Source organism: Bacillus sp. AFS041924 (assembly GCF_002577195.1).
Classification (GTDB): Bacteria; Bacillota; Bacilli; order Bacillales; family Bacillaceae_G; genus Gottfriedia.
In genome coordinates, this window is record NZ_NULG01000045.1 from 1 (window position 1) to 57,671 (window position 57,671).

Consider the following 57,671-nt stretch of genomic DNA (forward strand, 5'->3'; position numbering starts at 1 on the left):
AAAGGTAAAACTTACTATTATAAAATCCGTTCTTATAAAATGGTTGGGTCACAAAAAATTTATGGTGAGTGGACAAGCGTAATGTCTATCAAACTATAAAATTTAAGCAATAAAGTCAAAAAGGGTGGTTACGAAAATGGATTAATCACCCTTTTTGAAAATATAACGATTAGATCAACTTTTTCTAATAAAAACTTTCCCTTAAAATATTAAAAGACAGGAATACAAATTTGTCGTATTCTTGTCTTATTTTTTTGTTGCGCATGTAAATACTAAATATGTTAATAATATGAAATAATTGGTTTTTTTTTATTGTTACTATAAAATTGAAATCAGTACAAAAGTAATAGTTTTAGTTACTTAAGGAGAAATAATAAAAATGAATTTCGAACAAATGGAACATATCGTTGTAGCAGCAAAGGAAATGTCAATTACGAAAGCTGCTGAAAAATTATTTATATCTCCTTCAGGGATGAGTCAATCAATAACTCAGCTAGAAAATGAACTTGGAATTAAAATTTTTAATCGTTCTAAGCAAGGGGTTACACCAACTTTTGAAGGGAAAATAGTCATTTCAAAGGCAATTACTTTGTTAAGCACGATTAATGAGCTTAATAAAGAAATTTATGATATAAAAAATAAAAGTGAATCGCATTTGAAAATCTTAACAGCACCTACTTTTACATATCTACTTCAAGAAACTATGGTACAGTTTAATGAGGAACAAGATGAAGTTTCATTTGAAGTAGTTGAAGAAAATCCAGCTAATATGATTCAAAATTTCATTAAACAAGATTATGATTTTGGACTAATTCCTGCTACACATGAAGAATTAAAAAAAGAAAAATTCATTGAATTTGAACATTTACATAATGGCCATTTTTGTATTGCAGTAGGTAGGAAATCACCTTTTTATTCTTATGATTCTGTATCGCCAAGTGATTTAGTTAATGCAAAAATTGTAATGTACAAAAACTCGGATTATAAAAGATTACTAAAATTTACAAAAATGAATCCTAAAAATGTGGTTTTACAAACAAATAGAAGTAGCTTACTGTTTGAGTTAGTAAAAGAAAGTCAAGCCATACTTTATTTACATGAATTTTCAATCAAAAATCGTCCAATGGTAATAAACGGTGATATAAAAATAATTCCGATGAAGGAAGAAGAAATTTTCAATCTTGATTTTTACCTGATCCATTTACAATCAAAACCATTGTCACCTTTGGCAAAAGAATTTATTGAGAAATTAAAAAAACAGTTAAAAAATAGTATTTAAAAAAGATAGTAATGGCAGAGTAAATCTGACAACCACTATCTTTTTTTCTTATTCATCAAACTGCGACTCTTTTCCTATTGCACCTGTACTTAATATTGTTACGATCACTTTAGGTTTAATTTTTATTTTAGGAAATTCTTTTTCCAAATTTATCTTTCTCCATTTTTCTGGATAATGTTCTTTTAAATTTCGACCGATCCCTAGTACATCACTATTAGCTAGTTGAATTTCTTTTATAACTTCCCCGGCTCTTTTATTTATATCTTTACTAATATTTGACCGCATCTCTTCTTCTTTTAACATCTTAATTGTTGTAAGACCGTTTATTCTAGCATTTACTTTGATTTTTAAATTAACTTCAATCTTATTTTTAGAAGTTGAAATTGATAATTCTTTCTTAGGTCGAATTAACTCATAAGAGATTGTATTGTATGGTGCTTCATATTTTTTAGGAAGCTTCGAAATAAAATGGCCAGTATTTCCATATTTCCCCATCATCATAAGAAGTACTGGAGAATAGTCAGAAGATATGAAATGACCGGTATAGCTAGCTTTATGCATTAGGCCCGCACCAACAACCTCTACTCGATCATCTGGTGTAACATCTACAACTGGTAATGTAAAATCAATCCCGTCTTCTGAAGCACAAGTAAAAATATGAAAGAGCTCCATCTTTTGTGCTATTGAAGTTGAATCAGCATTATCAATTGTATCCTTTAATATAAATGATAACGGTTTAGTTCCAAGTGTTTTTAATTCCAAAACTTTTTTTGCGGGCTGTTTATTTGTTATCGCGACTGCCACATTTAGATTTGAAAATGTTCTACGTCTAAAAGTATTTAATAGATGAATAAATTTTGATTTTGAGAAATCTTCACCTAATAATAAAATTCTAGTTTTGGACGTAGTTATATCACCAGGTAAAAATGATTGTATATCCATCCCAGCTTCGGAAACTGAGTCCTTAATAGATTTTACAGATTCATTTTGGAAATCGAAGACGCCTGCTCCTTTTCCTATAAGATCCAAAATTAGAGCATTAACCTCAATTTTCTTATCTTGATCTAAATCTATACTTATCCCATTTACTAATGTTTTATCTGTAATTGTTCTCGAATCCCAACAACCTGTAACTAATAAAAGAAAAGTAATTAAACAAAAAACGATTAACGATTTACGAATCAATTTAGTAGCCCCCTAACTTTATTAATTAGGAACAATAGAAACGGGATAATGATTATAAAGATAGGGTCTAAATAAGATCCAAAATTGAAGATTGTTTCTCTTGTTATCACACGGAAAGAGACTATCGGATAGAAAGCAAATATTAATATAATGATGAAAAATAGTATACTCTTCCTATTTTTCACAAGTAAAGATAAACGTTTATGTACATCTTCACTAACGATATAAATATAGTTAACTACTGTTGCGCAAATAACAATTGTCCAAAAGCTTAAAAACACCGTATCTAGACTTTCGATCATCTTGGATTGATAGGTTTTAAAAATATAAAGAATTGGATCTATAATATAACTATTTTCTTTATTACTTAATCTAATATAGGACGTGAAAATTATAAAGGTATATAGAATTGTCGTAAAGAAATTTGCGAAAGTTAGAGTGAGTAATTTCTTTTTTGTATTTTGAAAGCTTGGTGATAAAAATAAAAAGATTTCGAAACCTAACATTTCAAGAACTGATGAATACGCACCAGAGCCGATCTTTTTAATTGGAGATTGACCAATTGGTAGTATTCTACCGATATGAACATTATCATAAGCGGATAGTAGGAATAGGATAAAGATAAGAAAAATAAATGTACAAAGTACATATGTTCTAGCTATTGTCAGGATGTCATTTTTCGCAATGACATATGCTGTAATTAAAAATAATATGAGAATAAGCCAGGACGGACTTTTTGGAAAAATCCAGATTGTGATGATATCAGAAAATCTCATCGAGACTACGAGTACAACATATAAAAAATAGATGAAATAGCATATATTTATACATGTTCCAATGAATGGATTGGTTATTATTTTTGTATAGTCTGTAAAACTTTTGTTTGGAAATTTTTTATATAAACTAAAATATAGAAATATTAATATTTGTACGATTATTCCACCTATAAGAGTCGAAATCCATCCATCATGACCTGCAATTTTGTAAATGTTATTAGGAAAGCTAGTTATGGCGACACCGAATTGGGTAAATATAATTAAATAAAATAGATGCTTATTATTAATCATGTAGATTTCTCCTTTTTATTTTTTAGAAGAAGAAATTCGGAGAAACCTGGATTTTCGACATATCGATAACTAAAAGCTCTAATTTTTGATAAGTGTGCTAATATCATAAAAACACCTAAACTAATTCCAATAAATCCAAATATTGAGGAAAGGACTAAAAGTGGTATTCCCATGATTCGTGCTGCAATCGACATTTCCTTTGATGGAAGTGAAAATGATGCAACAGCAGTGACAGCAATTACAACAACCATAGAATTTGAGATTAAATTTGTTTGTACAATAGCTGTACCTATGACAATCGCTCCAACAGTACCGATTGTTGAGCCAATCGGATTCGGTAGTCTTAAAGCTGCTTCCTTCAGCAGTTCTAATATAATAATCATCGAAATGGCTTCGATAAATGGTGGAAGTGGGATATTTTCGATTGATAGTTTTAAAGTATAAAAAATAGTGACAGGTAATATATTCGAATGATACGTTGTAATCGCAATATAAGTTGAAGGTAATAATACGGAAATCCAAAAAGCGAATATCCTTAAACAATAAAAAAACAACCCAAAAAACGATCGGAAATTAAAATCATCAGCACTTCGAAAATAGCCATAAATATCATAAGGAAATAATAATGCACTAGGATCATTATCAAGCATAATCGCAGGTTTTCCTGATAATAAATGACGAATTGTACGATCTGGTCTTTCAGTGAACAATACTTGGGGAAAAGGTGAAGAAGGATACTCTTCAATAATATTTTGGATATGTACTGTCTCAATCATTTGCTGAGGTTCAACTTTTCCATTTGTATTAAGCTCTATTATTTTCTTTTCAATTGTTTCAATCATTGACTTAGGAGTCATATCGTTTAAATAAAAAATGGAAAGAGAAACAGGATATTTTTTACCAACTGTCATGTTTTTGATGACTAATTCTTTTGTACGTAATCGTTTTCGAATTAAAGTTGTATTAATTTTAAGACTCTCAACAAAACTGTCATGCGGACCTAATGTTATCGTTTCAGAAACCGTTTCTGATATGGAACGATCGCTATTATTACTAGGCGCAGAATAAGATTTTGCCTTACTTAAATTGTTGTCATTAAAAACAATGACGTTACCAGAAAGAATAGCCTGCAGACATTCATCAAGTGTATATGCATCATCGGAATCTAATATTGTTGTGATAATTCGATCTGAATTATCTGTTGAAATTATTCGTTCTAAAATATGGGTTTGAATAACTTCTGAATCGACCATAGTATCTAAATAACATAAATGAAGAGTTACTTCCCCAACTGAATATTTTTTATATTTAAAATCTGAACTTGATTGAAATTCCCTTTTTACTTCTTCTAACATGGAGGTTTTTTCTTTTACTTCCATATAACCAACTCCTTAAAAACTCCTCAAAGAATATAAGTATTATTCCCTGATGTGAATTGGATATGTATGGAAATTGGACCTAAAATTAACAAACTAATTAAATGTAGACTTTCAGGTGAATGGAAATATGTTAAAAAATTAATCGCAACTTTTCTTATTGGATTATATAGATTAAATGCCCGATTCTTCCTCTGGCATTTTTTTCATTATATAAACATAAATTTGTAAAGTATCTCATATAAAAGAAATCTTGAATTTCTAAAGTCTATAATTCATTATGAAATTTTTTTACGAAAGGGGTTGAGAACTCACCATGCAGATAATTGGAAAAGGAATACCCCGCAAAGAATCTTTCGAAAAAGTTACAGGCTATGCTAAATATACAGACGACTTTGAGACGAACGATATGCTACATGCTCAATTAGTAACTAGCCCTTACGCGAGTGCAATGATTAAAAGTATAGATGCTACTGAGGCATTAAACGTACAAGGTGTAAGAAAAATAATATTCGGTGAAAATCTTCCTTTAGTTGGAGAAGGAATACTTGACCGTTATCCAATCGCTTTTGATCGTGTTCGATTTTTTGGTGAAGTAGTGGCAATCGTTGTAGCAGATACTGAGTATGAAGCAGCTCAAGCTGCTAATATAGTAAAAGTACAATATGAACTACTTCCAGTTGTAAACTCTCCGACAGAAGCGCTTAAACAGGATGCACCACTTATACATCCAAAACTAGGGGAATATGAAGTTACAGAAGGGGTTTATCCTGAGCCAGGAACAAATATTGCCACTAGGATTAAAATTCGAAAAGGGGATTTTAATAAAGGCTGGAGAGAAAGTGAAGTAATGGTTGATGAGAATTTTGCATTTAGACCATCTAATCATTCTGCAATGGAGACAAGATGTTCCTTTGCTCAAATTCATCATGATGGCACAATTGAGATTACAACTTCTTCACAATGTCCATTTATGGTTAAGGATTTAATTGGAGAGTATTTTGGAATAAAACCTGGAAAGGTCATTGTGAACACTCCATTTGTTGGTGGAGGATATGGTGGGAAAGGGGCTGTCCAGTTAGAACTCTTAGCCTTTATTGCTTCACGGGCTGTAAATGGTAGATTAGTAAAAATATATAACACTCGAGAAAATGATATGCTTTCATCACCAGGTCATATCGGACTTGAAGCGAATGTAAAACTAGGTTGTACCAAAGACGGAATGCTCAAGGTGGCAGAACTTCAATATTTATGGGATGGCGGGGCTTATGCAGATAAATCAATCGATTTAACTAGGGCTGGTGCAGTTGATTGTACTGGACCTTATAATATTGAAAATATTTGGTGTGATTCTTTATGTATGTATACGAACCACCCTTATCCGGCACCTTTTAGAGGGTTTAGCCATTCGGAAGTACATTTTGCATTTGAAAGAGCGATGGATATCCTTGCTAGAAAATTGAATATGGACCCGATCGAATTAAGAGAAAGAAACGCTATTAAACCAGGTGATACTACTCCTACTCAAGTTGTATTAAATTCTAGTACTGTTGCTAATCTACCAAAATGTATTGAAAAAATGAAAGAATTAATCAATTGGCAGGAAGGTCAAGTTGTTAACTTAGGCAATCATAAATTACGGGTTAAGGGAATTAGTTGTTCTTGGAAAACTTCTACTATTACACCAAATGCTAGCTCAGGTGTAATCTTGATCTACAACGCAGATGGTAGTATTAATTTAATTTCTGGTGTTGTAGAAATTGGTCAAGGTACAAAAACGATTCTTGCTCAAATGTTAGCAGAAATCCTCAGAATGGATGTAGATGACATTCATGTTCAAATGAATATCAATACATTAAATACGCCAGAGCATTGGAAAACCGTTGCAAGTAGAGGAACGTTTATGGCTGGTAGGGCATTATTAGCAGCAGCCGAAGATTTAATGAAACAATTGAAAGATTTAGCTTCATTTATATTGCGTGCTCCGGTTGAGGATTTAGAAGTTGGTTATGGAAAAGTGTTTTTAAGAAGTGAGCCGACTAAAAATATACCGATTAAAGAAATTGCTTACGGATATACATTTCCAAATGGAAATTCGATCGGTGGACAAATAATGGGTAGGGGACACTATATTTTAACAGGCTTAACTCATATAAATCGAGAAACTGGTGCAGGAAAACCAGGACCAGAGTGGTCGGTATGTGCACATGGTGTAGAAGTTGAAGTCAATACGAAAACATATGAATATAGGATTCTTAAAGCAGTTACTGCTGTAGATATTGGCAAAGTACTTAACGTTAAAACTGCAACGGGGCAAGTTAAAGGTGCAATGAGTATGGGATTATCATTTGCAGGAAGGGAAACTTTTACTTTTGATAAGCAGGGAAAAATTCTAAATCCTCAATTAAGAACTTACCGACCAATTCGATTTGGAGAGAATCCTAAATATGAAGTAGCGTTTGTTGAAACTCCACAAATTGATGCCGTATTTGGTGCAAGAGGAGTAGGAGAGCACGGGTTACTAGGAATGCCAGCTGCTCTTGGAAATTGCCTTTCTACCGCGTTATCTACAAATATCAATAATTTACCAATTATCCCAGAACTATTATGGAAAGTAAAAGAAGGTGGGTTATAGATTGTTATCTTCTAATATAGAATACTACAAACCAATGACGATTAAAGAAGCATTGGAGACTTTTTATTTTTTAAAAGCCAAAAACAAAAGACCAATTTATTATGCAGGTGGTACTGAAATCATAACACTTGGCCGTTTAAATTTAGTCGAAACAGATGCCCTCATTGATATTAAAGAACTAAAGGAGTGCCAATTATTTGAGTTTAATGAGGATTATTTAATATCAGGTGCGGTACTTTCACTTACAGAAATAGAAGAAAAAAACCTCTTTCCTTTACTCTCAAAAGCGTCTATGGAAATAGCTGACCGAACTGCTAGAAATAAAATAACTTTAGGTGGAAATATATGTGGCCAAATCTTTTACCGAGAAGCGGTTTTACCATTTCTACTTTGCGATAGCCAAGTAATTGTTGCAGGATACAATGGTGTAGAGGCTTTTCCAATCGAACAAATCTTCAATCAAAGCTTACAACTCCAAGATGGACAACTTCTTATTCAACTTTTAACAGAAAAGAAATATATAAACTTACCATTTATGTGCATAAAAAAACGTCAGCAATGGGATACGGGCTATCCATTACTAACCATTGCTTCAATTAAATCAGATAATCAATTACGCTTTGCTTTTAGTGGACTATGTCCTTTTCCGTTCCGTTCAAAGCAAATGGAAACTGAACTAAATAATATGGACTTGAATGTAAAAGAGAGAATACAAAAAGCACTTCAATTCATCCCCGGAGAAATACTTGATGATGTTGAAGGCTCAAAAGAGTACAGATTATTTGTATTAAGAAATACACTTGGAGAGATTATTTCTGAAATGGAGGTAAGGTAATGGACCAGTCTCCCATCAAAAAATTAAGTGTTTCTTTAGAGGTTAATGATGAAATACGACAAGTGGAGATTCGTCCAGTAGACACTCTCCTTTATGTGCTACGAACAAAGCTCGGTTTTTCTGGTGCAAAGCCGGGTTGCCTAAATGGAGATTGCGGAGCTTGTTCGGTTGTTGTTAATGATAATGTATATAAATCATGTATTATGCTTGCCATTGAGGCAATTGGACAAAAAATAACGACAATTGAAGGCTTAAAAGATTCACCTATTCAAAAAGCTTTCGTTGAAAATTTTGCGTTTCAATGTGGTTACTGTACTCCAGGATTCATCATGAATTGTCATTCTCTTTTAATGAAACAACCAAATCCAACGTTTGAAACAATAAAAGAATGGTTATCTTCTAATATTTGTAGATGCACATGCTATGAAGAAATCGAAGAAGCTGTTTTATCAGTGATCGAAAATAGAGAAAAACCAATGAATAATGAATCAGAAAAAGATGAATAAGGATCTACTTAACTTTTGAGCTGAGTCACTAGATTTCCATTGTGTAAAGTAGAAAATAAACGAAATGACTGAAATTGCCATAAGAAAAACTTGGGTATCAGTCGGTCTTATCGTTGGGATATCTGTTAAAGCCATAATCACCATTCCTTTATTTACTAAAGATTCGCGGATCGATATCAAAGTGTTTCGATACAATTTTTTTACAAAAGAAATACGTTTTTTTTAGAAAAGGAAGAGTCGGTTCGCTAACTGGTGCACCAAAAATAGGACCACTGACATTGAGTGAGAATCTACCAGGACCTATAACAGAGCTTACAACTCGAACTTCATCAATTAATAATAAAATAGCAATTATGATATCGATTACATCAATGAGAGTATTTGTTAATTGATCTCCATAATCACTTTCTATCCGTTCTCTACCTAATAAGGGTCCACTTAGAGAAAGACTAAATTCACCAGACGTTACAAAAACACCTATTAACGTAATTTGACCAGTTAATAATAGTGCAGCAGTAGCGACATTTAAATCTCTTTGAAGAGTAGCGATAATACGAAGATCTTCTTTAATTTTATAGTCATTCATTGAATCACACCCTCATGCCTATAGTATTGATTCAGTGCCCAAGTGTGAATTGAAAAAAGCAGGAAAGAGCAGGAGAGAAATGTCATAAAAAATTCGATAAAAAGATGCAGCTTTGTCTAGCTGCATCTTTATTTTTAGTTATAAAATTGGTAAAATGTAAAGTGGTGCTTGTCAAGATTAAGAATTTGTTAAATGAAAACTCATAAATAAAGATCTTATTAAATAAAAATGAAAAGAGAAGCAACAGTTATGAACCACTTCCTTTTGGGATGTGGTTATGTTTTTATCATAAAAAATTAAGATTTCCATACTACTCAAGCATAATAATAACTAAGTAAGGGGGTTATGGAATGGAGGTCAAAAAATTTTTTCAAAGCAGCACGTTTAGACGTCTCGCGATGATGCTTTGTATTGTTCTTGTTTTAATCTTAATTCGAAAAATAATAAATTTAGTCTTATTAATTTTCATTTTTACTTATTTAATGGACCGAATACATAAATTTATTATTAATCGATTGAATAAGATTTTGCCAGTTAATCGTTTAGTTGTTGTTTACTCTTTGTATGTTGTCATTGTGGCGGCGTTAGTTTTTGGAATCTATAATTATTTACCTGTAATTACATCTCAAGTTGTCCAATTATTAGTACAAATTAAAACATTCTATATGAATCCACCAGATGAGAAATTCATAAATTATATCGTTACTGCAATTAAAAAGGTTGAAATATCTGGGTATACTGAGCAAGGATTAGATTTTTTATATAAGTATGCATCTAATATAAGTCAATGGGGTATTGAAGTACTAATCGCCCTAGTTCTGAGTTTCTTTTTTCTACTTGAAAAACCTCGGATTATTGCATTTACAAGAAAATTTGAGAATAGTAAAATATCACTTTTTTATTATGAAATGGCCTATTTTGGTGAAAGATTTTCGCGTTCTTTTGGGAAAGTAATTGAGGCTCAGTTCTTAATTGCGCTTGTGAATTGTTTCCTATCTGTCATCGCATTAAAATTTATGGGATTTCCACAGTTAATCGGATTAGGATTTTTGATATTTTTACTAGGACTAATTCCGGTAGCTGGAATGTTTATCTCGTTAATTCCACTTTGTACAATTGCTTATACAATAGGTGGGATGACACATATTATGTATGTGATCTTGATGATTTTAGTTTTACATGCTCTCGAAAGCTATTTTTTAAATCCGAAGCTGATTTCTGCTAAGACGAATTTACCAGTTTTTTATACATTTTTAATTCTAGTGTTTTCTGAACGTTTTTTTGGCGTATGGGGTCTAATTATTGGAATACCAGTTTTCATCTTTTTATTGGATGTATTAGACGTAACAGATCATGAAACGAAAAAAGTAGAGCCAATTGAATAAATAAAAAGATGATATCGTAACGGCGGTATCATCTTTTTTATTTATCCTACATATTCATTCATTTCTGTTTTAATAAATTTAATGAACTTCTTTTCAATTGGGGATAATGATTTCTTTTTTAAACGTAATAGACCGAGAGTTACATCCAATGGTTCATAATTTAGTATATCAACTTCAACAATCTTACCTTCTAATAAAGCTGGATTATTTTTTAAAACGAAATTTGGTGCAAGACTAACTGCCAAATCACTAGATACCGTTCGAATAATTTCTTCAGAGTGGTTAGATGAAAATAATATATTCATATTTCCGTATTTAAGTTGAAGGTTTTTAATAAACCATTTAATATAATCGCCGTTGTAGAGGATAAAATTTTGTTGTAGTAATTCCTCAGGTGTTATCCTTTTAGTCACTGCAAACGGTGAGTCTTTGCTTACATATACCTTCATTTTACCTACTTGAATGATATCGCAAATTAATTCATCTTTTTCCTTTAAAAATTCTCCATACAGACAAATAATACCAATATCAATTTTGTTTTTAAGGACGTTTTCCATCGTTCGAACTGTTATATTTTCAACGATTTCAATATTTATATTTGAATGTTTGTTTTTAAACTCCATTAAAGGTGTTAACAAATAATGAACAAAAGCTGGTATGGTTGAAACACTTACTTCACTTTTTTGATCAACAATACTTTTTCTTGCTTCTTCTCTTAATTCATCAAATTTTAAAAGTATTTCTTCCGCTTTTTTTATAATATTTGAACCTTCTTTTGTTAATGTAGTGCCTATACGTGTCCGGTTGAAAATCTTTAAACCAAGATCTTCTTCGATTTTTGAAATCGCCTGACTTATGCCAGATTGAGTCGCGTGTAGATTTTCTGCAGCTGATGAAATGGATCCCGTTTTAGCAACCTCAACGAGAAATTCTAATTTTTGTAAATGCATATTCGTCACCACCTAATATTAACCTTCCAACTATTTTAATTATGTGAATTAACTATATTTCCTCTAAATATTTCTATTCGAATTTTTGATACTAGTATTAGAAAATGTGAAACACTGTCTGAAATTTATTATGTTTTCTTGAATTATGGCTCATATTGTGGGTTGTCATGATCACAATTGGCCCTAATTAGACTAAATCAACGAAATTAATCACTATATCAACAGGTTTTATTGATTTATCAACGGAATTAATTAATATATCAACGGAGTTCACATCTTTATCAATATTGTTCAATTAGTGTTCGTGGTTTTCGATATGAGACTGTTACATTTTAACCAATATTAGCCATTCAAAATGCGGTACGAATGTTTTATGAACGAAAATCGCGACCTATACACCAAAGTCAAAAAGCGTTCGTATTACTCGATTTGAATCTTCTTTTTCTCAACCTCTCCATAGAGCTATAATTTACTTCGACATAAATTGGAAACCACCGGACAAACTAAACAAAAAAACGTTTAAGGTGATCTCTATTGACTAACACAGAACAAACTACTTTATTAGTAAGTTTAGAAAAGAATATTCATTATTTAAAAGAGAAATTTAATAATTCTACTGATTTGAAAATTAGACCAATAACGGTAAATGATGAAGTTATTCGTGATGCTGCAGTATTATATATTGATGGAATAACGAATACACAAATTATTCAAGATAATATTCTTGTACCATTGCTCAGAATTATTAAATTTGAAAGTATTGATGCTGTTATCACCCGTCACCTTTCAATAGCTGATGTTATGAAGGTGACTGATTATGAAAATATTTTGTCTGGACTATCGAAAGGAAAGACACTGATTTTAGTCGATGGTTATGATGAAGGAATTTTAGCAGATACTGCTGATTGGCAAATGCGGTCAATCAATGAACCTGATACTCAAAGATCACTGAAGGGCTCGTTAATAGGATTTAATGAACAATTAAAAGTTAATATCAATCTTCTCCGTAATATCATACCGTCAAATAAGTTAAGTATTGAAAATCTACAGGTAGGAAACGAAGTAAAAACAGATGTATCGATTATTTATATGGACGGATTTGTTGATCAAAACATATTAGAAGAAACAAGGACAAGAATTAAAAATATCGATGTTACTTATTTATTAGAAGCTAGAGTAATCGAAGACGCTTTAGAAGGGAAAAAAACTTTTTTTCCAACAGTTTTTACGTGTGAACGACCAGATGTCACTGTTTCAGCATTATATGAGGGCCGCGTTGCGATCTTAGTGAATGGTATTCCTTATTCTATTCTTGTACCTTCGCTTTTTCTTCATTATTTTCATCAACCAGATGAATACAATACTAAATCAGGTCGATTTGGATTCAGGTTTTTACGGTTTTTTAGCTGGTTATTTTCAATTGTTTTATTGGGGTTTTATGAAACAGTGGTCCGTTTTCATCATGAGTGGGTACCACATAAATTTGCCAAGTTGTTTTTCACAAAGTCAGATACTTTGCTACCCACTATAGTTGAGATTTTATTTGTAATGATTATTTTTCAGTTACTTACAGAAGCTTCTTTAAGGATTCCTAAATCGACTGTAATTATCGTTTCACTTATAGGGGCTATTGTAGTTGGACAAACTTCAGTCACTGCAAAACTGATTCACTCAGTGACACTAATAATAGTAGGAATTAATTTCCTTTCTAGTATTGCGATAGCTGCAGGTGGGTTATATGGATCGGTTATGACGTTACGATTAGTTTTTTTATCTTTAGGGTTCTTCTTTGGATTAAAAGGTATCGTAATTGGCTTAGTTATTTTGATAGCTTATATGTCGAGAGTTCGATCATTAGGTGTTCCGTATTTAGCTCCGTTTATTCCCTTTAATCCAAAAGAAATGAAAGATGCTTTTTTCAGAGGAGATTTAAGGAAAATAATTAATAGTAGACATTCCTATCCTCACCGGGAAAATAATAAATAGAAGATAAAAAGAGCGACGTGTTTTTTATTTACGTTGCTCTTCGCCCAGTATCAAAAAAAAAATTATCGAATTAAATTTCACTGACAAACAAGATTTCAAAGATGCCAATAAAGGCTTCGTAGAATCACTAAAACAAAATCAAATAAAAAATTTAATAGGTACTGTCATTTGGGAAAGTCCTTCTCCTTTAACTGTAAACCCCAAGCCTATGGAGATTTGATCACTTCGATCTTTGGGAAATATCGGTACTCCATAAGAATTCAAATAAAAAAGCTTCTTAATTGTTAAAAGAAGCTTTTTTATTTTTTTAATTCTAAAAATTTAGAAAATTACAGAATCCGTTTTATTCATTTTATTGTATAAAACCTGTTTAATCTAAAAGATGGATAATGCAGTTTTTCATTAAGAAAAAAGTCGTCGCTTTTAGTTTAAATCTTACTCACTTTTTTATTAGTTTCGTTCATTTTAATCAATTAAAACCTAATTTGAATGTGACTTTCAATATCATACTATAACAAAACTTTATCATTAAAATAGTATTAATTCACTTTATAGTATGTGAAAAGGTAGACAAAAAATCAGATTTAATATATATTTATCATTTCAAATAAATATACGAATTTTATAATTTTAACTATTCTTGAATAACTCTAAATTATCTAAACAATAAAAAAATTATCTTCAGTTTTTCATCAAATTATGGTAATTTAAATTATGCGCCTCTCAATGAGGAAAGAAAAAATATGAAAACGTTATCAATGTTGAGGATATGAGTTTTATTACCCTTATAAGATTAGAAGGTAGGATTTTCAACTTTACACCGCGCACCTTCCATGATTAGTATTAAAATAGGTAATTTAGACTGTGTTTTGCATAATGTTGTCATAGCAAGATTTACAACAAAAGAATAGATTAATACTCGGGTTTTTTAAAATTTATGTAGTCTTTTTCGTATTAGGAGAAATTTCAATTTATATAAAAAGAGGTGTATTCATGCAAAATACAAGCCGTAAAAATGATTTTACTGTTCAAAGTAACGCGCCTAAAAAAGAGCAATTGGAGAGAAAACTAAAGACTAGACATTTAACAATGATCGCAATGGGTGGTACGATTGGTACTGGATTATTTTTAGCGAGTGGAGCAACAATTCATGATGCAGGTCCAGGTGGAGCGCTTGCTGCTTATTTAATTGCTGGTATTATGGTTTATTTCCTAATGACAAGTTTAGCTGAAATGGCAACGTTAATTCCGATTTCTGGTTCATTTAGCACATATACTTCAAGATTTGTCGATCCAGCACTTGGTTTCGCTGTTGGTTGGAACTATTGGTATAACAATGCGATCATTTTAGCATTAGAGTTATCAGCTTCCGCATTAATTATGAAATATTGGTTCCCACACACACCAGGTATTATTTGGAGTGCTATATTCCTTATATTAATTTTTGGATTAAATGTATTATCTGTAAAAGGATATGGAGAATCTGAGTTTTGGTTTTCAATTATTAAAGTAGCTACAATTATTATTTTTATTGTAGTTGGATTATTAATGATTTTCGGTATTATGAGTGGTCATACTGGCGGATTTGAAAATTTCACTAAGGGAGAAGCACCGTTTAAAGGTGGTTTCATGTCAATATTTAGTGTATTTATGATTGTAGGTTTTGCTTTCCAAGGAACTGAAATGGTTGGGGTAACCGCAGGGGAAAGTGAAAACCCGGAAAAAAATATCCCGAAAGCAATCAAACAAATCTTCTGGCGTATTTTATTATTCTATGTACTTGCGATTTTCGTAATCGGCTGTTTAATAAGCTATACAGATCCTAACTTAATAGGTGCAGATCTTGATAAAATTGCGATTAGTCCATTCACATTAGTATTCAAACATGCAGGACTTGCGTTTGCTGCAGCGGCAATGAATACAGTTATTTTAACTTCAGTTTTATCAGCGGGTAATTCAAGTTTATACGTTGGTTCTCGTGTTTTATATGTATTAGCTGAAGAAGGTAAAGCTCCGAACTTCTTAAGAAAAGTAAACAAAGGTGGAGTTCCTGTAAGTGCATTAGTCGCTACGACTTTGATCGGTATGCTATGTTTCCTAACTTCATTATTTGGTGATGGAACAGTATATTCATGGTTATTAAATGCTGCAGGTTTAGCTGGGTATATTTCTTGGTTAGGTATTTCAGTTACACATTATCGTTTCCGTAAGGCGTATCTTGCGCAAGGTAGAAAGTTAAAGGATCTACCTTATTTAGCAAAATGGTTCCCACTTGGTCCAATTTTAGCGACAATCTTATGTTTAGTTGCAATGCTTGGAACGAATTATACAGCATTTATCGGGGACAAAATTGACTGGTACGGTATAGCAGTTTCCTATATTGGACTACCATTATTTATCCTTGGTTATCTTGGCTATAAAGTAACGAAGAAAACGAAAATGGTCAAATTGGAAGAGGCAGACTTCAGTAGAGAATTATAATCGCATATTAGAAATACTAAAAGCTCAATCTAAAATGATTGAGCTTTTTTTGCGTATTTTTTTTCAGTATTTTGGAAAATTAATAAAGTCAGAATGGAATTTTATGTTCGAAAGGAGACCGTTTTTATGAACAATTTAACAGAACTGGAATTAGAAAATCTTCGTCATATTATCGGAGGGCATAGTACAATCGCTAATAAATTAGAATCATATGCCGGAAATTGCTCTGATCCTGAATTAAGAGCATTATTGCAAAGAGATGCTCAATCAGCATTGCAATCTAGACAACAGCTTTTAAATTTTTTAGGATAAGGGGGCTATTATTATGTTTCAAGATAAAGATATGGTCAATGATTATTTAGCAGGGCTTAACGCTAGTTTAGCTGCTTATGCTGGTTATATTAACGAGTCTAACAATAACGAATTAAGACAAACTTTAATTCAATTACGCAATCAAGATGAAGCACGTCAGCGTACTTTGTACAATTATGCGCTTCAAAAAGGATTTTACAAGCCTGCTGCACCTGCATCAGAAGAAATCATACAGCAATTCAAGTCTGAATTGACTTCAAATCAGTAATAATAATAAAAAAGGCATTCGAGTCATCGAACGCCTTTTTTATTATTCATTTTTAAAGCCGTACCAAAAATTTCTCCATATATTTGAAATTCTTGGCTTCATCTTTTCAGCTCCATAATAAGATAGTTCAATAAAGATCCCATCAATTAAACAGTAAAAAGACATGACAAAATCTTCTACATTACCTACACGAATTTCCTCATTTTTAATCCCTTTATCGATCACTGATCTTAAAATTGTTGACATTGCTTCTTCAGATTCCATGAACTGAGTATGTAATTGTTCTTTTAAAGATTCAGGTGAAAAAAAGACTGCTCGATTTAGGAAAGTAGACTGTTCTTCAAACTCAATATAATATTCAAATGTTAAGTTAAGAATTTGATAAAGCTGTTCCTTTGCAGATAATCCACGAATTTCTCCCATTAGCTCTTCGACTTTTTTCACATGGAGCCATAAAATATTTTCATAAATGGTAAGAAAGATTTCTTCTTTACTTTTAAAATGATTATAAATTGATGGCTTTTGAATGCCAACTGCTTTTGCTATTTCAGTTAAACTTGTACCTTCATAGCCATTTTTGGAAAATAAGGCAAGTGCAGCTGCGATAATCTTATCCTTTGTCATTTTCATCCTCCGAAACTAACTGTTGTTAGCTAGATTATAAACTGGAATCACTGTTAAGTCTAAATATTGTTGAGATTTAATGCAAAAAAGCTCTGCATCAAGCTGACAGAGCTCTTGTTTTTCTAATTTTGAGAATATGCCTTTTGCTTAGAGTAAACAATTCTTCCATCACAAATCGTCATTAGAACGGAAGCATCTTTAATTTCTTCAGGATGAATCTCGAATAGATTTCGGTCTAATACAACAAGATCGGCAAGTTTTCCTTCTTCAATTGTACCAAGTTCATGCTCCCGAAATGTTCCAAAAGCAGGTCCAAAAGTATAGGATTTTAATGCATCAGAGTGAAATCCATTCTTTTGGATTATGGTATCGCAATTAAACAACAAATGGAGTGATTCCTACCGCATACAGTATTTCACTTGAATCATGTTATTACTTATTTTAGTAGGTTTTCTTTTTTAATTTGCAATGTAGCTAAACTAGCAAATTCATGAACAAGTGTTGCAGCTAAAAGTGATGTAATTTGAGTTGGGTCATATGATGGAAGTACTTCAACGATATCAAAGCCAATAAAATTGAAGTCAGTTAATGAACGAATCATCTTTAATGTCTCCATACTATTGTATCCGCCTACTTCTAAAGTTCCAGTTCCAGGGGCACAAGAAGGATCGACAAAATCAATATCAAAAGTTAAGAAACAAGGTGTATCACCAATTACTTCTTTCATTTCTTTTAAAATATCTTCAAAACCACGAGAATACATATCAGGTGTAGTAATAACGTTGTATCCAAGTTCATGGCTAGCATCGATATCTCCTGGATGATTCAACGTTCCTCGGATTCCTAATTGGAAAACTTTGTTAGGAATTAGAAGCCCTTCTTCATGAGCTCGAATAAAAGGAGAGCCGTGCCAATATTTTTCATCGTAATATGTATCCCATGTATCTGTATGCGAATCAAAATGTATCATCGCAACTGGACCATGCTTTTTAGCCGCGGCACGAAGGTTTGCTAATGTAATCGAGTGGTCGCCACCTAACCCAATTGGAATGATGTTGTTACTCATTAATTCAAACATTGCGTCCTCAATCAGTTTATAACTTCGATGAATATTATGAGGAATAACTGATACATCTCCAATATCAATTGCATTACTTTCGTCAAAAGGATATACCTTATGAATTGGGTGATACGGAAATAGAGTCATAGAAGCTTGTCGGATCGCTTGAGGAGCAAAACGTGCACCAACTCGGAATGAAGCAGCCGTATCAAAAGGCATACCAACAATTGCTAATTTTGCATTCTCTCTTGCAGAAGGTAATCTCATAAACGTTCCAGTTGTACAAAACTCAGGTTTTACATCAGGCGAAAGTGGATATTTCATAAAAATCATCTCCTAATTGATTATTAACTACCGGTAGTTAGTTTAATATGATTATAGTTCGTCAAATCTGAATAGTCAAACTATTTAGCGATTAATTTTTTAAGTGTCTGTTTATTATAATGCCAAAACCTTGAATTCACGGGATATACTGACCATTTCTGTAAATAATAAAATTGTTAAACAATAAATATAGGAGGGGTATTATGCCAAAAAATCAACAAGGGAAGCAGAATATAGGTTCAAATATGCAATCAGGAACTAATCCACAAAAAGTGAAGCAACAAATTCAAACTGATGTAGCAAATGGACAGGGAGCAATGACTTCCCGCGAGGCAGGCGCAATGCGAGATTAAAAAACCACTTTTTAGTGGTTTTTTTAGTGAGGTTGAAAAAAACATAGTCAATATTTAAAAACGGAGGGAAAAAGATCAATACAATTACATACACCAGAAAGGTTAATGAGTAAAGCGAGAAGATGAAGATAAGATACTCATAAGGGGTTCATGAGTAAGGAAAAAAGCAAAAATAAGAAAATTAGTAACTCATAAGAGGTTCATGAGTAAGGAAAAAAGCAAAAATAAGAAAAATATTAACTCATAAGGGGTTCATGAGTAAGGAAAAAAGCAAAAATAAGAAAAATATTAACTCATAAGGGGTCCATGAGTAAGGAAAAAAGCAAAAAAAAGAAATTACCTTACTCATAAGGAGTTCATGAGTAAATAAAAAGGCAAAAATATAAAAAATTGTTCCTCATTGGTATACGTTTTTGTAAAAGAAATTGATTGGAACGAACGAGTGCTTGACTCTTATGGGAGAGGCGGGAAGGCAAAGACCCCGCAGGCGCGCCGTGGAGGTTAGTTGTAGAATACATTCGCAATTAATAGGATTAAAGCTGATATAACAAAAAAGGCAATAATAAAATAACCTATAAATCGAATTGCTTTTGGCTTGTTATTTAAGTCATAACTATTCTTTTTCAATGGTGTAACACCTTCAATTTTTTGTAAATCTTCTATCGGTGAAAATACATTATGATCATCCACATACGCCTTGCTTTCAGCTGATTCTGTTTCATGAGTACTTTTCATAAAATTACACCTCTAATCTTAAGTTTTTTTAATGTTTTTAATTACTAAATTCCACGTAATTTAAATGAACCCTTTTTTATAATAAGCAGCTAGCTCATATTAGTAGTAGGTTTTTAATCAAATTCTAATAATAAGTTCTAACTTCCTTATTTAAAAAAGGATAGATGACAAGTAATCTAGAATAAATAAAGTACTATGACAAATTTTAGAGATGGAGTGAGGAAAATAAATAAATGGTAGATTAACTGTAGTTTAAATAATCGGAAAATTCTGTGTTTTTTCTAGATTCATATGCATCTACGATCACTATTCATTGATTTATTGAAAAAGTAGTTACTAGGGTCAACTGAATAATACTAAATTATTTTAAACGGGGGTACGAAAATGAGTTTTGGAAATGTTTTATCGTTAAACGCAAAAAGACACCCAGATAAATTAGCATTAGTCTATCAAGACCGTACATACACTTACATGGAATTCAATAAAATTGTTAATCGTTTTGCATGGGGGTTACAGAAACTAGGTTTAAAAAAGGGTGAAAAGTTAGCACTCATGATGGCAAATTCTGACTTGTTTGCGATTAGTTATTGTGCTGCTGTGAAAATAGGAGCGGTTGTAGTACCAATCAACTTCCGTCTTGTTTCACGTGAAGTTAAGTATATTTTAGAGCAGTCAGATAGTGTCATGGTTGTATGTGATTCAGAACAAGAAAAAGTTGTTTTAGATGCATCAAAATCCTCAACAAAAGTAAGAAATGTTATTACTGCTCCAGCAACGAATTCTTCAAATTGTTTAAACTTCTATGAAGTAATGTCATCAATTGATGAAGATCCACAGGTCGAGATTTCCGGAGATGACGACTTTCATTTATTATATACTTCAGGAACAACCGGGCAACCAAAAGGTGCGCTTTTTGACTATAAGCGAATAGAAAAGTTAATAAATGGATTGAGTGCGGTAATGGGGCAGAGCTGCCAGGATCGGCTTTTACATGTTGCTCCGTTATTTCATTGTGCTCAGCTCGTAATCTTTCTTTTACCTGGACTTTACTTAGGGATGACAAACGTTATCCATCGAGATTTTAACCCAGTTAATGTTTTAAAGGATATTGAAAAATATAAAATTACATTATTTTTTGGCGTTCCTACAATATATAACTACTTACAGCAAGTTCCAAATGCTGACCAATTTAACTTATCTTCAGTAAAAAGATGTGCATACGGTGCGGCTCCGATGCCACCTGAAATTCTAATGAAAAGCATGAAATTATTTAATACAAATCAATTCTTCAGTTTATGTGGTTTAACGGAAGGAGGCCCTACAGGTGTTTATCTTACTCCAGAGGACCATGAGCAACATTTAGGAAAAACTGGAAAGACACCGTTACTTTATACAGTTATTAAAGTAGTCAATAAACAAGATAAAGAAGTTTTACCAGGTGAAGTGGGTGAATTGATCTTAAAAGGTGAAACAATAATGAAGGAATATTATAAAAAACCGAAAGAAACAGCAGAAACAATTAAAGACGGATGGTTATATACAGGGGATTTAGCTGTAGTCGACGAGGATGGATATATCACGTTAGTTGATCGTAGTAAAGATATGCTTATCTCTGGTGGAGAAAATATTTATTCAGTCGAAATTGAAAACGTTTTATATGAACATAACTCTATTTTAGAAGCTGCAGTGATCGGTACACCTGATTCTAAATGGGGAGAGGTCGTAACAGCAATTGTCGTATTAAAACCGAATCATCGTTTATCAAACGAGGAGATTCAAGCATTTTGCCGTGAAAGAATGGCGGGATATAAGATTCCAAGAGTTGTTGATTTTATTGATCAACTTCCCCGAAATGCATCAGGGAAAGTTCAAAAGTTTATCTTACGAGAAATGTATTGTAGTGCTAAATCGAATTAGAAAACTATAAATAAGGGCTCAAACTTTTAAGAGAAAGTTTGAGCTTTTTTATGTGGCTCTAATAAAGGCCAGTTGTGTAAAGTGATGTAATCGTTTTTGCAATTTCTTCGATCGAGTCGTGCTGTTCATTTCGAACAATCTCCCATAAGTACATCTCATTTGTAAAAAACCATGCTCTTGCTACTACCTCGTGGTTTAGTTCTTTTCTTGCTAAGCCTCTTTCTTGTGCATACGCAACATCTATTGATATGCGATGAATAAACTTTTCACGAATCGTTTTCCATTTGTCTGATATGATGTCGGAAACTCCAATAGCTTGTTCAAAAATTTGCATCATATTTCGCTCATCTTCTGCCATTTTTAGAAAGGAAGTAGCTTGTTTATAAATAATTGATTCAGCGGATCCTTTCGTTTCTGGAAAAAAGTGAGTTTCAGCAATTTCATAAAATTTTTCCATAACGCTCTCCATTAACACAATCAAAAGTTCTTCTTTACCTTTAAAGTGAACATAAGCCGTTCCATATCCAATATCAGCTTTTTTTATCATTTGTGTAATAGTAGCCTTTTGAAAGCCTTCTTCAAGAAAAACTTCTTTTGCAGCTTCTAGAAGTTTTTGTCTTGTCATTAATGAACGTAATTGACGCTTAGATTCTACTTTGTCATTACTCATACTGCGATCCTCCAAGATAGATTACTTCTAGCATATAGGTAAATTTAAAAAAATGGAAGAAATGTGAGAAAAAACTGAACTTTATTAGTCAGTAATTATCACCTCTAATATTTGAATCATTTTTATTATCTGAAAATATGACATCGTGTCATTGACATTATGTCAGTTATTTTGATATGATTTTTTCATAAATAGATTTAAATAGTAGATTGATAGAGGAGGAGCAAAATGGATACGAAAGTTATAGAAAATACATTAGATTACGCAAAAAAAATGGACAATGTGGATTCACTTAGAAAGTTTAGAGATGAATTTTACTTAAAACCTGGTTCTATCTATATGGATGGTAATTCATTAGGACTTCTTTCTAAAAGGGCTGAGCGCACTTTACTGGAATCTTTAGATGATTGGAAGAATTACGGAATAGATGGTTGGACAAAGGGAAATCATCCTTGGTTTTTCATGGCCGAGAAATTAGGAGAAAAATTGGCTCCATTAGTAGGTGGTTCTTCTGATGAAGTAATTGTAACCGGTTCCACAACAGTTAACTTACATCAGTTAGTTGCTACATTTTTTCAACCAAATGGTAATCGAAAAAAGATTTTAGCAGATGAGCTTACATTCCCATCCGATATTTATGCTCTTCAAAGTCAACTTCGTATTCACGGATTAGATCCTGAACATGACCTAATTTGTGTAAAAAGTAGAGATGGACGCTATTTAGAAGAGGAAGATATTATTAATGCAATGACAGATGAAATCGCTTTGATTATTTTACCGACTGTATTATATCGCAGTGGTCAAATTTTAGATATGAAGCGTTTAACTGAAGAAGCTCATAAACGAGGAATTTTAATTGGTTTTGATGGCTGTCATTCAGTTGGATCAATTCCACATTCATTTAGTGAGTGGGATGTTGATTTTGCATATTGGTGTAATTATAAGCACTTAAATGGTGGACCTGGTGGAGTAGGTGGCTTATTTGTAAATCGTAAACATTTTGGAGTATTTCCTGGACTTGCAGGGTGGTTTAGTTCAAGAAAAGACAAGCAATTTGATATGGAGCACACTCTTACACCTGCCGAAACGGCTGGAGCCTATCAAATCGGTACACCACATGTATTAAGCTGTGCTCCATTAATGGGATCTTTGGAGATTTTTACTGAAGCTGGAATTGATGCGATTCGAGAAAAATCACTTCGTATTAATCAATTTTTAATGGATTGTATTGAACAAGAATTACCAGACATGGGATTTTTCATTGGATCTCCTAAAGAGGATGCACGCCGAGGAGGACATGTTAGTCTAGAGCATGAAGAAGCAGCACGTATTTGTAAGTCGTTGAAAGAAAACGGTATTATCCCTGACTTTAGAGCACCGAATATTATTCGTCTTGCACCAGTAGCACTTTACACTTCTTACGTGGAAGTTTGGGAAGTTGTTCAAACGCTTAAGAAGATCATGATTGAAAAGCAATATGAAAAATTTAAAAACGAACGTGAAGTTGTGGCATAAGATCAGTTGGCTATCTATGGGGACAAGGGGATGAGATCATGAAGAAATCCACCACTAATTATAAAATTGAAAATGAGCAAGAAAAAGGCTTAAAAAGGGAATTAAAAACAAGTCAACTTACGATGATTGCAATGGGGTGCGCAATTGGAACTGGGTTATTCCTTGGTAGCGGACTGGCTATAAAAACTGCGGGTCCAAGCGTATTACTAAGTTATGCGGTAGGTGCATTCATCGTTTTACTATTAATGGGATGCTTAGCTGAGATGACTGTTGCACATCCTACAAGTGGTTCGTTTGGAACAATTGCCGAAAAATATATTCATCCTATGGCTGGGTATCTTGTCAGATATTCATATTGGGTGGCACAAGTTCTTGCTGTTGGAGTAGAAGTAAGTGCAATTGCAGTCTATATGAAATATTGGTTTCCAACAGTACCTGGAATTGTTTGGATTACTTTTTTTGCAGCAGTTTTAATCTATATAAATGCTACAAGTGTTAATACATTTGCAACTTTTGAGTACTGGTTTTCAATGATTAAAGTAAGTGCAATTGTCGGTTTTATCCTACTAGGATCGTATGTTTTATTTGGGGCATCTAACCACGGGAATATTGGTGTAGAGAACCTTACAAATGACGGTGGATTTATGGCATTTGGTTGGTGGGGCATGTGGGTAGCCGTTTTCATTTCATTATTTAGTTTTCTAGGAACAGAAATGATAGCGGTTACAGCAGGTGAAGCAAAAGAACCAGATATTGCTGTTCCAAAAGCCCTAAAAGCAACGGTTTTCCGTTTATCGATTTTTTATGTATTAACGATTGGAATTATGTTGATTATCGTTCCATGGAAATCGGCAGGGGTAGATGAAAGTCCATTCGTAAAAGTTATGGAAATATTAAATATACCTTTTGCATCAGGCTTTATGAACTTTATTATTTTAACAGCAGCTTTGTCTGCAATGAATAGTCAATTGTACGCCTCAACTCGTATGGTGTATTCACTTTCAAAAAGTAATCATGCACCAAAAATTTTAGGAAAAGTAAGTAAAAAAGGGGTTCCTGTAAGTGCACTTTCGGTTTCAACGATCGGTATAATCGTTGCGGGAATCGTAAATGCAGTATTACCAGATTCATCATATGCATTTATGATGGGAATCTCAATGTTTGGGGCTATGTTTACTTGGATGACAATCTTTATTTCGCATCTATTTTTTAGAAGGAAATGGGAGATGTCAGGCGGTCGAAAATTACCAATAAAAATGATTGGTTTTCCTTATTTTACAATTCTAGGAGCAATTTTATTGTTAGGATTAACGATCACTTCATGGTTTACAGGTTTTAAAATTATGCTTCAGTTCGGAATACCATGGTTAATTGTATTATCTGTCGCATATTTATTTATTAATAAAAATCAGGATCATAAAATACAGCGAAATGATACTGATACTGTATTTAAAACAGGGGATAGATAATTTTTGAGGTTTGGTATATAAATGATAGGGGATGTCTCATAAGTCTAAACACTTGTGAGACATTTTTTTATTTAAATAAGTCAGAGTAGAAAGAAATAGAGGGGCAGAATCTCATAAAATACGAACAAATTATGGACTTTATTCATAAAACGGTGGTTAAATGTATTAATTCATTTATGGCAGCTGTTATCGTTTGAATGAGTATGAACTTAATTTTGAAAAATGCGAACATAAATTGAACAATATTGATAAAGTTGTTAACACCGTTGATATAATGCTAGAACTCGTTGATATAATGCCAATACCGGTTGATAAATTCGAGAATTAAACGAAATTAGTCCTCAATGACATTAAATTAGTATATATTTTTAAATGATGGTAATTTCTATTTATAATGTGGTTAAAGGGTAGAAGAAAATAGTCCAATATTCATTGAATAAACTAGAATGGAGTTGAAGAGTCATTATTAATAAAGTAGAACTTCAAAATTTATCAATTGCTTATAAGGATCAAGGTAAGGGGAAGACAATCGTTTTAATTCATGGTTTTATGGGGAGTCATGCATATTGGGAAAAAGTAGTTCCAAAGTTGGCAGAGGATTATCGAGTAATAGCAATCGATTTACCAGGACATGGTGACTCTACCTCTATAAAAGAAGAGCATTCAATTGAAGATTATGCAGATGTATTGAAAGAGCTACTTGATCAATTAAACATTAGCCAAGTAACGATGTTTGGACACTCGTTAGGAGGCTATATTACACTTGCGTTTGCAAAAAGATACTCTAACTATTTAAATGGTTTTTCTTTAATACACTCTACTGCATATCCAGATAGTGAAGAGGCAAAAAAGGGTAGAGTAGCAACTATTGAGAAAGTTAATAACGAAGGAGTAAAAAATATTGTTGATGGATTAATACCTAAACTTTTCTCTCCAAAAAATGTACAAAATAATATTTCAGAAATAGAATTAGCAAAGAAAATCGGTTATAAAACTTCAGTCGATGGCACAGTTAAAGCACTTATAAGCATGAAGGACAGACCTGATCGAAATCACATACTTAATGATACAAATTTACCTGTACTTTTATTGGCTGGAAAAGATGATCAAATCATACCGCCAGAAAAAACTTTTTCAGTCAAAAAAGAAAATATTAAAACTACTACTTTAAACAGTGCGGGGCATATGAGCATGTATGAGTCACCTGAGGAGCTAGTTAACGAAATGAAGGATTATTTAAGTTCGTTTTAATGGCAGAAAATTTGATCTATGGAATTTAAAAGATTTAATAAGGCTTTGATTCAAGTAATAGATCTTGATGAAAAAGTCTTTTTTTGTTCAATCAATTTTTAATAAACGTGGTAAATTAAGGTATAGTCCTGTTAAGATTAATTATATAAATTACATAATGAAATAGTAAATAAAACATAATCCGTGAGTATTTGGAGGTGTATGAATGTATCGTATTGGACTGATCGGGCCAGAGTGGTCTTTAGAACGAATTTTAAGTTTTTCTAAAGAATATGAAAAGGAGTTTGTATTTTTACCGTTTGCATATGATGATCCGGTGGAAACGAAAGAAATTGTAAAGAAGCATGATCGAGATGTTGATGTTTGGCTTTTTTCAGGACAATTACCTTATAATATTGCAACAAAAATCATTCATTCCAATGATAAGCTGTTGTATATTCCACATACAGAATCTACTGTTTATAAAAGTCTGTTAAATATTATGTATCTTACAGATAAATTAATTACGCAATTAAGCGTTGATATGCCCATGTATTCGAATCTATTAGAAGATGCTTTAGTGCAGTTGAATAAGCCATTTGATCATCTTTATATAAAAAAGTTTGATGAAGAAGCTATTCATTTCGAGGAAATATTACAATTTCACCTTGAATTATGGGAAGCAAATAAAACTGAAGGTGTTTTGACTAATTTTCCATCTGTTTTTCAGGAATTAAAAAAACGTGAAGTTCCAGTCGAATGGATCTCAACTAGTAGAGTTGATATTCAGCAAACTTTAAAACTTCTAACGGAGAAAGTAAAAGGCCTTTATTTTAAAGATTCTCAAATTGGAGTAGAGTTGGTTGAAATAGAAAATTTCGAGGGTATTATAAAAAAAGCTAAATCTCCTTATCATTTACAGCATATCGAGCTTCGTATAAAGGATGTACTTCTAACACTATGTGAACAATTAAATGGTTCTCTAATTGAAAAGGGATATGGGAAATATTTGATTTATAGTTCTAGAGGTGCAATTGAACGGGAGATTAATATGTTAGAGAATACGATGGAGCAGTTATCGCTAGAAGCAGATTCTAAGGTTTCTGTAGGTATTGGATATGGTGAAACCGTTTTTTCTGCAGAGAAAAATGCGATTGAATCAATTCAACAGTCTAAAGAGACGAAAAATCGTAAAATAATAATTGTCCAAGAGAATGGCGAAATTATCGAATCAATTGGAAGTGAAGAAGAAATCTCATATGCTTATAGAACAAATGACCAAGAACTTTTGCAAAAGCTTAAATTAGGGAATATTAGTGTAAAGACATTTCATAAAATTGAAAACCTTATTAAGAGAATGGATTGGAATGATTTTACAACAAAGAATTTAGCTGAGCAGCTTAATATGACAGAACGAAATGCTAGACGCATTGTAGCAGATTTATGTGAAGTAGAATTACTAGAATGCATTGGTGAGGAATCTTTATCATACCGTGGGAGACCAAGTAAAATATATCGTTTCAAATAAACATTTCAAATTGAAGTGTTTATTTTTTTGGATTAAATATTATTAATATTTAGAATTATTAATAAAAAGTGTTGTAGAAATCGCTTTCAAGTAATAAAATCAACATATAAGGAAAAAGACCTTAAATATTCCTTAAATATATTTTGATGATTCGTGGAGGTGCTTCAATGAAGTATGATCTTTTATCTGAATTAAACTTAGATGCATTAGTAGGTTCGATTAACAATGAAGTAATTGGATGGAGAAGGTATTTACACGAAAATCCGGAACTATCCTTCCAGGAAGAAAGGACTGCTCAATTCGTGTATGACAAGCTAAATTCATTTGGAGGTTTAGAAATTTCTAGACCAACTAAAACTAGTATTGTTGCTAGATTAATAGGAAGTCATTCAGGGAAAGTACTTGCAATTCGAGCAGATATGGATGCACTTCCAATACAGGAAGAAAATGAAATTGAATTTAGTTCTAAAAAGGATGGCATAATGCATGCATGTGGGCATGATGGGCACACTGCGATGCTATTAGGAACTGCGAAACTCCTTTGTAGTTTTAAAGAAAAGATAAAAGGTGAGATTCGATTTATTTTCCAACATGCTGAAGAATTACCACCTGGTGGTGCAATTGAGATGGTAAATGCAGGAGTGCTTGATGGAGTTGATTTGATTATCGGAGCACATTTAACGAGTAATTTGGAAACCGGAAAAATTGGTTTAAATTATGGCCCTATTATGGCAGGTGCAGATATGTTTAAACTAACAATCTTTGGTGAAGGTGGCCATGCATCTCAGCCGAATCAAACAATTGATCCAATTCTGATTGGAACTGAAGTTGTTACAAACTTACAGCATATCGTATCAAGGAAGATTGATCCAATCGATACTGCGGTCATATCAGTTACACAATTTAATGGAGGTACAGCAGTAAACGTTATCCCAAATTTTGTTACAATTGGTGGTTCAGTTCGGAGCTTTAAACCTGAAATTCGAAATAATATACCAAAGTTGATCGAACAAATTGTAAAGGGTATCACCGATGCTCATGGTGCAAAATACGAGATTGAATACCATTACGGATACTCACCGGTCATTAATGATGAGGTAGTAACTAGTTTAATAGATAAAACTGTTTGTGAACTATTTGGAGAAGAAAATCGTGAATTAATTAAACCAATAATGGGAAGTGAGGATTTTTCAGCATTCCTTCTTGAAGCTCCTGGGAGTTACTTTTTTGTAGGTGCAAGAAATGAGTCAAAAGGAATAGTGTATCCACACCATCATCCGAAATTTAATATCGATGAGAGAGCTTTGAAAGATGGAATAAAGATATTTGTTCAAGGAGCTATTAACATTTTAAATCATTAAAATTAAGGAGAGTAGAGTATGAAAAAAATCTATTTACTTGGTTTTATCCCGATTATTGGTTTTGTAATAGGAGCGTTGTTTTCGAATAAGGTTACTCCTTACGTACTTGGTATGCCTTTTTTCCATTTCTCAATTGTACTATGGTCATTTCTTACTACTGCATTTTTAGGTTTAATTTATCTTTTTGATCCTGCGAATAAAGAGGAGGAATTGTAATGAATACTGGAACATTATTTATATTCTTATTTTTCGCTGTTTCTATCATTATTGGCATATGGTCAAAAAAAGGTAAAGAAATGAACTTAGAACAATGGTCTGTTGGTGGCCGCGGAATGGGAACGCTTTTCATCTTCTTATTATCAGCCGGCGAAATGTATACAACCTTTACCTTTTTAGGTGCAAGTGGCTCAGCATATGGTGAAGGTGGTTCAATTTTTAGTATCGTTTCATATGGATGTATTGCATCAATCATATCTTACTGGGCTTTTCCCGAAATTTGGAAATACTCCAAAAAGCATAAACTAATTTCTCAGTCAGATTTTATGGCAAAGAAATATGACAGCCCGATTCTAGGGGTACTTGTTGCTATAGTTGGAATCGTCGCTTTATTTTGTTACTTAGTTTTGCAATTTAAAGGATTAGGCTATATCGTTGAGATAACATCTTATGGAGTAATATCTTCAAAAATGGCTATTTTATTTGGCGCGATAGGTGTTACTATATTCGTCATGCTATCTGGTATTCATGGTTCTGCTTGGACATCTGTTTTAAAGGATATTTTAATTCTTGCCATCATTCTATTTTTAGGTATCTATTTACCGATTCATTTTTATGGCGGTATTAAGCCAATGTATCAGGCTATTGAACAAGCAAAGCCTAACTTTACGATTCTACCAGAATATGGTATGAATTTAACTTGGTATATTTCAACTATTATTTTAAGTGGAATTGGAATGTATATGTGGCCACATTCATTCCCGCCAATTTTTGCAGCGAAAAATGCAAAGGTTTTAAGAAAGAACGCAATCATCATGCCATTGTATCAGTTAATATTACTATTTGCTTTTTTCGTAGGCTTTGCAGCAATCTTACAAATTAAAGGGATACAAGGTAGTGATAGTGACAAAATATTATTACTTCTTTCCAAAAAGACTTTTGATCCTTGGTTTGTAGGTTTAATAGGGGGTACAGGGGTATTAGCTGCTTTAGTACCTGCTTCTATGATTCTAATGGTAATATCCACGTTATTTGTTAAAAATATTTATCAAGTAGTGGTTCCTTCTAATTCTGAAATACATATGACCAAACGAATAAAATTAATTGTTCCTTTTATTACGCTAGTAGGTTTATATTTTACATTTAAAGGTGGTAGTTCTCTATTTAGTATTGCAATTGTGGCATATAATTTTATAACACAGCTTGCTCCACCATTTTTCTTAAGTTTAATGAAAAAGAACTTTGTAACCAAACATGGCGCTATTACTGGAATTATTTTTGGTGGGGTTATTGTTTCAATTTTTGATTTAGGCGAAAAGACATTTGCTCAAGCTTTTCCACATCTTCCACAACTAGTGAAAGACTTAAATGTAGGCATTATTGCACTAATTATTAATGCGATTGTTATGGTGGTTGTTAGTCTTATTACAAATAATAGCATGTCAACAAATAAGAAGATTGATCGCTTAGTTGAACAATAAGTCAGAAAAAAACGTCGGTTCTAAAAGATCCGACGTTTCTATTATTCTATTAAGTTGGTTATTGAATGTCTAAATCCTTCAAAATATTCTCCAAAGTTTCACCCTTAACTATCTTTTTACCTTTTGGAACATCTTTGACATCAGGATTTGGAGTTAAATAATTCTTTTGAACAAAGCTCATATCCTTCGTGTCAACAATTCCATCGAAATTGATATCTGCTGCACGCTTGTTCGTACCCCAATATGTTTTAATATAATCTGCATCTAAGACATCAATTACATTATCGTTATTAACATCCCCACCCATAACTAGTGCATACAAAATATAAGATAAGCGACCAACAGTATCGCCATTCGTAATGTCATATAAATCATTAACTGTCACATGTCGGTCGAAATGGCCTGGGATTTTGACGGTTAAATCATACTCTTCATTTGAAGCAGGAAGATTTTTAACAAAGTAGCGTGCACTGCTGTTAAATTCTCCTGTATAAGTTTTACCACTTTTTGAAACTAATTTTAATGTCATGCCAGCTTTCGAAAAATCTTTATTGTAGTCTAACCATATACCATCTAAGAATCCATCAGCAAGGATTCCACCTTCAAGCTGAGAGTATGTTGGAACGACATTGATCCCTTGACCAAATCCTTGAATTGTTGCAGGTGCTTGATTTAAAGAAAAAGCTGTAGATTTTGTAATGTCAATAGTTTGAATCCACTTAATATAGTTAGTAGGTTTTTCCTTTACTTTAAATTTAATATCGATTAAAGGTATAGAAGTTTGGATTGGTTGTATTGAATCACCTGTTAATTGAGTATTTATGGTGATTTTACTTGTAGTTTGTTCGATTATTTTAAGATCAGTATTTAAGCCATGTGACTTAGCATAAGCAGTGAAATCTTTATTTACCGATACATTTGTGATGTCATATGTCGTAGAAGGGAATGTTAATGTAAATTCTCCACCTGTTAAATCTTTAATATTATGTGTACTAAGTGATAGCGTTACATTTTCACCATACTTCACATCATTTTTGTTAGCTACTAGTTTCGCATATGGAAGTCCTTTTTTAACAAGCGTGTATGAGAAATTAGGATGATCTTGCATACCGTTTTGTGCATAGTCACGTGCGTCTAGTGTGAACTTTGTTACATCTTTACCATCTAAAAGACTAGTCTTAAATTCAAAGTCTCCATTTTTTTCAATTGCTAAAGGTGTTGAAGAGTATTTTGTTTTATTTATTAAGTTAACCATGTTAGAAGACTGATCCCATTTAAATCCGTTTTGATTCATAATATCTACTTGTTGGTCATATATGTTACCTTTTACAGTCATACCATCTCCAGTTACTTCATATACGCCACCCGGATGTTGCATTTTTACGACTGGGTTTGTATTTTCGATGTAAAATGTATCAGACTTTTTAAATGTTTTACCTGCTCTGTTAGTAGCAATTAATTCAATTTCATATTTTCCTGGAGGTGCAAGCCTTTTTGAGTAAGATATTGGATGATCCTTATGACCTGTAAATGCGCTATATAATCCATTAAATCCGTATTCAGTGAAAAAAAGAGTATCCTCCGTGAAAAGTCCTTCGTATGCATCAACTAGGCCAAGTGCTTGTCCAGTTTTCGCATCTTTTAACACAAAATCTACTGTTTCCATTGAACTATTAAGTGAAAATTCAATTCCAGTTCCATAAGGGAAACTATTATTTAAGTCACGTCGTGTTGTGAAGGCGTCCTCAAAGGCATTAATTGTATTGATGCCTTCTTGTAAATGCTTGAATCCAAATGGTAATTGGTAAACTTCGTCAGGATTACTATTATTTGATATATAAATATAACCTTCGTAGTTACCAAATTCTGCAGTAGCAGGAATATGAATTGTTGGTTTGATTTTTATCGTTTTGTTCGCATTAATAGTAACCGTATTAGGAACATCTAGCGTAATATTGTTAGCTAAAGCATCTTTAGCTCCTTTTACATTTTGATTAAACTTAACTTGGACAGTAAATGTTTTCTTTTTGTTACTAGTATTTGAAATAGAAACTACTCGAGAGTCAGTTTTTGCTTTGTCTACAGTAACTTGTGGTCCAAAGCTTAATGCTCCTGTAACATCAGGTATTGATACATCTTTACCATCTTTTGTGCTGATCGTTTTATCTAGTACTTTAATATGTACGTCAGAGTGAACTGCTTCATATACATCAATTCTTCCTGCACCAACTTCAAATACACTGTACTCCTTTTGTAATCTATCTGCTGTATTCATTAATGCAGCTTTTACATCTTCTGGTTTATATTCTGGATGCTCTTGTAAAAGTAGAGCTGTGGCTCCAGCAACGTGAGGAGTAGCCATCGATGTTCCAGATGCACTCAAATATGCATTCGTATAGTCAGTAAGATGTTCTGGTCCGTTTTCATAAGCTGGTACGCTTGAGAAAACAGCAACTCCTGGTGCAGTAACTTCTGGTTTAATATCATATAGTCTGTTTGAAGGACCACGTGAACTAAAATCAGCCAATGTATCTCCGTTAGTTTTCATTTCACCGATTGAGTTTAAAGTAAATGTCGTATTACCTTGATTTACTTTTTCTACAACTTTTATTCCTTGGTCATTTGTAAGAGTAAATGAAGGGATAAAGTCAAAGCCGTTTCCAAGGTAATGAGGAATTTGGCCTTCTGTTGGATTATTATTATAAATTAATACTGCTTTTGCTCCGTGTTTCTTTGCAAGCATTACTTTTTCATTTAAGCTAAGTACTCCACGCTCAATTAATGCAATTTTTCCATTTACATCTTTGCCATTATAATCGTTTTCTCTATTTCCTAAGCCGACAAAAACGATTGGCAGTGATAGGTTTTTCAAAGTATTTAAGTCATCATCATAGCTCTTTGCGAGAAGTTTTAAATTTGACAATGAAAGATTTTCATTTGAACTAACCGTACCAGTAGCAGTTGGGATCGTCATCGAAAAATCACTCGCGCCAACTGTTATTGCTAGCGGGGAAGTACCAGGTGAACCAAGTGAATACAAATCACTTCCAGAGTTACCAGCTGCGATAACAGCAGTCGTTCCAGCTAAAGCAGCATTATTTATTGCGATTGCATTTGGATCTAGAGGATCATTATAATTTGATCCTAATGATAGATTAATAACATCCATCCCATCTGCTACAGCTTTTTCGATTCCAGCAATTATATTACTTGTGTAACCCGAACCGTATGGACCAAGCACTTTATATGCATATAGGTCAACTCCAGGTGCTACTCCCGTAACTGCATAATCGGTTTTATTTTTACCTTGACCAGCAATCGTTCCAGAGACATGAGTCCCATGAGAAGTATAGTAAGTAGATCCACCTAATGGATTGATTTCAGGTTCTCCGGATTTTTTCCAATCGTCGTATGTTGTTTCCATTGGGTCGGTGTCGTTATTTACGAAATCATATCCGCCTCTATAAACACCTTTTAAATCAGGATGATGATAATCAATTCCTGTATCGAGTACAGCAACTTTAACACCTTTTCCAGTAATCCCTTCTTCATGAAGTTTTGTTGCACCGATATTATCAGCACTATCTACTGCAGGAGAATGACCACTTGACCCAGATGTTTGAATATCTGTAGGAGATGGATCTATTTTGATGACTTTATCTTCAAATACCGCTTTTACTTCATCCATGGCAAGAATAGTATGTACTTCATTAGCTGGAACAGTCATTGCTACTCCATTAAATGCTTGGCGATACTCTTTACGAATTTGAATAGTTGAAATGGCTTTTTTTGCTTGTCCGATTTTATTTTTAAACTGTTGATGCGACTTTTCTACTTTATTTTTAGCATCCTCTAGAGAGACAGCAATACCGTTTTCTTCGTTTTTCTGTACATCCGTTTTAGCCGGATCCTGTGCAAATTGAACGATGATGCCAACAGGTTTATTACTAGTCGTATCGAGCTTAGGTGATAAATATTTATCTTGTTCTGCTGTTTCAACATTGCTATGAACTCGATTGCGATCCTCTTTTGTTAAATGTTTTAAATATTGCTCAACGTTTGATACACCACTCTGAGAAGTAGAATCAACCGAAGCAAAAGTGTGACTAGAAAATAGCAAACTAGCTGCTATAAAACTAGTAGAAACAACCTTGAGTGGCATGACTAAATTACTCTTCAAATACAATACACCCTTTCAAATTAATCTTAAGGAATTAACCTTATATTCTGATTATTAGGAATATTTAACAATCAGTCAATTGGGTTATTTTTACCTTATTAAATCAACGTTTTTACCGCTCAAGAATTAAACTCTCTCTAATTTCTTAAAAAAATTATTCAAAAACATCAGTAAATATAATAAAAAAATGTATTTTGAGTTTTTAAACGTTTCCTAAATATTGATTGAAATAAGAAATTTTTAACATTAAATGATACTTCAAACTTAAAAATGGTAATAAATAGCATAATTTATCACTGTGCGGATTTAATTACTAGAGAGTTGAATTTGTAATTGGAGAAACAAAAAAACGAAAAATGGCATATCGTTAAGCCGAAATAAAGGATGAAATAAAAAAGCAATATTTTATCAAGTTTCACAAAACCAACTTTATTATAAGAAAGTGCCAATGTTAAATAGTGTAAATCATATCCTTGTAATAATGTAAGTACGTAAATGATCAAGAAACAAAAAAATGATAACAAAATAAAGATAAATAGTTCTTTCATTCGTAAAACTCCTTTTTATGAGTATTATGAGGAATTTGATGTAATTTTACTCAGATAAAATTGCTTAGCGAATAAGAACCTATGTTAAAAATCCTAAAGTGATACATTCAACTCTTTAGGATTTTTTTTGGAAGTCGAAGTATTAAATTATGTTAAGAAAGTATTGATAAACTATAACTTTATAATTTTTAAGTGAAGAAAACGATAAGAATACTAATCATTATATTTCTTAAAACGAGTAGAAATTTGTATTTAAACGGGATTTAATAAAGTAAACTGTAGAGAATGAAATTTATTAGTTTACTCTCAGTAAAATAAATAACCATTCATCTAACTAAAAAAATCTAACTGAATGAAATTTAAGTGAAAGTCATTTGAACTCAGGAATAAAATTACTTTTAAATTTATTTAGTAGATTAGCCGTTTCTAAACAAGTACATATTCATAGATTAAAAAGTGGATAAGTATTATTTGGGAGGTATCTTTTTGGACGCTTTTTTTAGTGATTTAGTAAAAAAAGTAATTGCAAATTACCCTTTAGAAGTTAAACAAAAATCTTTAGAATTCATTGATGAAAAAAAAGCTGAGTGGCCCATTGATACAAATATCGGCGAAGTTTTTTTGAAGAAAGTTATAATTAATGAAATATATATTGAATTTATGATATATGTAGTCGACTATCTAAGAGATAATGGCGTATTTACACCTGAGGTATTAACAACAAAAATGGGTGAAGGTTTTGTTAAATATAAAGATGATTATTTTATGTTATTTGAAGCAGTTAATGGTAGAATTCCAGATTTTGAGAGTGAGGAAGATCTTAACATCATTATGAACGGGATTGCAACATTTCATAAGGCTTCAAAAGGAATGGAAATCACGCATGAACAATTTTCAACATTACAAACAGATTGGAAAAATGATTTAAAAAATAAATTTCTAAAATTAACAAAATGGAAAGACGAAAAAGCTAAAGCTAAACATCAAAATGAAGTCGATAAACTGTTTTTAAAGAATATAAATCAAATTTTAATGCAATGTGAGAAAGCTCTTACCATAATCGAAAACTATTCAATTGCTGAATTAGGAGAAGAAAAAGAGAGCGACAAAACAATTTCCTATCAGAAATTTGATGAAAGAAATCTTACAATAGGAGAAGACGCCAATTTATATTTCCTTGATATGAGTTCATTAAAATTAGAATTACCAGTTCATGATCTAAGAAGAATTTTAAATATGGTAATGAATAAAGAAAAAACTTGGAATGTAAAATTAATGATGAAAATGATTATCGCATATCAAGAAGTAAACCCGTTAACATGTTTGCAGCTCCGGTTTCTTAAAGCTGATCTATTGTTTCCTCATTTATTTTATGTGGTATTTTCGGAATATTATCATAACGATGGGATAATTACTATTAATGCAAGTCAATTTTCACAAATGAAAAAAGTAATTACATTAGAATTAAGTAAAGAAAAAGCAATTTCATCCTTATTTGGACAAAAAAATGAAGCAATTAAAGATTAATTCCGCTATAGATTCATTAAAAAAGCTCAAATCCTTATAATTGATGGATTCGAGCTATTTTTATTTATTTTTTTTCTTTCCAATCATACCATAATCTCTAATTATAATATTAACATCGTAATTTATTTTGGCTTTACTAAATAGCTCATCCCAATTTTTACTCATTTTTTTCCACTTTTTTGGATTTTGAATTCTTACTTCATTGCCGAAACCGGCAACATCTGATTTAAATTCAGTTTGTAGCTTTTTTGTTACATTTTCAACTATGTTTGTTACTACCTTTTCGGTTGCTTTTTCAATTTTTTTAACATTTTTCTCTTCAAATGCAGAATTTAGTTTAGGGTTCCAATATTCTGCTATTCTACCTTCTGATTCAATTTTCACGTCAAAAGAGATTTTGTCACCTTTTATATGAGGTGTCACTTTACTTGTTATCGATTCAATTTGAAACCAAGTCGGTCCATCTGACTTTTTAGTGTATGCCTTTACAGATCCACCTTTGCCCTGAGCAGTAATCCAATTAATGCCGGCTACTTCTTGTGTATCAAGAGTGCCTATCATTTTATTTACCTTACCGTTAAAAATGGCACCGCCTGAAAACTTAGCACCTTTATCAGTTTTTTCTAATAATTGGAGGAGGAAGCTAGAACCAGAGTTCATTAATCCACCGATTTTTATTAAAGGTGTTTTATTGACTAATTCTAAAGTTGATGATTCGTTAGCAATTTCAACGATTCGTAATGCAGGGATGATATTTGGTTCATTCGTTTCCAGTGCTTCACTAGCTTTGCCTTTTGCTATAAAAAGTAGCGTACTTCCACGGATATCAAGATCTCGGAAATATAAATCAGTAAGCTCACGTAGGTTTACTTCTCTAGCAAGTTCTTCACTAATGATAACACTTTTTTGATGGGCTCCAAAAATGAATCCTTCTCTACTTAAAGTCGTTTCCCATCCAGATGGTTCTAACGAAATGCCTTCCCCAACCACATTTATATAAGGCTTTGCAGTATTAACCCCACCTGATTTTGTGGTCATTGCCTCGGGGACAACATATTGTAGAGTCGACTTTAATTTACCGTTTTCATCTTTATCTATAGAAGAACCTACTATAATGTTTAAGTCCTCGATTGGTCTACTACTCCAGCAACCTGATAATAATCCTAGAATAATTATATTAATAATTGAATTTATTACGATTCGTTTTAGCCTACATTTTCTCATTTAATTTTTTCCTCACAAATGCTATCACTAGTAGGAGTATTGGGACAATACCAAATAAATAAAATGCAGTATTTCCGATTAAATCGGCCATTTTAAAAGTTTCATTTATATCTCTTGGAATCATAGCGATAATGTAAATAAATGGAAGCGTGCCAAACAGAAAAGGTTGAATTCTTTTTTTATTAAAAACTTGAGCCATACCTAGAGTACAAATATAAAATGCAATGATATAAGTGGCAAAAATTTGCATGATCCAAATAACTAGAAGTAATGAGTCAAATCTTTCTACAATTAGACCTTGTATATCATAGCTGCGAATATAAGTAAGTACGGGCCAAGTTTGCAATAAAACACCATCTACTGAGAAAGCTCCGACTACTGCAACAACAGTAATCGAATAAAAAACAAATGGTATACCTATGCCAAACATAATTGATTTTGATACTTTCGTTTTATCCTTCATAAACATAAAAATAAATAAAATCACTTCAAAACCTGAAAATGAAAGGGATGTTGTTTTAAGCCCATTCAGGACAGGCTTGATCCCATTTCCAAGGACTGGCCGTAGATTGTCTATATTAATGATTCCTATACCTAAAAAAATAACTAATAAAAAGAAAAATACTGTGATTGGAAAAATAATTTCTAACATTCGAGCAATTGGGTTGATCCCCCCTAGAACTATATATAAACCAATCCACAAGAACGGAATTAAAATAGCCCAAGAAGGAGTACCTTGTAGTAAGAACAATCTAGTAGTTTCTGACATTACCCGAACCTCTAAAGCTGATAGACAAGTATAATAAATGATCATTATGATACCTAATGGAATTCCTAGCCATTTACCAATAATTTTTTGAGTAAATTGAAAATATGTTTCATTCGGATATTGTTTACACAGCATAACTAGTAAAAAGACTAAGAGTAAAATTAACAATCCGGATATGATGACAGAAATCCAACCATCTGGCGTTTTTACTTTGTCGGTAATCGTTCTTGGTAAGATTAAAATACCTGCACCAAAAATAAAATTGACCATTAGCATGACAGTTTGATTCGTTGAAATACGATCAATAGGTTCTGAATTCATCAGTACGCCTCCTTTCTTATACTATTTCATCCTTCTTGTTCTTTTTGGCTGCGTACTTTTTGGTCTATTTTTCATCATAAATGATGGAGCTCTTAAGATGAAATCTTTCCAATCGCTAAATCTAATTGGAGCAGCAGGACTTAGATAAGGGACTCCAAAGCTTTTAAGTTTAACTAAATGACTACATAGTAAAAGGAAAAATAAAATGACTCCATATAATCCAAATATACTTGCAAAAATCATGGAAACAAAACGAAGCATACGCAGCGCAATTCCTACATTATATTGCGGTAGAGTAAAGGAGGCAATTGCTGTTACTGCTACTACAATAACCATAATTGTACTTACAATACCTGCTTCAACTGCTGCCTGACCAATAATTAACCCACCAACTATTCCTAAAGATTGTCCAATCGGTTTTGGTAAACGAAGTCCGGCTTCCCTTAATACTTCAATCGAGACTTCCATAATAAGTGCTTCAATTAATGGAGGAAATGGTACGCCACCTCTAGTAGCTGCTATATGAAATACTAGCTTAGTTGGAATTAAACCTTGATGAAAAGAAATAAAAGCAATGTATAAGGATGGAGCAAATAAAGCAATAAAACATGACAGATATCGTAATAATCGGACTAAGGTTGCAGCATACCATCTCTCATAATAATCTTCTGGAGATTGTATTAACATTTGAAAAGTTACAGGGGCGATCAGCGCAAACGGTGAACCATCTAATAAAATGGCAACTCGACCTTCCATTAAAGCACTAATAACCCGGTCAGGACGTTCGGTACTTTGAATCTGAGGAAAAGGACTTAAGTAATTATCTTCTATTAACTGTTCGATATAACCAGAATCGGGAGCGCTATCAATTTCAATTCTTTTAATTCTTTTTTTTACTTCTTCAATCAGTTTAGAATCCGCAATACCTGAAATATAAGCTATGACTAATTCTTTTTTTGAAACTTCACCAATCTCAATTCCAATCATAGTTAAATCTGGATTTTTACCAGAGCGTCTTAATAAGGCGGTATTATCTGCTAAATTTTCAACAAAGCCAAGTCTTGGACCACGAACTAGTGCCTCGGATTCAGGTTCATTTATATCTCTTGATTTTGTAAGTGCTTCACCTATTAAAAAGCACTCAGGAATACCATCTACTAACAAAGCAATTGAGCCAAATAGAATATCTGATTTTAATTTTTTATAAGTAGTGACACCTTCAATCGTACAAACAGTGAGTGTTCGCTCTTTAATAAATCTTTTAATATCAATTTCACTCAGAGAGTCCCCATTTTTTATTTGATTCGTGGCAATGGTAGTAAGTCCCGTCATTAATTCGCCCATTATATGCCTTTGAATTAAGTCTGCATTAGATAAGCCATCAATAAAAATGATTGCAAGTTGAATATCTGTATCACCTAATAGAAATTCTCTAAACTTTACATCAGAATTATGTCCGATTTCATTAAAAAGCCAACCTAAATTTACTTGGAGATTACTGGACAAATACTCATTATTATTTTGTGTTTCATTAATTAGAGATTCCTGATTCATTTTGGATCTCCACTGTTTCATCTAAATCACTCTTTCTCCATAAGATGAACCCATTTAAAAAACTTCCATAAACCTAAAGGAACGATAAAAGTAACAAAAGCTTGGATAAAAATTGGATATTCAGGAATTAGTGAAATAATCTTTTTGAACATTTAATCATCCCCAATATGTAATTTAGAAAAATATAAAGGTATTATTTCCCACAATAGGAAAAGAATGCAGATGGACGTAAAAATAGCAGGATCTTTAAAACTTATGAGGAAAGTCTTTTAAATTATTTTTCCTTACTATGCTTTATAAATTAATTAATTTTAATTAAATAATTGAATATTTCCTATTTTAAAAAAATGGCAAAATAGTATAATTAACCTAATAGACCTGTGCGATAATACCTAATTGTTTATTTTTTTATCTAGACAAAAGGTTGGGAGCGATGAAATAAAAAGATTATTACCAAGTATGGAAAGGAAAGCTTATGAATCAGATACTTCTATATGATTTTCTTACATTAATGAATGACAAAAATTGGAATAAAGCTGATTTAGCTAAATATTCTGGAATCCATATTAGTGATATTAGTAGAGTATTTAATAATAAAAAGCCACTTTCTTTGCATTATTTAGATGCAATTACAAAAGCGTTCGGTTTGGAAGAAGGGCATTTTTACTCGAGCTATACGCAATTATGCTTTAATCAGAATCGATATTTAGATAAACGAAGAAGTGTAGCGTTTATTTATAAATGTGCAATAAATGGATTTAATAAAGAGCTAGATTTTATCGTTTCAGAAATGTTAGAAGAAAAATCTAAAACGATTCGTACAAAAAATTTGCAGAATTTATATGAAATTGCTGAAAAGTTATTTGCTGAAGGAAAAGAGCAAGAGGCTTTGCCTTTGTATGAAATCATTATTCATCATATGCCAGATCAAACAGCAGAGGAAGTCGCTATAAGCTATTTTAGAAAGTACTATTTAAATAGATTAACAAAAGATGGGCCTTCTACACTTGTCCATGTACTTGAATATGTGAGCTATATGCCAGACGATTTTCAGGAATTAACAATTTTATGGATTACAGCTACTTACTATATGTTAAAACAGTGGGACAAAGTACTTCATTATGCTAAACGATTAGAAAAAATGGCAAAGAATGAAAAACATTTTGGTTATGCGTTAGTATATCAAGGATTTGCTTTAAACAGGTTAAGTAATTCAATCGATGAAGTACTTGAAATTATAGCAGAATATGGTAAGCTAAATGACTTTTTTGCAGAAGCTGCAATCGGTAATCGTTATGTTACATTACTTGATTTTGGCGAGTTACACTATGTTGATGAATACTACAATTGGATTAAAGACCGTGTTGATTTATATGTCGGCATCCCGAGAATTATCGAATCCTATGTAAAATTAGGCAGATTAGAAGATGCTGCAGAATTGATCAAAATTCATGAAAATTTGATTATTGAAATGGCCAATAGTTCTAATTTGTATAAACAGCAATTGTATTTGGACTTCGGCTATGCACAATCACTTTTAAAATGTGAAAAGAAGAATTATATTGAAGGTTTAACAGATTTAATTAGTGTGGCTAGAAGAGTTAAAAATGCAGGTATTATAGAGAAATTTAAACTATGCTTATTAGCAATATGGCATTATAGAGATTTTTTAACTGATCAATTAAATGAAGAATATATTCATATGTTAAGTGATGATAAAAGTCAAATGAGTAATATGTACGTTATGAGCCCATAAATTTGGCTTATTTTTTGGATTCCAGTTACCATTCTCTGTAGATTTAGAAAGTGATTCACTTCGAAAATACGAATAAACCACAAGGAAATTGTGATCCTTGTGGTTATTTTCATTTCTAGTCTACTAGTTTGATCCTCTAGTTAATCTTTTTATATTCCTTAAACCATTCTACGAATTTAGCAATGCCTTCTTCAATTGAAGTAGTCGGGCTATATTGAATGTCTTGTACGAGCTGATCAATATCTGCATATGTTTCAAGTACCTCTCCTGAAATCATTGGCAATAATCGAATATTTGCTTTTATACCAAGTTTCTCTTCTAAAACCTCAATAAAATAGTTTAATTTTACTGGGCTATGGTTACCGATATTATAAAGCTTATAGTATGAGGAAGATTCATTTGGTGGTCCATTTTTAATGATTCTTACAATTGATTCAACTACATCATCAATATAAGTAAAATCACGTTTCATATTTCCATAATTATAAACATCTATTGGTTTTCCGTTTATAATTGAGTTCGCGAATTTATAAAGTGCCATATCTGGTCTACCCCATGGTCCATAGACAGTAAAAAAACGTAATCCGGTAGTAGGTAGATTAAACGTATGACTGTAAGAATGTGCCATTAATTCATTCGATTTTTTTGTAGCTGCATATAAACTAATTGGTTCGTCAACCCGATCATTAATTGAAGAGGGAGTTGTTTTATTGTTACCGTAAACCGAGCTTGAAGAGGCGTATATGAGGTGTTTAATTTGATGATTTTTACAGCACTCTAATATATTGGCAAAACCTACAAGGTTTGATTGAATATATGAACTTGGATTTTCTAAGCTATATCGAACTCCAGCCTGTGCTGCTAGATTAATAACGATATCGAAGTCATTTTGTTCAAAGAGTTCATTTAATAGGTCCATCTTATCAATCGAACCATGTGAAAAACTAAAGTTCTTATATTTTTTTAAAAGATCCAATCTATCATATTTTAGACTTTGATCATAGTAATCATTTATATTATCAATGCCTACAATTAGGAAGCCTTCTTCTAATAGTCGGCGACTTAAATGGAATCCAATGAATCCAGCACATCCAGTAATCAAGATGCGCTTAGCATCAGTTTTATGAATGATAAAAACCTCCTTACCTAACAAGAGTTGCAATATCATATGTCACTTTAAACGACAAAGTTCGAATTCAAGAAGAAATATGTATATAACTAGATAATGAAAATCTTTTTACTAGAATAAACAAATACCCTCACAATACTTGTACTAAATCATATTATTACAATAGGTCTTAACTCACTTAGAGCATAAAAGTATAGTTAATAACGTATTACATTTCATTTAATTTGAAATGTGAATTTTTTTATGGGCTCTAAAAAGTAGGAGGGAGAAATTGAATAATATAATAATTGAGCCATGGATTGTCGATGAGCTTATTCACGATGAGTTCTATGTGCCTGAATATATTGAAAAAATTGGGCTTGAAGTACTGAAGTCTTATGATCTTCAAGTAAATAGCATGCAAGTCATTACAACAAAAGCCGACAAAGGTGGTGCGATTTGGAAAATTGAGACGAACGATGGACCAAAAAGCTTTAAGCTTTTACACAGAAGACCTACGAGAAGCATGTTTAGCTTAGGTGCTCAAAAGTATTTAGTTGAAGTGCAACAGGCTAGAGTTCCAGGCATCGTTCGAACTAGAGACGGTGAAGAGTATGTAGAAGCTGGCGGGAAGTTATGGTTCGTTGCAGAATGGATTGAACAATTGGCGCCAGTTTCGAAAGATTTAGAAGGTGCTAAGCTACTTTGTAACGCACTTGGAGAGTTTCATCGTTTAAGTAAAGGCTACGTACCACCGATTCAAGCTGAGGTTGCATCAAGATTGCACAAATGGCCAAAAAGTTATGAAAAAGTATATAACAAAATGAATTGGTTCAGAACAATTGCATTAGCTTATGAGGAAATGCCTGCAAGTCAAGATTTATTAAATGTAGTTGATACATTTCAAGAGCAGGCAAGAAAAAGCATGGAAGACTTAAATAATTCAAATTACTTTAATATGGTAAATGAAGGAAACGCAAGCTGGGGCTTGGTTCATCAGGATTACGGTTGGTCAAATGGTCAAATGGGTCCAAATGGTATGTGGGTCATTGATTTAGATGGAGTTGCGTATGATTTGCCTATTCGAGATCTTAGAAAACTTATTTCTGGCACAATGTCTGATTTATTCGGTTGGGATGTTACATGGGTAAGGGAAATGATCAACGCATATCACGAAGCAAATCCAATTTCACCTGAATTATATGAAGTATTAATGATCGATTTTTCAATGCCAAATGAATTTTATAAAAATATTAAAGAAGTGCTTTATGAACCAGAACTATTTTTAGGTGAAACTACTAAACAATTAATCCAATCAATCGTTGATCTAGAACAGTCAAAATGGGCAACATTAAATGAGATTCGCAACGACTGGAGTGGAAAATGATGAGAATATTGATGGTTTGTACAGAAAACCTACCAGTACCTCCAGTATTAGGTGGTGCGATCCAGACTTATATAGCAGGTAGTTTACCATATTTAAGCAAAGTTCACGATATTACAGTTTTAGGAGTTAATGACCCGTCATTACCAGATTATGAAACGATTGACGGTGTGGATTATGTACGTGTACCTGGTAAAGTATTAGAACTATATCGTGAAGGTGTAGTCCAATATATCGAAGGGCAGCAATTTGATTTAATCCACATTTTTAACAGACCACGTCTTGTCCTACCAATTCGAAAGGTAGCTCCAAATGCAAAAATTACTTTAAGTATGCATAATGATATGTTTAATATTGGGAAAATCGCTGTTGATGAAGCAAATTTAGTTTTAGAAGAAGTTTCAAGTATTGTTACTGTTAGTGATTATGTTGGGAATGTAATACGTGAGCTATATCCTCAAAGCGCAAATAAAATTAGCACAATCTACTCAGGTGTTGATTCTGACCGTTTCTTACCTGGTAATGATTCAAAAATGATCAATACGAGAAATACGCTTAGAAAAGAATTTGGTTTAGAAAATAAAACGGTTATTTTATTTGCTGGAAGACTTTCAGAAAACAAAGGTGTAGACCGTTTAATTAGAGCATTACCAACACTTTCAAAATCCTTCAAAGATTTAGCTTTAGTCATTGTAGGAAGCAACTGGTTTAGTCAAAATAATGTTACGGACTATGTTGCCTATATACGTGCGATTTCAAAAAAACAAGATGTACCAATTATTACGACTGGGTTTGTATCACCTTTTGAAATACAAAACTGGTTTGCTGTAGCCGATTTATTTGTCTGTACTTCATTATGGCAAGAGCCGCTTGCAAGAGTACACTATGAAGCGATGGCAGCAGGTCTTCCTATTGTAACAACTGCAAGAGGAGGAAACCCAGAAGTAATTATTCCAGGTGAGAATGGTTTAATTGTAGAAAATCCAGTAGATCCGGATGAATTCGCTACCAAAATATCAGAAATATTATCAAATAAAACTTTAATGAAGAATATGGGAAGAAAAGGTAGGGAGCTTGCGGTTACCAAGTATTTGTGGAGCCGTGTTGCAGATGAAATTTTATCAGCATGGAGCAGAACTGAATATGCTTCTTCAATTTCGTCGGAACAATTAGAACAATATGAACCTCAATCATTATTTAAAACTGCAGTACAAAATAATCAATTGATTGTGCCTAATACTTCTGAAGAAGCAGAACAAACAACAGAAGAGATAATTGAAGGAATAGAACCTACTGTCGAAACAAAAGTAATGGAAGAAGTCCTAGTAGAGCGAGCAAAATCTATTCCAGGAGATACAGTAGTAGTAAAAGCTGAGGAGTATATTGTTAATACTAATCCAAGAGTATTAAGACGTATTAGAAGACTAACTGATACTGTCGGAAATAATGCAAACACGGTAAATAGTGTAAATACAAATACCGTAAGAAGAGTAGAAAATAGAACTAACAATCTATCTAATAACGTTAATTCCCAACCAACTCAATTAAAGAGAATTACTAGTGTCACTGAATTATATAGAAACAGAAATCGCTAAAAGATCATTTTGAGGGAAATGCCTAAATATAAAAGGCTGTCTCATAAGTTTAAATACATTTGAGACAGTTTTTTATTTTCATGCATGATTGGTTTTTGACGAACACTTTGTGAAAGTGGCATAATTAGTGGTGAAAGTGGCTCAATTAGTGCCCAAAGTGGCTAAATTAATGCTCTAACCGGCTTAAATAAAGACTCCACTGGATCAAATAAACGAATACCCCCACAACAATGATTGGATTGGCACATATAATTCTAATTTAGCTGACTAATTTTTATTCCTTGTGGGAGAAGGTCTTCTAAATAAAGATGAATGCAAAAAAAAGCTAGTTTTTAAGTCATAATCTTTCTAAACATAATAGGTATATATGGTGACAAGTCCTCCTTAATTTACATATAAAGTAGAATGAAACAAAGTTTGGAGGCAAGAATAATGAAAATCCGCAAGGCTATTATTCCCGCTGCCGGTCTCGGTACTCGTTTTTTGCCGGCAACGAAAGCACTGCCAAAGGAAATGTTACCTATAGTTGATAAACCAACTATTCAATATATTGTTGAAGAAGCTGTAGCTTCTGGAATTGAAGAAATCATTATTATTAGTGGTAGAGGTAAGAGAGCAATCGAGGACCATTTTGATAAATCATATGAATTAGAGGAATCATTATCTCGAAAAAACAAGTTAACGGTATTGGAAGAGATGCAGAAAATATCCAATATGGTGAAAATCTTTTATGTTCGTCAGAAGGAACCAAAAGGTTTAGGCGATGCAATATTATGTGCTAAAAGTTTTATAGGAAATGAACCGTTTGCAGTTTTGCTAGGAGATGACATCGTTATGTCCACAACCCCTTGCTTACAGCAAATTATTAATGTTTACGAAAAACATAATGCACCAGTTATAGCTGTACAAAGTGTTCCTGATCAAGAAGTAAGTAAATATGGCGTTATTAAACCTACAGAAAGTACTTATCATACAAATTTATTTCAAGTTGATTGTCTTGTAGAAAAACCAAAATTAGAGGATGCCCCTTCGAATTATGCAATTATGGGACGGTACATTCTTACTCCGGAGATTTTTGATATTTTATCAACACTTTCTGTTGGACAAGGATGTGAATTGCAATTAACTGATGCGATTAATGAATTAAATAAAGACCAGTCTGTACTTGCGTTTAATTTCGAGGGGAAACGATATGATATTGGAAATAAAATTGGATTCATAATGGCTACGATTGACTTTGCAATCAATAGAGAAGATATAAAAAATGAAGTGATTGCTTTTTTAAATGAGGTCATAGCAGATGATACTCCAAATATAAAGAATCAGGAAGTGGATTAACTTGAAAATTTCAATATTAGGTACGGGCTATGTAGGTTTAACAACAGGAGTCTGTTTAGCAGAGATTGGTCACTCAGTTACTTGTATTGATATAAATGAACTTAAAATCAATAATTTAAATGCCGGTATTTCTCCAATATATGAACCGGGAATAGAAGTATTAATAACTAGAAATATTAAGTTAGGAAAATTATTTTTCACAACATCATATGATAAAGGTTTAGAAGATGCTCAAGTTATTATTATTGCAGTAGGAACTCCTCAAGGGGAAGATGGTGCAGCTGATTTATCCTATCTTGAAGGTGCAGCAATTGATATTGCAAAGAATATTAATAAAGATGTCATTGTTGCTATAAAAAGTACAGTACCTGTTGGAACGAATGAAAACGTAAAGGAAATTATTCAACAACATTGTAGGAAAGATATTGTCGTTGATGTCGTCTCAAATCCGGAGTTTCTTAGACAAGGCTCTGCAATTAAAGATACGATGGAAGCGGATCGAATTATTATAGGTAGCAGTAATCAAGAGTCTGCTAGAATTGTTGAAGAAATGTATAAACCATTAAATGTACCAATTTTAATTACTAGTATTCGAAGTGCAGAAATGATTAAATATGCGTCTAATGCATTTTTAGCAAGTAAAATAAGTTATATAAATGAAATAGCAAACCTTTGTGAAGCACTCGGTGCAAATGTTGAAGATGTAGCAAAAGGGATGGGGAAAGATAAACGGATCGGTGAAGCATTTTTATATGCAGGGATTGGTTATGGTGGTTCCTGTTTCCCAAAAGATGTTAAAGCATTATTGCACACAGCTCAGTTAAATGGGGTTGAATTTGGATTTTTAAAAGAAATTATTTCAATAAATAAATTTCAACACGAATTGCTTGTAAAGAAAGCTATTGAACGATTTGGTCAATTAGCAGGGAAAAAGATAGCGTGTTTAGGCTTATCTTTTAAACCAGATACAGACGATATGAGAGAAGCACCATCTATTAAAATTGTAAATTCTTTAATAAAATTAGGTGCAGAAGTAATGGCATATGACCCTGTTGCAATTGAAAATGCAAAAAATATTCTAGGTAGTAACATTGCGTACGCAAGCTCAATAAATGAATGTGTGACCAATGCAGATGCAATTTTTATTGTTACAGAGTGGAGAGAATTTAGAGAACTTGAATTACCTAGCATACTAACTAAAATGAAGAATCCAATCATTTTTGACGGAAGAAACTGTATAATGGAAGATCGAATAAGAGAATGTGAGAAAATAGAATATTATCCAGTTGGTAAACCGTCCATCATTCGTTAATAATGAGAAAAAACGACTTCTAAAATGAAGTCGTTTTTTCATGCTAATCTTTTTGTTCATGTAAAGGACGGTAAATCGTTTTTACGAATTTATGTTTAAGGTATGGAAGTATTTTTTTTCTTCGATTTACCAATCTGCCAACAATTGCCTTTTTGTCATCCTTTGATAGTAACCAATCATCAGGTGTTAATTCTACAATTTCTTCCATTAGGAGGACTGGGAACCTTTGGATGATCTCCAGTTGTTCATTAAATTTTTCTTCACTTTCTATAAATAGGGACATGAATTGATGTGTTGCACTTTTCATTATTTTTTGAGGCAAAGTTTCTAACTCTGTAACTAACCAACTGTAAGAACCAAATGCTTCAGCATGGTCAATAATCCAAAGCTTAAATTGATCCAAGGATTCTTCACGTAATAAAATATTTTTTCGAGTACGGTCTCCATTGCACAGCCAGTAGTCAAATAAAATGATGCCAGCTAATTGATCTTTATTTACTATACTTGGAACTGTTGAAACTTGATGACCATTTAAAGTTTCAGGTACATATAAAGAAGCAAACTGAAACCTTGAGAGTTGAATTTCTTCTAGCTCTAAATCTGGAATTGTTCTTGAGAATTCTTCAGGTATCGAAACGATTTGAGCGTAAGGAACAGGTAAATCTAAAAATCTAGCAATACAGTAGGCAACCCATTCGTTTGGTAAAGTTTTCTCAAATCCTGAACGAAAATATTTTACAACATAATCTCTACCATCACTAAAGGTAATTAAATGTGCATTTGATTTTCCTTCTAGTTTTTTTATATAAGAAATAGGTTCAATCATTTTGAATCACATCACTAATTTTATTTTCACCAAATTTTAAAAGGTACTCTCGATAAATATCGGCTACTTTTTGAATCGCAAAATTTTGTTCAACATGCTTTACGGCATTTTGTGAAAGCTTTTGATGAAGTGTATGATTATCAACAATTTGATAAATCATCTTTACGGCATCTTGTACATCATGCCCGCGGAAAAGCAAACCTGTCTCACCTTGAAGAACAATTTCCGAAATAGGCATTATATTAGAAGCAACAACAGGGACCCCACATGCCATCGATTCGATAAAAGTATTACCAAATGACTCTACTTTTGTAGTAGCGATTGTGCAACCACCTGATTGACGTACTTTTGCGTATACATGGGGCATTTGTTGATAAGGGATAACTGGAAACCATTTGATAATATCAGTTAGACCCTCTTCCTTCCAGGTTAATGCAAAGTCTTCTCGCTGCACACTTTGTGCACCTCCAATTAACCATATTTCAATATCTGAACGTTCACTTTTTATCCTCTTTGCAACTTCGATTAACATTGGCCAGTTTTTTCGTTTATCGACCCGACCAATACAGCACACTATTTTCTTATTGCTCGGAAGAATTGGATTATTTGCATATGCGATTTCTTCTTGAGCTAATGGATGGAAAAATGTGGTGTCAACACCATTGTAGATTACTTTAATGGGGATATTATCTGTTAGGATGGAGACTAATCTCTTTTGATAATTCGATGGTACGACAATCGAAACAGGTTCAATTAATCTGAATTTCTTTAAATGTGGCTGTAGTTTAATTAGCTCTGGCGTTCGTGCTTCTACAATAACTGGACCTTTATAATTAGCTTTCTGTAACCACTTATATGCTGCTCCTGTATCGACCACAATGATTGCATCATAGGCATTATTTTTAATGATCCCAATGATTTCGTTTTCATCTTTTGTTAAATAGACAGGTGCAATATCTTCCATTATGTGTAATCCACCATGATCAGTTGTATATAGAAACTCAGTATGAATTCCAAACTTTTTAAAGTAAATTGAACGATTCCTCCAGCCAGCATTAACTCCACCAACTGTTAAGAGACGCCATATGATTAAAACTTTCAAACTTTCCCCCTCCTTGGAATTAGGGTATACAAATAAAGTTTATATCCTTTTTGCGAAAACTATTGTATACACATTTATGGCTTTCGACTGGATTCAACTTATGAATAGTAGTCCTATTTTAGTTAATTCAATTTAAGGTAAATTGTAAGGGCAATTAACTAATTACTACAAATATTTTACGGGCAAGAAGGAAAGGAAATGCAAGAAATATAGGGGACAAATAGGAAATTTTTTAAAAATATTTATACTATCTTTTCGTGATCATTTACCGCTACTTTTTCTTGCCCCGACTTTATGGTTATGTTAATGTAGAAAAAAGAAGTATTAACTGCAACTTTAAATTAATTTGAAGTATAAACTTCATCATTGGAAGGATTAAAAATTATGGAACGACATAGTTTTAAATTATTAGTAAAAGAAAGGTTTTCGCAATTATCACCAGGGCAAAAAAAAGTAGCAACGTATATGATTGAAAATTTAGAGGAGTGTGCATTTAAAACAGCTTTTCAAATTGGAAAAAAAGCTGAGGTAAGTGAAACAACGGTCATTCGTCTTTCATATGCACTCGAATTTGAAGGTTTCAGTGATATGCAGTTAAGTGTTCAAAATGAGTTTCTTCATTTAAATAAAGCAAATTATATGAAAGAAAAAAAAGAGATAGATCATGTAGAAGGTCAAAATACTTTTACTAAAATTATCGAAAATGAAGTGAATATTTTAAGAAACTTATTACAGCCTTCGAATATTGAGGAAATTTCTAAGGCTATTGATGCGATTATAGGTGCTGATCAAGTGCTAATCGTAGGTCATCGTGTATCACATATAGCTGCAGATTGGTTTGCAAATACGTTAAGTTCGATTAGAGGTAACGTAATGTATTGTTCTCCAGCAGGAGACTTTTATGAGAAATTTTGTAATTTAACAGATCAGTCTGTTGTTGTTGCATTTTCTTTTCCTAGATATGCTAAGGAAACTTTGACAATTGCAGAGTGCACGAAAGAGAATGGTGTAAGTTTAATATCAGTTACAGACAGATTATTATCACCAATCGGTCGAATTGCAGATATTGTTCTAACAACAGAAGAAAATGTAGAAAGTGGATCGAATTCTATAGCGTCTGTTATTAGTCTATTAAATTTAGTGGTTGCTGGTTTATATGAAAAAAATCAGAAAAGAATACAAATTTATCAACAAAAATTAGAAAAAATTTATTCAACCTACGAAGTGTTTATCGAGTAGAAATACAGTTAGGAGGCAATCTTATGAATCCACAATCTTATCTAGATCAAAAAAAGGAAGATATGATAAAAACATATCACGATTTACATAAGCTAGCTGAACCAAGCTGGCAAGAGGAAAAAACAGCAAAGTATTTACGTGAACGACTGAGCGATGCAGGAATTGAAATTAAATCGTTTGAAAATCATTTTGGCTTTATTGCTGAAATAAAGGGCCATGAGGATACAGTTGTTGCATTAAGAGCAGATATGGATGCACTATTACAAGAAGTTGATGGTGTAGTAATCGCGAATCACTCATGTGGACATGATGCTCATAGTACGATGGTTTTATTTGCTGCTTTAGCTATTTCAGCAAGTGGAATTAAGCCAAAACATACGATTCGATTTATCTTTCAGCCAGCCGAAGAAAAAGGCGAAGGAGCACTTCAAATGATGGAAGATGGAGCATTAAATAATGTCATTTCGTTATTTGGTGTACATTTAAGACCTGAAAGTGAAGTACCTTTTCAAAAAGCATCTCCAGTGATTATACATGGATCAGCTGAAACGATTAAAGGGACAATACGTGGAGTTCAAGCTCATGCATCAAGACCTCAGGATGGCATTAATGCGATTGAAGTGGCGACTGATATCGTAACGAAATTAAAGAAATTAAATTTAAATACAGATATACCTCATTCGATTAAAATGACACAAATTCAAACTGAGAATGAAGCATCAAATACAATTCCTGAAACGGTAAAGTTCTCACTTGATGTTAGAGCTCAAACAAATGATATTATGAATCAGTTAAATGCTCGTACAATCGAGATTTTTGAAGAAACGATGGATGAAACAAAAGCAAAGATTTTGTGGTCAATGGAAGAGTTTGTACCAGCGGCCGTACAAAACGAATCTGCAATAAAAATTACTGAAGAAGCTATTGCTTCAATTATAGGTAAAGAGAATGTTGTGCCTGTTTGTATCTCAAATGGAGGTGAGGATTTCCATTTCTATACAAGTAAAAATCCCCAAATCGCTGCTACAATGGTCGGATTAGGTTGTGGTTTATCACCAGGGTTACATCATCCTCATATGAGTTTTAATAAAGAGGCTCTTCATTATGGAACGAAAATTTTAACTCAAACAGTTTTATTAGCATCAGAACAAGAAAAATTAAGAGGTGAACTTTATGCTAAACAAACTGAGTCAATCTGAAGTTACGACTGGAATAATTATTCGTTCTCTCCATTCAATAGAAGAAATGGAACAAGTTCGAAAACTAGAATCAAAAATATGGGGATTTGAGGATTCAATTCCTACGCATCAAACAATTACAGCTGCAAAAAATGGTGGCTTAGTTTTAGGTGCTTATTTTGAAGATGATCTGATCGGATTTCAATATAGTTTTCCTGGATATGATGGTCAAACTATTTATCTTTGTTCCCATATGCTTGGAATTGATCATGAGTTTCGCAATAACGGAATCGGGAAATTACTTAAAATTGCCCAACGAGAAGAAGCCCTTAAACTTGGGTATAAACTCATAACTTGGACATATGACCCACTAGAAACTGCAAATGGATATTTAAATATATCAAAACTAGGTGGAGTTTGTAGTACGTATATTGAAAATTGCTATGGGGAAATGGAAGACTTATTAAATAGCGGAATTTCTTCTGATCGTTTTCTTGTTGAATGGCAGATCGATAAAGATGAAAACGAAAAGGACAAATTGAGAACAATTGAATTGGATGAGGCAATTAAAAATTCTCTTATTAAATGGGAAGAAAATGATGGGTTACCAAAGCCAATTAAGAACGATTCAGTTGAATATGACGATTTAATTTTTGTTGCTGTTCCAAAAGATTTCCGTGCGATTAGAGAAACCAATTTAAAAACAGCTAATGAGTGGCGAATGCTGACTAGAGAAGCTTTTAAAAATTTATTTCAAAGCGGATGGAAAGTTACTGGGTTTTATAAGAATCCAGAATCTGATATGCCTATCCATTTTTACGTACTAAAAAAATAGCAAAGTTAACTAAAGGGAGAGTTCGTAAATGAAAATTAAAAAAGTGATATTACGCCATATGAAGCTAGATTTATTACATCCATTTACAACAAGCTTTGGAACTGAATATGACCGAGAGTTTATTTTATTAGAAGCAATCAGTGAAGATGGTATTTCAGGATGGGCTGAATCCGTTGCGATGCTTGATCCACTATATAATGAAGAAACATTAAAAACTAATTGGCATATTCTTGAAGATTATTTAATTCCAATCGTTTTAAATAATGAAATTAAACATCCTGACGAACTTTCCGAAAAGCTGTTTTCACATATTCGAGGAAACTATATGGCAAAAGCTGCAATAGAAGGTGCGGTTTGGGATCTATACGCTAAACAGGAAAATATTTCTTTATCAGCTGCAATAGGTGGCACTAAAAAGGAAATTGAAGTAGGAGTAAGCATTGGCATTCAAGACTCAATTGATTCAACCATAAAAATCATCGAAAATCGACTTGAAGAAGGTTACAAACGATTTAAACTAAAAATTAAACCAGGTTGGGATATTGAATTGATCGATAAAGTACGAAAAGTGTATCCAACTATTCCTTTAATGGCGGATGCTAATTCAGCATATACATTATCAGATATGGAGCAATTAATTGCGTTAGATGATTATAATTTAATGATGATCGAACAACCACTAGCTTACAACGATATAATTGATCACGCAGATTTGCAAGAAAGAATGAAAACGCCAATCTGTTTAGACGAAAGTATCCATTCATTAGAAGACGCAAGAAAGGCTATAAAACTAGGAAGTTGCAAAATTATAAATATTAAAATTGGTCGAGTTGGAGGACTAACTCAATCAAAGAAAATTCATGATTTATGCCAGGAAAATGGAATACCTTTATGGTGTGGTGGAATGCTGGAATCAGGTATTGGAAGAGCGCATAATATTGCGATCACTTCATTACCTAACTTCATTTTACCAGGTGACACAGCAGCATCTTCATTATACTGGGCTGAAGATATTATTGAACCAGAAGTAACAGTAGAAAATGGAATGATTACAGTGCCAACCAAACCAGGCATCGGCTATGACCCGCACATGAAAAATATTGAAAAATATACAATCGGTACGAAAGTGTATCATAAGAATTGATAATGTAGAAAACACAAACCTAGAGTTTGTGTCAGACTGCCCTCCAAACGCTCGCTTTCTTCGTTGCTTCGCCTGCCCGCGCGGTGCTCATTACCGTTTAGGGTAACTGCAATCAGTCTGAAAATCAAATTTTTGAGACTTTGTCTACACACTGACACAAACCTAGAGTTTGTGTTTTTTTGATAGTTCATAAATTAGAAATATTCCTAACTCATGAAGCCCTTATGAGTTAGGAATTTACGAAAAAAAGCTATTTTATTAACTCATGATCCCTTATGAGTAAGGAATTTACAAAAATAAGGTAATTTATTAACTCATGAGCGCTCTATGAGTAAGGAAATTACAAAAAAAAGCTATTTTTCAACCTCATGCCCCCCATATGAGTAAGGAATTTACAAAGATAAGCTATTTTCCTAACCCATGACCCCCTAAAACTTACCTCTGTTCATTGTCTCTCTTTTTATATCTTCCTTAATTCTTTTCACCTGTTCTTCATATCTACCAATTTCCTTTAATTCACTTTTGCCATAGCGTACAGAATTGTATGCTTCGATAAGTTCATCTTCATACGGAATTTGAATTCGGTTTAACCATTCTTTTAAGGTTTCGTTTTGGTGTCGACCCATCTTATGCTTTGATGCATATTTTTGAAGTTGAAAGATTAATTTTCGTATTTGATCTGTTGGGGCAGTGTGCTTAAAAAAGCGTCTTTTTTTCTTAAGGTGTTCTGGTATTGCATTATATTCAATGTCAATTTCATGTTGAAAAGTTACTTTTTCATAGCGAATTAAAGTAAGTTTTCGTATGACTAACCAAATTACGATTAATGTGATTATCAGTAATAATAACCATACCCAAGAAGGGATCAACTCTAAAATGTAAGTGTGATTTCTTGGTTGAATATCATCTTTAACACTTGAAGGGTGACCTAGCTTAATGTCTTTTTCTTTCAGAGTGACGTGATCCACATAATTAAAAAGAGGAGAACCGAAAAAGCCTACAATTTTAAATAAACCGTCAAGTAATTTAAAGATGCCCCATTTGAAAAACGGTACTATTAATGTAATCAGAGCGGTAAGTAAAGTAGCAATAGCAATAGAACCTATTATCCCTCGATTGTTTTTAATAGTTCGCGTAGTGACAGCTTGTTGAAAATGTCTACCTAAACTAAACAGAATTGTAAATGTAATTAATAACGCCACGATTAAATTTATATAAGAGTATTGTGAAGCCCATCCAAAAAAGAGAACAACTAAACTAGTTAAATAAAAAACTATTTGTAATTTATTTCGTTCTTCCTTCCATAATGAAGTATCTTTGAGAAAAGCTTCTAGGCGAAAAAATATAAAGATACCACAAATGATAGAAGATACAGAATTTAAGCCAAGAAAATAACT

47 protein-coding genes (1 of these 47 running past the window's edge) are annotated in these 57,671 nt (G+C 32.6%); 28 read left to right on the forward strand and 19 right to left on the reverse strand.

The features are described 5' to 3' along the window. Nucleotides 1-379: 379 nt before the first annotated feature. Nucleotides 380-1,279 carry a LysR family transcriptional regulator gene (locus COC46_RS13230; RefSeq protein WP_098810180.1) on the forward strand — a complete coding sequence of 300 codons (900 nt, stop codon included), beginning with the start codon at nucleotides 380-382 and terminating at the stop codon, nucleotides 1,277-1,279. 48 nt (nucleotides 1,280-1,327) lie between these two features. Here the strand turns inward: COC46_RS13230 and COC46_RS13235 are convergent, their stop codons facing one another. From COC46_RS13235 to COC46_RS13245, 3 genes are read right to left on the reverse strand one after another with little or no spacing between them, the layout of a single operon-like run. Then, entirely contained in the window at nucleotides 1,328-2,464 is a 1,137-nt protein-coding gene (locus COC46_RS13235) for a Ger(x)C family spore germination protein (RefSeq protein WP_098810181.1), read from the reverse strand. After that, entirely contained in the window at nucleotides 2,461-3,531 is a 1,071-nt protein-coding gene (locus tag COC46_RS13240) for a GerAB/ArcD/ProY family transporter (protein ID WP_098810182.1), read from the reverse strand. The genes COC46_RS13235 and COC46_RS13240 overlap by 4 nt, the downstream gene beginning before the upstream one ends. Further along, entirely contained in the window at nucleotides 3,528-4,910 is a 1,383-nt protein-coding gene (locus tag COC46_RS13245; protein ID WP_098810183.1) for a spore germination protein, read from the reverse strand. The genes COC46_RS13240 and COC46_RS13245 overlap by 4 nt, the downstream gene beginning before the upstream one ends. 313 nt (nucleotides 4,911-5,223) lie before the next feature. Here COC46_RS13245 and COC46_RS13250 point away from each other — a divergent pair, with 313 nt between their 5' ends. The 3 genes from COC46_RS13250 to COC46_RS13260 are packed head-to-tail and all read left to right on the forward strand — an operon-like array spanning nucleotide 5,224 to nucleotide 8,883. Further along, a complete protein-coding gene (locus COC46_RS13250; protein ID WP_098810184.1) occupies nucleotides 5,224-7,542 on the forward strand; it encodes a xanthine dehydrogenase family protein molybdopterin-binding subunit in 2,319 nt (772 codons plus the stop codon). Nucleotide 7,543: 1 nt separating this feature from the next. Next, entirely contained in the window at nucleotides 7,544-8,377 is an 834-nt protein-coding gene (locus COC46_RS13255; protein ID WP_098810185.1) for an FAD binding domain-containing protein, read from the forward strand. Next, nucleotides 8,377-8,883 (forward strand): (2Fe-2S)-binding protein, encoded by a 507-nt coding sequence (locus COC46_RS13260; RefSeq protein ID WP_098810186.1) that lies wholly within the window; start codon nucleotides 8,377-8,379, stop codon nucleotides 8,881-8,883. The genes COC46_RS13255 and COC46_RS13260 overlap by 1 nt, the downstream gene beginning before the upstream one ends. A 148-nt stretch (nucleotides 8,884-9,031) precedes the next feature. Here COC46_RS13260 and COC46_RS13265 read toward each other — a convergent pair whose 3' ends face one another. Then, the gene (locus COC46_RS13265; RefSeq protein WP_098810187.1) at nucleotides 9,032-9,469 is read right to left on the reverse strand and encodes a hypothetical protein; all 438 of its coding nucleotides are present in this window, start codon (nucleotides 9,467-9,469) and stop codon (nucleotides 9,032-9,034) included. 350 nt (nucleotides 9,470-9,819) lie between these two features. On the opposite strand from COC46_RS13265, the gene COC46_RS13270 reads away from it, so the two are divergent. After that, nucleotides 9,820-10,854 (forward strand): AI-2E family transporter, encoded by a 1,035-nt coding sequence (locus COC46_RS13270; RefSeq protein ID WP_098810188.1) that lies wholly within the window; start codon nucleotides 9,820-9,822, stop codon nucleotides 10,852-10,854. Between the two features lie 41 nt (nucleotides 10,855-10,895). On the opposite strand, the gene COC46_RS13275 is transcribed toward COC46_RS13270, so the two are convergent. Then, on the reverse strand, nucleotides 10,896-11,804 hold the full coding sequence (locus COC46_RS13275; protein WP_098810189.1) for a LysR family transcriptional regulator: 909 nt from the start codon (nucleotides 11,802-11,804) through the stop codon (nucleotides 10,896-10,898). A gap of 534 nt (nucleotides 11,805-12,338) precedes the next feature. Between COC46_RS13275 and COC46_RS13280 the strand changes: the two genes are divergently transcribed. From COC46_RS13280 to COC46_RS13295, 4 genes are all read left to right on the forward strand, one after another. Then, nucleotides 12,339-13,790, forward strand: coding sequence for a spore germination protein (locus COC46_RS13280; protein WP_098810190.1), 1,452 nt, complete (start codon nucleotides 12,339-12,341; stop codon nucleotides 13,788-13,790). Nucleotides 13,791-14,783: 993 nt separating this feature from the next. Further along, entirely contained in the window at nucleotides 14,784-16,271 is a 1,488-nt protein-coding gene (locus COC46_RS13285) for an amino acid permease (protein ID WP_098810191.1), read from the forward strand. 126 nt (nucleotides 16,272-16,397) lie between these two features. Further along, the gene (locus COC46_RS13290; RefSeq protein ID WP_098810192.1) at nucleotides 16,398-16,583 is read left to right on the forward strand and encodes a hypothetical protein; all 186 of its coding nucleotides are present in this window, start codon (nucleotides 16,398-16,400) and stop codon (nucleotides 16,581-16,583) included. 13 nt (nucleotides 16,584-16,596) lie between these two features. Further along, a complete protein-coding gene (locus COC46_RS13295) occupies nucleotides 16,597-16,851 on the forward strand; it encodes a spore coat protein (protein WP_098810193.1) in 255 nt (84 codons plus the stop codon). A gap of 42 nt (nucleotides 16,852-16,893) precedes the next feature. On the opposite strand, the gene COC46_RS13300 is transcribed toward COC46_RS13295, so the two are convergent. The 3 genes from COC46_RS13300 to speB all read right to left on the reverse strand — a co-directional run bounded on the left by COC46_RS13300 (nucleotide 16,894) and on the right by speB (nucleotide 18,859). Beyond that, entirely contained in the window at nucleotides 16,894-17,475 is a 582-nt protein-coding gene (locus COC46_RS13300) for a TetR/AcrR family transcriptional regulator (protein ID WP_176545144.1), read from the reverse strand. Between the two features lie 122 nt (nucleotides 17,476-17,597). After that, the gene (locus COC46_RS13305) at nucleotides 17,598-17,858 is read right to left on the reverse strand and encodes an amidohydrolase family protein (RefSeq protein WP_255294900.1); all 261 of its coding nucleotides are present in this window, start codon (nucleotides 17,856-17,858) and stop codon (nucleotides 17,598-17,600) included. Between the two features lie 53 nt (nucleotides 17,859-17,911). Further along, on the reverse strand, nucleotides 17,912-18,859 hold the full coding sequence (gene speB / locus COC46_RS13310; RefSeq protein ID WP_098810196.1) for an agmatinase: 948 nt from the start codon (nucleotides 18,857-18,859) through the stop codon (nucleotides 17,912-17,914). A gap of 203 nt (nucleotides 18,860-19,062) precedes the next feature. On the opposite strand from speB, the gene COC46_RS22210 reads away from it, so the two are divergent. Continuing rightward, entirely contained in the window at nucleotides 19,063-19,212 is a 150-nt protein-coding gene (locus COC46_RS22210) for a hypothetical protein (RefSeq protein WP_176545145.1), read from the forward strand. 501 nt (nucleotides 19,213-19,713) lie between these two features. Here COC46_RS22210 and COC46_RS13315 read toward each other — a convergent pair. Continuing rightward, the gene (locus COC46_RS13315; RefSeq protein ID WP_098810197.1) at nucleotides 19,714-19,947 is read right to left on the reverse strand and encodes a hypothetical protein; all 234 of its coding nucleotides are present in this window, start codon (nucleotides 19,945-19,947) and stop codon (nucleotides 19,714-19,716) included. Nucleotides 19,948-20,331: 384 nt separating this feature from the next. On the opposite strand from COC46_RS13315, the gene COC46_RS13320 reads away from it, so the two are divergent. Continuing rightward, nucleotides 20,332-21,864: a long-chain-fatty-acid--CoA ligase gene (locus tag COC46_RS13320; RefSeq protein ID WP_098810198.1), complete on the forward strand. Its 1,533-nt coding sequence runs from the start codon at nucleotides 20,332-20,334 to the stop codon at nucleotides 21,862-21,864. 58 nt (nucleotides 21,865-21,922) lie between these two features. Here the strand turns inward: COC46_RS13320 and COC46_RS13325 are convergent, their stop codons facing one another. Next, on the reverse strand, nucleotides 21,923-22,534 hold the full coding sequence (locus COC46_RS13325) for a TetR/AcrR family transcriptional regulator (protein WP_098810199.1): 612 nt from the start codon (nucleotides 22,532-22,534) through the stop codon (nucleotides 21,923-21,925). Nucleotides 22,535-22,762: 228 nt separating this feature from the next. Here COC46_RS13325 and kynU point away from each other — a divergent pair, with 228 nt between their 5' ends. From kynU to COC46_RS13360, 7 genes are all read left to right on the forward strand, one after another. Then, entirely contained in the window at nucleotides 22,763-24,049 is a 1,287-nt protein-coding gene (gene kynU / locus COC46_RS13330) for a kynureninase (RefSeq protein ID WP_098810200.1), read from the forward strand. Nucleotides 24,050-24,087: 38 nt separating this feature from the next. Then, nucleotides 24,088-25,518 (forward strand): amino acid permease, encoded by a 1,431-nt coding sequence (locus COC46_RS13335; protein ID WP_098810201.1) that lies wholly within the window; start codon nucleotides 24,088-24,090, stop codon nucleotides 25,516-25,518. 495 nt (nucleotides 25,519-26,013) lie between these two features. Beyond that, a complete protein-coding gene (locus tag COC46_RS13340; protein ID WP_369700055.1) occupies nucleotides 26,014-26,769 on the forward strand; it encodes an alpha/beta fold hydrolase in 756 nt (251 codons plus the stop codon). Nucleotides 26,770-26,974: 205 nt separating this feature from the next. Further along, on the forward strand, nucleotides 26,975-28,276 hold the full coding sequence (locus COC46_RS13345) for a hypothetical protein (RefSeq protein WP_098810203.1): 1,302 nt from the start codon (nucleotides 26,975-26,977) through the stop codon (nucleotides 28,274-28,276). Nucleotides 28,277-28,443: 167 nt separating this feature from the next. Continuing rightward, the gene (locus tag COC46_RS13350) at nucleotides 28,444-29,637 is read left to right on the forward strand and encodes a M20 family metallopeptidase (protein ID WP_098810204.1); all 1,194 of its coding nucleotides are present in this window, start codon (nucleotides 28,444-28,446) and stop codon (nucleotides 29,635-29,637) included. Between the two features lie 18 nt (nucleotides 29,638-29,655). Next, nucleotides 29,656-29,853, forward strand: coding sequence for a DUF3311 domain-containing protein (locus COC46_RS13355; RefSeq protein ID WP_098810205.1), 198 nt, complete (start codon nucleotides 29,656-29,658; stop codon nucleotides 29,851-29,853). After that, nucleotides 29,853-31,334: a sodium:solute symporter family protein gene (locus COC46_RS13360; protein WP_098810206.1), complete on the forward strand. Its 1,482-nt coding sequence runs from the start codon at nucleotides 29,853-29,855 to the stop codon at nucleotides 31,332-31,334. Before COC46_RS13355 ends, COC46_RS13360 begins: the two co-directional genes overlap by 1 nt. Nucleotides 31,335-31,392: 58 nt before the next feature. On the opposite strand, the gene COC46_RS13365 is transcribed toward COC46_RS13360, so the two are convergent. Further along, a complete protein-coding gene (locus COC46_RS13365) occupies nucleotides 31,393-35,514 on the reverse strand; it encodes a S8 family serine peptidase (RefSeq protein ID WP_141550902.1) in 4,122 nt (1,373 codons plus the stop codon). 1,034 nt (nucleotides 35,515-36,548) lie between these two features. Between COC46_RS13365 and COC46_RS13370 the strand changes: the two genes are divergently transcribed. Further along, complete coding sequence (locus COC46_RS13370; RefSeq protein WP_176545146.1) at nucleotides 36,549-37,589, forward strand: CotS family spore coat protein; 1,041 nt, start codon at nucleotides 36,549-36,551, stop codon at nucleotides 37,587-37,589. 60 nt (nucleotides 37,590-37,649) lie between these two features. Here COC46_RS13370 and COC46_RS13375 read toward each other — a convergent pair whose 3' ends face one another. The 4 genes from COC46_RS13375 to COC46_RS22735 are packed head-to-tail and all read right to left on the reverse strand — an operon-like array spanning nucleotide 37,650 to nucleotide 41,609. Continuing rightward, entirely contained in the window at nucleotides 37,650-38,813 is a 1,164-nt protein-coding gene (locus tag COC46_RS13375; RefSeq protein WP_098810209.1) for a Ger(x)C family spore germination protein, read from the reverse strand. Beyond that, complete coding sequence (locus COC46_RS13380) at nucleotides 38,800-39,903, reverse strand: GerAB/ArcD/ProY family transporter (protein WP_098810210.1); 1,104 nt, start codon at nucleotides 39,901-39,903, stop codon at nucleotides 38,800-38,802. Before COC46_RS13380 ends, COC46_RS13375 begins: the two co-directional genes overlap by 14 nt. Nucleotides 39,904-39,924: 21 nt before the next feature. Next, complete coding sequence (locus COC46_RS13385) at nucleotides 39,925-41,478, reverse strand: spore germination protein (protein WP_098810211.1); 1,554 nt, start codon at nucleotides 41,476-41,478, stop codon at nucleotides 39,925-39,927. Nucleotides 41,479-41,483: 5 nt separating this feature from the next. Then, complete coding sequence (locus COC46_RS22735) at nucleotides 41,484-41,609, reverse strand: hypothetical protein (RefSeq protein WP_098810212.1); 126 nt, start codon at nucleotides 41,607-41,609, stop codon at nucleotides 41,484-41,486. A 323-nt stretch (nucleotides 41,610-41,932) separates the two neighbouring features. Between COC46_RS22735 and COC46_RS13395 the strand changes: the two genes are divergently transcribed. Next, nucleotides 41,933-43,213 (forward strand): helix-turn-helix domain-containing protein, encoded by a 1,281-nt coding sequence (locus tag COC46_RS13395; protein ID WP_098810213.1) that lies wholly within the window; start codon nucleotides 41,933-41,935, stop codon nucleotides 43,211-43,213. 136 nt (nucleotides 43,214-43,349) lie between these two features. Here COC46_RS13395 and COC46_RS13400 read toward each other — a convergent pair whose 3' ends face one another. After that, nucleotides 43,350-44,375, reverse strand: a complete 1,026-nt coding sequence (locus COC46_RS13400) for an NAD-dependent epimerase (RefSeq protein WP_304362833.1) — start codon at nucleotides 44,373-44,375, stop codon at nucleotides 43,350-43,352. 238 nt (nucleotides 44,376-44,613) lie between these two features. Between COC46_RS13400 and COC46_RS13405 the strand changes: the two genes are divergently transcribed. The 4 genes from COC46_RS13405 to COC46_RS13420 all read left to right on the forward strand — a co-directional run bounded on the left by COC46_RS13405 (nucleotide 44,614) and on the right by COC46_RS13420 (nucleotide 49,950). Next, a complete protein-coding gene (locus tag COC46_RS13405) occupies nucleotides 44,614-45,708 on the forward strand; it encodes a CotS family spore coat protein (protein ID WP_098810215.1) in 1,095 nt (364 codons plus the stop codon). After that, nucleotides 45,708-47,300 carry a glycosyltransferase family 4 protein gene (locus tag COC46_RS13410; RefSeq protein WP_098810216.1) on the forward strand — a complete coding sequence of 531 codons (1,593 nt, stop codon included), beginning with the start codon at nucleotides 45,708-45,710 and terminating at the stop codon, nucleotides 47,298-47,300. The genes COC46_RS13405 and COC46_RS13410 overlap by 1 nt, the downstream gene beginning before the upstream one ends. 432 nt (nucleotides 47,301-47,732) lie before the next feature. After that, the gene (gene galU / locus COC46_RS13415) at nucleotides 47,733-48,638 is read left to right on the forward strand and encodes a UTP--glucose-1-phosphate uridylyltransferase GalU (protein WP_098810217.1); all 906 of its coding nucleotides are present in this window, start codon (nucleotides 47,733-47,735) and stop codon (nucleotides 48,636-48,638) included. A gap of 1 nt (nucleotide 48,639) precedes the next feature. Continuing rightward, nucleotides 48,640-49,950, forward strand: coding sequence for a UDP-glucose dehydrogenase family protein (locus tag COC46_RS13420; protein ID WP_098810218.1), 1,311 nt, complete (start codon nucleotides 48,640-48,642; stop codon nucleotides 49,948-49,950). Nucleotides 49,951-49,993: 43 nt separating this feature from the next. Here COC46_RS13420 and COC46_RS13425 read toward each other — a convergent pair whose 3' ends face one another. Further along, nucleotides 49,994-50,776, reverse strand: coding sequence for a HipA family kinase (locus COC46_RS13425; RefSeq protein WP_098810219.1), 783 nt, complete (start codon nucleotides 50,774-50,776; stop codon nucleotides 49,994-49,996). Then, entirely contained in the window at nucleotides 50,769-51,878 is a 1,110-nt protein-coding gene (locus COC46_RS13430) for a glycosyltransferase family 4 protein (protein ID WP_098810220.1), read from the reverse strand. The genes COC46_RS13425 and COC46_RS13430 overlap by 8 nt, the downstream gene beginning before the upstream one ends. Nucleotides 51,879-52,262: 384 nt before the next feature. On the opposite strand from COC46_RS13430, the gene COC46_RS13435 reads away from it, so the two are divergent. Genes COC46_RS13435 through menC form a run of 4 tightly spaced genes read left to right on the forward strand, consistent with a single transcriptional unit; the run spans nucleotide 52,263 to nucleotide 56,274 of the window. Beyond that, on the forward strand, nucleotides 52,263-53,117 hold the full coding sequence (locus COC46_RS13435) for a MurR/RpiR family transcriptional regulator (protein ID WP_098810221.1): 855 nt from the start codon (nucleotides 52,263-52,265) through the stop codon (nucleotides 53,115-53,117). Between the two features lie 23 nt (nucleotides 53,118-53,140). Further along, a complete protein-coding gene (locus tag COC46_RS13440) occupies nucleotides 53,141-54,316 on the forward strand; it encodes an amidohydrolase (protein WP_098810222.1) in 1,176 nt (391 codons plus the stop codon). Next, entirely contained in the window at nucleotides 54,291-55,130 is an 840-nt protein-coding gene (locus COC46_RS13445) for a GNAT family N-acetyltransferase (protein WP_098810223.1), read from the forward strand. The genes COC46_RS13440 and COC46_RS13445 overlap by 26 nt, the downstream gene beginning before the upstream one ends. Before the next feature lie 28 nt (nucleotides 55,131-55,158). Beyond that, nucleotides 55,159-56,274: an o-succinylbenzoate synthase gene (gene menC, locus COC46_RS13450; protein WP_098810224.1), complete on the forward strand. Its 1,116-nt coding sequence runs from the start codon at nucleotides 55,159-55,161 to the stop codon at nucleotides 56,272-56,274. A 428-nt stretch (nucleotides 56,275-56,702) separates the two neighbouring features. Here menC and COC46_RS13455 read toward each other — a convergent pair whose 3' ends face one another. Then, a protein-coding gene (locus COC46_RS13455; RefSeq protein ID WP_098810225.1) for a hypothetical protein crosses the window boundary here: on the reverse strand, nucleotides 56,703-57,671 show its 3' portion. Its footprint extends 219 nt past the window's final position; only the last 969 of its 1,188 coding nucleotides appear in the window; its start codon lies beyond the right edge, outside the window; its stop codon occupies nucleotides 56,703-56,705.

Bases quoted from the DNA above. Each gene is read 5' to 3' on its own strand.
- COC46_RS13335 (WP_098810201.1), top strand. From the start codon at position 24,088: ATGAAGAAATCCACCACTAATTATAAAATTGAAAATGAGCAAGAAAAA.
- menC (WP_098810224.1), top strand. From the start codon at position 55,159: ATGAAAATTAAAAAAGTGATATTACGCCATATGAAGCTAGATTTATTA.
- COC46_RS13360 (WP_098810206.1), top strand. From the start codon at position 29,853: ATGAATACTGGAACATTATTTATATTCTTATTTTTCGCTGTTTCTATC.
- speB (WP_098810196.1), bottom strand. From the start codon at position 18,859: ATGAAATATCCACTTTCGCCTGATGTAAAACCTGAGTTTTGTACAACT.
- COC46_RS13295 (WP_098810193.1), top strand. From the start codon at position 16,597: ATGTTTCAAGATAAAGATATGGTCAATGATTATTTAGCAGGGCTTAAC.
- COC46_RS13300 (WP_176545144.1), bottom strand. From the start codon at position 17,475: ATGACAAAGGATAAGATTATCGCAGCTGCACTTGCCTTATTTTCCAAA.
- COC46_RS13445 (WP_098810223.1), top strand. From the start codon at position 54,291: ATGCTAAACAAACTGAGTCAATCTGAAGTTACGACTGGAATAATTATT.
- COC46_RS13315 (WP_098810197.1), bottom strand. From the start codon at position 19,947: ATGAAAAGTACTCATGAAACAGAATCAGCTGAAAGCAAGGCGTATGTG.
- COC46_RS13425 (WP_098810219.1), bottom strand. From the start codon at position 50,776: ATGATTGAACCTATTTCTTATATAAAAAAACTAGAAGGAAAATCAAAT.
- COC46_RS13375 (WP_098810209.1), bottom strand. From the start codon at position 38,813: ATGAGAAAATGTAGGCTAAAACGAATCGTAATAAATTCAATTATTAAT.
- COC46_RS13350 (WP_098810204.1), top strand. From the start codon at position 28,444: ATGAAGTATGATCTTTTATCTGAATTAAACTTAGATGCATTAGTAGGT.
- COC46_RS13275 (WP_098810189.1), bottom strand. From the start codon at position 11,804: ATGCATTTACAAAAATTAGAATTTCTCGTTGAGGTTGCTAAAACGGGA.
- COC46_RS22735 (WP_098810212.1), bottom strand. From the start codon at position 41,609: ATGTTCAAAAAGATTATTTCACTAATTCCTGAATATCCAATTTTTATC.
- COC46_RS13345 (WP_098810203.1), top strand. From the start codon at position 26,975: ATGTATCGTATTGGACTGATCGGGCCAGAGTGGTCTTTAGAACGAATT.
- COC46_RS13265 (WP_098810187.1), bottom strand. From the start codon at position 9,469: ATGAATGACTATAAAATTAAAGAAGATCTTCGTATTATCGCTACTCTT.
- COC46_RS13290 (WP_098810192.1), top strand. From the start codon at position 16,398: ATGAACAATTTAACAGAACTGGAATTAGAAAATCTTCGTCATATTATC.
- COC46_RS22210 (WP_176545145.1), top strand. From the start codon at position 19,063: ATGCCAAAAAATCAACAAGGGAAGCAGAATATAGGTTCAAATATGCAA.
- COC46_RS13395 (WP_098810213.1), top strand. From the start codon at position 41,933: ATGAATCAGATACTTCTATATGATTTTCTTACATTAATGAATGACAAA.
- COC46_RS13240 (WP_098810182.1), bottom strand. From the start codon at position 3,531: ATGATTAATAATAAGCATCTATTTTATTTAATTATATTTACCCAATTC.
- COC46_RS13250 (WP_098810184.1), top strand. From the start codon at position 5,224: ATGCAGATAATTGGAAAAGGAATACCCCGCAAAGAATCTTTCGAAAAA.
- COC46_RS13230 (WP_098810180.1), top strand. From the start codon at position 380: ATGAATTTCGAACAAATGGAACATATCGTTGTAGCAGCAAAGGAAATG.
- galU (WP_098810217.1), top strand. From the start codon at position 47,733: ATGAAAATCCGCAAGGCTATTATTCCCGCTGCCGGTCTCGGTACTCGT.
- COC46_RS13380 (WP_098810210.1), bottom strand. From the start codon at position 39,903: ATGAATTCAGAACCTATTGATCGTATTTCAACGAATCAAACTGTCATG.
- COC46_RS13355 (WP_098810205.1), top strand. From the start codon at position 29,656: ATGAAAAAAATCTATTTACTTGGTTTTATCCCGATTATTGGTTTTGTA.
- COC46_RS13320 (WP_098810198.1), top strand. From the start codon at position 20,332: ATGAGTTTTGGAAATGTTTTATCGTTAAACGCAAAAAGACACCCAGAT.
- COC46_RS13260 (WP_098810186.1), top strand. From the start codon at position 8,377: ATGGACCAGTCTCCCATCAAAAAATTAAGTGTTTCTTTAGAGGTTAAT.
- COC46_RS13245 (WP_098810183.1), bottom strand. From the start codon at position 4,910: ATGGAAGTAAAAGAAAAAACCTCCATGTTAGAAGAAGTAAAAAGGGAA.
- COC46_RS13270 (WP_098810188.1), top strand. From the start codon at position 9,820: ATGGAGGTCAAAAAATTTTTTCAAAGCAGCACGTTTAGACGTCTCGCG.
- COC46_RS13385 (WP_098810211.1), bottom strand. From the start codon at position 41,478: ATGAAACAGTGGAGATCCAAAATGAATCAGGAATCTCTAATTAATGAA.
- COC46_RS13285 (WP_098810191.1), top strand. From the start codon at position 14,784: ATGCAAAATACAAGCCGTAAAAATGATTTTACTGTTCAAAGTAACGCG.
- COC46_RS13440 (WP_098810222.1), top strand. From the start codon at position 53,141: ATGAATCCACAATCTTATCTAGATCAAAAAAAGGAAGATATGATAAAA.
- kynU (WP_098810200.1), top strand. From the start codon at position 22,763: ATGGATACGAAAGTTATAGAAAATACATTAGATTACGCAAAAAAAATG.
- COC46_RS13435 (WP_098810221.1), top strand. From the start codon at position 52,263: ATGGAACGACATAGTTTTAAATTATTAGTAAAAGAAAGGTTTTCGCAA.
- COC46_RS13410 (WP_098810216.1), top strand. From the start codon at position 45,708: ATGAGAATATTGATGGTTTGTACAGAAAACCTACCAGTACCTCCAGTA.
- COC46_RS13325 (WP_098810199.1), bottom strand. From the start codon at position 22,534: ATGAGTAATGACAAAGTAGAATCTAAGCGTCAATTACGTTCATTAATG.